This is a genomic window from Allobosea sp. Root670 (genome assembly GCF_001429415.1).
Taxonomy (GTDB): Bacteria; Pseudomonadota; Alphaproteobacteria; order Rhizobiales; family Beijerinckiaceae; genus Allobosea; species Allobosea robiniae.
The window spans coordinates 53,861-108,946 of sequence record NZ_LMJU01000004.1 but is presented as its reverse complement, the minus strand read 5'-3'; the positions used below and the strand labels follow the sequence as shown (position 1 = coordinate 108,946).

Annotated in this window: 59 protein-coding genes (2 of these 59 only partly in view); 25 read left to right on the top strand and 34 right to left on the bottom strand. The window is 63.4% G+C overall.

From position 1 onward, the window contains the following. The gene (locus ASE61_RS08125; RefSeq protein WP_156407020.1) for an IS3 family transposase occupies positions 1–256 on the top strand (it extends 892 nt beyond the left edge of the window). Within the gene, positions 1–256 belong to an annotated coding region that runs on past the window's edge; the region does not span the whole gene. Positions 257–347: 91 nt separating this feature from the next. Here the strand turns inward: ASE61_RS08125 and ASE61_RS08120 are convergent. Both ASE61_RS08120 and ASE61_RS26350 read right to left on the bottom strand, forming a co-directional pair. After that, positions 348–1,406 (bottom strand): DUF6538 domain-containing protein, encoded by a 1,059-nt coding sequence (locus ASE61_RS08120; protein WP_061966384.1) that lies wholly within the window; start codon positions 1,404–1,406, stop codon positions 348–350. A gap of 208 nt (positions 1,407–1,614) precedes the next feature. Beyond that, positions 1,615–1,806 carry a hypothetical protein gene (locus ASE61_RS26350; RefSeq protein ID WP_156407019.1) on the bottom strand — a complete coding sequence of 64 codons (192 nt, stop codon included), beginning with the start codon at positions 1,804–1,806 and terminating at the stop codon, positions 1,615–1,617. 356 nt (positions 1,807–2,162) lie between these two features. On the opposite strand from ASE61_RS26350, the gene ASE61_RS08110 reads away from it, so the two are divergent. Next, positions 2,163–3,032 (top strand): Ku protein, encoded by an 870-nt coding sequence (locus tag ASE61_RS08110; protein WP_061966382.1) that lies wholly within the window; start codon positions 2,163–2,165, stop codon positions 3,030–3,032. Here ASE61_RS08110 and ASE61_RS08105 read toward each other — a convergent pair whose 3' ends face one another. The 7 genes from ASE61_RS08105 to ASE61_RS08075 all read right to left on the bottom strand — a co-directional run bounded on the left by ASE61_RS08105 (position 3,033) and on the right by ASE61_RS08075 (position 8,687). After that, on the bottom strand, positions 3,033–3,818 hold the full coding sequence (locus ASE61_RS08105; RefSeq protein ID WP_061966381.1) for a Ku protein: 786 nt from the start codon (positions 3,816–3,818) through the stop codon (positions 3,033–3,035). A 73-nt stretch (positions 3,819–3,891) separates the two neighbouring features. Then, entirely contained in the window at positions 3,892–6,513 is a 2,622-nt protein-coding gene (gene ligD, locus ASE61_RS08100; RefSeq protein WP_061966380.1) for a DNA ligase D, read from the bottom strand. 26 nt (positions 6,514–6,539) lie between these two features. Continuing rightward, on the bottom strand, positions 6,540–7,397 hold the full coding sequence (locus ASE61_RS08095) for a glucose 1-dehydrogenase (RefSeq protein WP_061966379.1): 858 nt from the start codon (positions 7,395–7,397) through the stop codon (positions 6,540–6,542). Positions 7,398–7,445: 48 nt separating this feature from the next. Beyond that, entirely contained in the window at positions 7,446–7,634 is a 189-nt protein-coding gene (locus ASE61_RS08090) for a DUF3008 family protein (RefSeq protein ID WP_061966401.1), read from the bottom strand. An 11-nt stretch (positions 7,635–7,645) separates the two neighbouring features. Further along, entirely contained in the window at positions 7,646–8,023 is a 378-nt protein-coding gene (locus ASE61_RS08085; RefSeq protein WP_061966378.1) for a VOC family protein, read from the bottom strand. Beyond that, a complete protein-coding gene (locus ASE61_RS08080; protein WP_061966377.1) occupies positions 8,020–8,334 on the bottom strand; it encodes a GNAT family N-acetyltransferase in 315 nt (104 codons plus the stop codon). Before ASE61_RS08080 ends, ASE61_RS08085 begins: the two co-directional genes overlap by 4 nt. A gap of 164 nt (positions 8,335–8,498) precedes the next feature. Beyond that, entirely contained in the window at positions 8,499–8,687 is a 189-nt protein-coding gene (locus ASE61_RS08075) for a hypothetical protein (protein WP_061966376.1), read from the bottom strand. 249 nt (positions 8,688–8,936) lie between these two features. Here ASE61_RS08075 and ASE61_RS08070 point away from each other — a divergent pair, with 249 nt between their 5' ends. Beyond that, positions 8,937–9,806 carry a hypothetical protein gene (locus ASE61_RS08070; RefSeq protein WP_061966375.1) on the top strand — a complete coding sequence of 290 codons (870 nt, stop codon included), beginning with the start codon at positions 8,937–8,939 and terminating at the stop codon, positions 9,804–9,806. Between the two features lie 376 nt (positions 9,807–10,182). On the opposite strand, the gene ASE61_RS08065 is transcribed toward ASE61_RS08070, so the two are convergent. The 4 genes from ASE61_RS08065 to ASE61_RS08050 all read right to left on the bottom strand — a co-directional run bounded on the left by ASE61_RS08065 (position 10,183) and on the right by ASE61_RS08050 (position 12,313). Next, positions 10,183–10,413: a DUF2171 domain-containing protein gene (locus ASE61_RS08065; RefSeq protein WP_082617295.1), complete on the bottom strand. Its 231-nt coding sequence runs from the start codon at positions 10,411–10,413 to the stop codon at positions 10,183–10,185. A 101-nt stretch (positions 10,414–10,514) separates the two neighbouring features. Next, positions 10,515–11,177, bottom strand: coding sequence for a Crp/Fnr family transcriptional regulator (locus tag ASE61_RS08060; protein ID WP_082617294.1), 663 nt, complete (start codon positions 11,175–11,177; stop codon positions 10,515–10,517). Positions 11,178–11,317: 140 nt separating this feature from the next. Beyond that, positions 11,318–11,560, bottom strand: a complete 243-nt coding sequence (locus tag ASE61_RS08055) for a DUF6894 family protein (RefSeq protein WP_061966372.1) — start codon at positions 11,558–11,560, stop codon at positions 11,318–11,320. A gap of 27 nt (positions 11,561–11,587) precedes the next feature. After that, complete coding sequence (locus tag ASE61_RS08050; protein WP_082617293.1) at positions 11,588–12,313, bottom strand: Crp/Fnr family transcriptional regulator; 726 nt, start codon at positions 12,311–12,313, stop codon at positions 11,588–11,590. A gap of 203 nt (positions 12,314–12,516) precedes the next feature. On the opposite strand from ASE61_RS08050, the gene ASE61_RS08045 reads away from it, so the two are divergent. Further along, the gene (locus ASE61_RS08045) at positions 12,517–13,437 is read left to right on the top strand and encodes a DUF72 domain-containing protein (RefSeq protein ID WP_061966370.1); all 921 of its coding nucleotides are present in this window, start codon (positions 12,517–12,519) and stop codon (positions 13,435–13,437) included. A gap of 6 nt (positions 13,438–13,443) precedes the next feature. On the opposite strand, the gene ASE61_RS08040 is transcribed toward ASE61_RS08045, so the two are convergent. The 5 genes from ASE61_RS08040 to ASE61_RS08020 all read right to left on the bottom strand — a co-directional run bounded on the left by ASE61_RS08040 (position 13,444) and on the right by ASE61_RS08020 (position 15,925). Next, positions 13,444–14,007, bottom strand: coding sequence for a CinA family protein (locus tag ASE61_RS08040; protein WP_162260081.1), 564 nt, complete (start codon positions 14,005–14,007; stop codon positions 13,444–13,446). Continuing rightward, positions 13,985–14,395 (bottom strand): DUF6766 family protein, encoded by a 411-nt coding sequence (locus ASE61_RS08035; protein WP_061966368.1) that lies wholly within the window; start codon positions 14,393–14,395, stop codon positions 13,985–13,987. Before ASE61_RS08035 ends, ASE61_RS08040 begins: the two co-directional genes overlap by 23 nt. Before the next feature lie 115 nt (positions 14,396–14,510). After that, complete coding sequence (locus ASE61_RS08030) at positions 14,511–15,005, bottom strand: ferritin-like domain-containing protein (protein ID WP_061966400.1); 495 nt, start codon at positions 15,003–15,005, stop codon at positions 14,511–14,513. Between the two features lie 66 nt (positions 15,006–15,071). Then, positions 15,072–15,608: a hypothetical protein gene (locus tag ASE61_RS08025; protein WP_061966367.1), complete on the bottom strand. Its 537-nt coding sequence runs from the start codon at positions 15,606–15,608 to the stop codon at positions 15,072–15,074. 17 nt (positions 15,609–15,625) lie between these two features. Then, a complete protein-coding gene (locus ASE61_RS08020) occupies positions 15,626–15,925 on the bottom strand; it encodes a PepSY domain-containing protein (RefSeq protein WP_061966366.1) in 300 nt (99 codons plus the stop codon). 368 nt (positions 15,926–16,293) lie between these two features. Between ASE61_RS08020 and ASE61_RS08015 the strand changes: the two genes are divergently transcribed. Continuing rightward, a complete protein-coding gene (locus ASE61_RS08015) occupies positions 16,294–16,581 on the top strand; it encodes a hypothetical protein (protein ID WP_156407018.1) in 288 nt (95 codons plus the stop codon). A gap of 121 nt (positions 16,582–16,702) precedes the next feature. Next, positions 16,703–17,116 carry a DUF1236 domain-containing protein gene (locus tag ASE61_RS08010; RefSeq protein ID WP_061966364.1) on the top strand — a complete coding sequence of 138 codons (414 nt, stop codon included), beginning with the start codon at positions 16,703–16,705 and terminating at the stop codon, positions 17,114–17,116. A gap of 1,113 nt (positions 17,117–18,229) precedes the next feature. On the opposite strand, the gene ASE61_RS27550 is transcribed toward ASE61_RS08010, so the two are convergent. From ASE61_RS27550 to ASE61_RS07990, 3 genes are all read right to left on the bottom strand, one after another. Next, complete coding sequence (locus tag ASE61_RS27550) at positions 18,230–19,246, bottom strand: PAS domain-containing protein (protein WP_082617291.1); 1,017 nt, start codon at positions 19,244–19,246, stop codon at positions 18,230–18,232. 542 nt (positions 19,247–19,788) lie between these two features. Beyond that, positions 19,789–20,025, bottom strand: a complete 237-nt coding sequence (locus tag ASE61_RS07995; RefSeq protein WP_061966361.1) for a hypothetical protein — start codon at positions 20,023–20,025, stop codon at positions 19,789–19,791. Positions 20,026–20,113: 88 nt separating this feature from the next. Beyond that, the gene (locus ASE61_RS07990) at positions 20,114–20,338 is read right to left on the bottom strand and encodes a hypothetical protein (protein ID WP_061966360.1); all 225 of its coding nucleotides are present in this window, start codon (positions 20,336–20,338) and stop codon (positions 20,114–20,116) included. 152 nt (positions 20,339–20,490) lie between these two features. On the opposite strand from ASE61_RS07990, the gene ASE61_RS07985 reads away from it, so the two are divergent. The 3 genes from ASE61_RS07985 to ASE61_RS07975 all read left to right on the top strand — a co-directional run bounded on the left by ASE61_RS07985 (position 20,491) and on the right by ASE61_RS07975 (position 23,520). Next, on the top strand, positions 20,491–20,679 hold the full coding sequence (locus tag ASE61_RS07985; RefSeq protein ID WP_061966359.1) for a hypothetical protein: 189 nt from the start codon (positions 20,491–20,493) through the stop codon (positions 20,677–20,679). 392 nt (positions 20,680–21,071) lie between these two features. Next, entirely contained in the window at positions 21,072–22,865 is a 1,794-nt protein-coding gene (locus ASE61_RS07980) for a thiamine pyrophosphate-requiring protein (RefSeq protein WP_061966358.1), read from the top strand. A gap of 55 nt (positions 22,866–22,920) precedes the next feature. Then, a complete protein-coding gene (locus tag ASE61_RS07975; RefSeq protein ID WP_061966399.1) occupies positions 22,921–23,520 on the top strand; it encodes a flavodoxin family protein in 600 nt (199 codons plus the stop codon). 17 nt (positions 23,521–23,537) lie between these two features. Here ASE61_RS07975 and ASE61_RS07970 read toward each other — a convergent pair whose 3' ends face one another. Next, a complete protein-coding gene (locus ASE61_RS07970) occupies positions 23,538–24,482 on the bottom strand; it encodes a cation diffusion facilitator family transporter (RefSeq protein WP_061966357.1) in 945 nt (314 codons plus the stop codon). Between the two features lie 64 nt (positions 24,483–24,546). Further along, positions 24,547–24,969 (bottom strand): low affinity iron permease family protein, encoded by a 423-nt coding sequence (locus tag ASE61_RS07965; RefSeq protein WP_061966356.1) that lies wholly within the window; start codon positions 24,967–24,969, stop codon positions 24,547–24,549. Between the two features lie 157 nt (positions 24,970–25,126). Between ASE61_RS07965 and ASE61_RS07960 the strand changes: the two genes are divergently transcribed. Next, on the top strand, positions 25,127–26,053 hold the full coding sequence (locus tag ASE61_RS07960) for a hypothetical protein (RefSeq protein WP_200959613.1): 927 nt from the start codon (positions 25,127–25,129) through the stop codon (positions 26,051–26,053). Next, entirely contained in the window at positions 26,050–26,835 is a 786-nt protein-coding gene (xth, locus tag ASE61_RS07955) for an exodeoxyribonuclease III (RefSeq protein WP_061966355.1), read from the top strand. Before ASE61_RS07960 ends, xth begins: the two co-directional genes overlap by 4 nt. A gap of 12 nt (positions 26,836–26,847) precedes the next feature. Here xth and ASE61_RS07950 read toward each other — a convergent pair whose 3' ends face one another. Continuing rightward, a complete protein-coding gene (locus ASE61_RS07950) occupies positions 26,848–28,128 on the bottom strand; it encodes a DUF763 domain-containing protein (protein WP_061966354.1) in 1,281 nt (426 codons plus the stop codon). Between the two features lie 210 nt (positions 28,129–28,338). On the opposite strand from ASE61_RS07950, the gene ASE61_RS07945 reads away from it, so the two are divergent. The 3 genes from ASE61_RS07945 (at position 28,339) to ASE61_RS07935 (ending at position 31,637) form a co-directional block, all read left to right on the top strand. Next, positions 28,339–28,524 carry a hypothetical protein gene (locus ASE61_RS07945; protein ID WP_061966353.1) on the top strand — a complete coding sequence of 62 codons (186 nt, stop codon included), beginning with the start codon at positions 28,339–28,341 and terminating at the stop codon, positions 28,522–28,524. A gap of 134 nt (positions 28,525–28,658) precedes the next feature. After that, complete coding sequence (locus ASE61_RS26890) at positions 28,659–30,959, top strand: PAS domain S-box protein (RefSeq protein WP_200959612.1); 2,301 nt, start codon at positions 28,659–28,661, stop codon at positions 30,957–30,959. 117 nt (positions 30,960–31,076) lie between these two features. After that, positions 31,077–31,637 carry a DNA-3-methyladenine glycosylase gene (locus tag ASE61_RS07935; protein ID WP_061966352.1) on the top strand — a complete coding sequence of 187 codons (561 nt, stop codon included), beginning with the start codon at positions 31,077–31,079 and terminating at the stop codon, positions 31,635–31,637. 2 nt (positions 31,638–31,639) lie between these two features. Here ASE61_RS07935 and ASE61_RS07930 read toward each other — a convergent pair whose 3' ends face one another. The 5 genes from ASE61_RS07930 to ASE61_RS07910 all read right to left on the bottom strand — a co-directional run bounded on the left by ASE61_RS07930 (position 31,640) and on the right by ASE61_RS07910 (position 33,738). Next, positions 31,640–31,993, bottom strand: a complete 354-nt coding sequence (locus ASE61_RS07930) for a hypothetical protein (protein WP_061966351.1) — start codon at positions 31,991–31,993, stop codon at positions 31,640–31,642. Positions 31,994–32,021: 28 nt separating this feature from the next. Next, the gene (locus ASE61_RS26970) at positions 32,022–32,228 is read right to left on the bottom strand and encodes a hypothetical protein (RefSeq protein WP_082617299.1); all 207 of its coding nucleotides are present in this window, start codon (positions 32,226–32,228) and stop codon (positions 32,022–32,024) included. Between the two features lie 571 nt (positions 32,229–32,799). Beyond that, positions 32,800–33,051, bottom strand: a complete 252-nt coding sequence (locus tag ASE61_RS07920) for a hypothetical protein (RefSeq protein WP_156407016.1) — start codon at positions 33,049–33,051, stop codon at positions 32,800–32,802. Positions 33,052–33,199: 148 nt separating this feature from the next. Continuing rightward, on the bottom strand, positions 33,200–33,514 hold the full coding sequence (locus ASE61_RS07915; protein WP_061966348.1) for an acyl carrier protein: 315 nt from the start codon (positions 33,512–33,514) through the stop codon (positions 33,200–33,202). 11 nt (positions 33,515–33,525) lie between these two features. Further along, a complete protein-coding gene (locus ASE61_RS07910) occupies positions 33,526–33,738 on the bottom strand; it encodes a hypothetical protein (protein WP_061966347.1) in 213 nt (70 codons plus the stop codon). Positions 33,739–34,174: 436 nt separating this feature from the next. Here ASE61_RS07910 and ASE61_RS07905 point away from each other — a divergent pair, with 436 nt between their 5' ends. Continuing rightward, positions 34,175–36,640, top strand: coding sequence for a glycogen/starch/alpha-glucan phosphorylase (locus ASE61_RS07905; RefSeq protein ID WP_061966397.1), 2,466 nt, complete (start codon positions 34,175–34,177; stop codon positions 36,638–36,640). Between the two features lie 25 nt (positions 36,641–36,665). After that, on the top strand, positions 36,666–38,609 hold the full coding sequence (glgX, locus tag ASE61_RS07900; RefSeq protein WP_413813529.1) for a glycogen debranching protein GlgX: 1,944 nt from the start codon (positions 36,666–36,668) through the stop codon (positions 38,607–38,609). Here glgX (ASE61_RS07900) and glgX (ASE61_RS07895) read toward each other — a convergent pair whose 3' ends face one another. After that, a complete protein-coding gene (gene glgX / locus ASE61_RS07895; RefSeq protein ID WP_061966345.1) occupies positions 38,610–40,682 on the bottom strand; it encodes a glycogen debranching protein GlgX in 2,073 nt (690 codons plus the stop codon). A 220-nt stretch (positions 40,683–40,902) separates the two neighbouring features. Between glgX (ASE61_RS07895) and glgA the strand changes: the two genes are divergently transcribed. Further along, positions 40,903–42,435: a glycogen synthase GlgA gene (glgA, locus tag ASE61_RS07890; protein ID WP_082617290.1), complete on the top strand. Its 1,533-nt coding sequence runs from the start codon at positions 40,903–40,905 to the stop codon at positions 42,433–42,435. Positions 42,436–42,488: 53 nt separating this feature from the next. Here glgA and ASE61_RS07885 read toward each other — a convergent pair whose 3' ends face one another. After that, entirely contained in the window at positions 42,489–42,752 is a 264-nt protein-coding gene (locus ASE61_RS07885; RefSeq protein ID WP_162260080.1) for a DUF2934 domain-containing protein, read from the bottom strand. 187 nt (positions 42,753–42,939) lie between these two features. Here ASE61_RS07885 and glgB point away from each other — a divergent pair, with 187 nt between their 5' ends. Both glgB and malQ read left to right on the top strand, forming a co-directional pair. Then, positions 42,940–45,150, top strand: a complete 2,211-nt coding sequence (gene glgB / locus ASE61_RS07880) for a 1,4-alpha-glucan branching protein GlgB (protein WP_061966343.1) — start codon at positions 42,940–42,942, stop codon at positions 45,148–45,150. Then, positions 45,147–47,189 (top strand): 4-alpha-glucanotransferase, encoded by a 2,043-nt coding sequence (malQ, locus tag ASE61_RS07875; protein ID WP_061966342.1) that lies wholly within the window; start codon positions 45,147–45,149, stop codon positions 47,187–47,189. Before glgB ends, malQ begins: the two co-directional genes overlap by 4 nt. 4 nt (positions 47,190–47,193) lie before the next feature. Here malQ and ASE61_RS07870 read toward each other — a convergent pair whose 3' ends face one another. Next, the gene (locus ASE61_RS07870; protein WP_061966341.1) at positions 47,194–47,397 is read right to left on the bottom strand and encodes a hypothetical protein; all 204 of its coding nucleotides are present in this window, start codon (positions 47,395–47,397) and stop codon (positions 47,194–47,196) included. 178 nt (positions 47,398–47,575) lie between these two features. Between ASE61_RS07870 and treY the strand changes: the two genes are divergently transcribed. Beyond that, positions 47,576–50,140: a malto-oligosyltrehalose synthase gene (gene treY, locus ASE61_RS07865; protein WP_061966395.1), complete on the top strand. Its 2,565-nt coding sequence runs from the start codon at positions 47,576–47,578 to the stop codon at positions 50,138–50,140. Between the two features lie 13 nt (positions 50,141–50,153). Here the strand turns inward: treY and treZ are convergent, their stop codons facing one another. Then, a complete protein-coding gene (gene treZ / locus ASE61_RS07860; RefSeq protein WP_156407015.1) occupies positions 50,154–52,106 on the bottom strand; it encodes a malto-oligosyltrehalose trehalohydrolase in 1,953 nt (650 codons plus the stop codon). On the opposite strand from treZ, the gene ASE61_RS07855 reads away from it, so the two are divergent. The 3 genes from ASE61_RS07855 to ASE61_RS07845 are packed head-to-tail and all read left to right on the top strand — an operon-like array spanning position 52,091 to position 54,109. Next, on the top strand, positions 52,091–52,594 hold the full coding sequence (locus tag ASE61_RS07855; protein ID WP_061966339.1) for a ferritin-like domain-containing protein: 504 nt from the start codon (positions 52,091–52,093) through the stop codon (positions 52,592–52,594). The two genes, treZ and ASE61_RS07855, sit on opposite strands and share 16 nt — an antisense overlap. Positions 52,595–52,647: 53 nt before the next feature. After that, entirely contained in the window at positions 52,648–53,418 is a 771-nt protein-coding gene (locus ASE61_RS07850; RefSeq protein WP_061966338.1) for a Crp/Fnr family transcriptional regulator, read from the top strand. Next, positions 53,411–54,109, top strand: coding sequence for an HWE histidine kinase domain-containing protein (locus ASE61_RS07845; RefSeq protein ID WP_061966337.1), 699 nt, complete (start codon positions 53,411–53,413; stop codon positions 54,107–54,109). The genes ASE61_RS07850 and ASE61_RS07845 overlap by 8 nt, the downstream gene beginning before the upstream one ends. Before the next feature lie 60 nt (positions 54,110–54,169). On the opposite strand, the gene ASE61_RS07840 is transcribed toward ASE61_RS07845, so the two are convergent. After that, entirely contained in the window at positions 54,170–54,412 is a 243-nt protein-coding gene (locus ASE61_RS07840) for a DUF6894 family protein (protein WP_061966394.1), read from the bottom strand. A 192-nt stretch (positions 54,413–54,604) separates the two neighbouring features. On the opposite strand from ASE61_RS07840, the gene ASE61_RS07835 reads away from it, so the two are divergent. Both ASE61_RS07835 and ASE61_RS07830 read left to right on the top strand, forming a co-directional pair. Beyond that, positions 54,605–54,805: a hypothetical protein gene (locus ASE61_RS07835; protein WP_061966336.1), complete on the top strand. Its 201-nt coding sequence runs from the start codon at positions 54,605–54,607 to the stop codon at positions 54,803–54,805. A 183-nt stretch (positions 54,806–54,988) separates the two neighbouring features. Further along, positions 54,989–55,086 carry the 5' end (the start) of a hypothetical protein gene (locus ASE61_RS07830; protein ID WP_156407014.1) on the top strand. The gene runs 109 nt beyond the window's last position, so the window shows 98 of its 207 coding nt (coding positions 1–98); it begins with the start codon at positions 54,989–54,991; the stop codon falls past the right edge of the window.

The following is a 55,086-nucleotide window of genomic DNA, read 5'->3' as shown; positions in this document are numbered from 1 at the left end:
CCAGAAGCTCATGACCGACAACGGCGTCACCTGCTCGATGAGCCGCTCTGGCAATGTCTGGGACAATGCCGCGATGGAGAGCTTCTTCTCGTCGTTGAAGACCGAGCGGATCAGAGGCAGGATTTACCGGACACGCGACGATGCTCGTGCCGACGTGTTCGATTATATCGAGCGCTTCTACAATGCCGTTCGCAGGCACTCGACCATCGGCTACATCAGCCCGGTCGAGTTCGAAAAGAAGGTCGGGTTAGCTTAACTGAGCGTCCACGAAACCGGCAGCAGGCCANGTTCGCAGGCACTCGACCATCGGCTACATCAGCCCGGTCGAGTTCGAAAAGAAGGTCGGGTTAGCTTAACTGAGCGTCCACGAAACCGGCAGCAGGCCAGAGCTGAAAGGTCTTGTTGATCGTGCCCGACGCCCTTGGCCGAAACTTGCTCAAATCCTCCTGAAGCAATGCCGGCAGCGTCAGTTTTGATAGCTTTGTCGGAAGGTGGGCAGGGATAGCGGCCATAGCAGCGGCGAATTCCTGAACCCGCTTCTTGGTGATCTCGCCGACACGGATATCTCCATGCAGTTCCGTGAACCTTTGGACGAAGCTCGCTGCCTCCTTAGCTGTCCCATCGGATGGCTTGCGACTGCCCCTGACGCTGCTGCCTTCCTTCCATGCGGCCAACGCGTCCGATAGCACCGGCCCCAGCTTGTCGCTCGCTTCGCCTAGATTGAATCCGGTTGCAAAAAGTGGATCGGCTGTCGTGAATACTTTGCCATGCAATTCAGCCAAGGCGAGCCGGCTACCCTCGATACTGGCCCGACGCACAAGGTCCATAAGCGCCCCGTATTGCTCCACCGTCCGGTCAACATCGACCGTGGGGATATGCCGAGTGATGGCGCCCACCTTTGTTCGGATGCTGGGCCAACCTGCCTTGAGCAGGACGTAATCGGCGGTGTTCTGGACCCGCTCTTTGGCGTCCCGCCTATCGCACATCTGGTTGAACGTGTCGGTCCATTCCTCAACAAGCACGTCCCGATCTTCGCCGTCGATTGGCGGACTGACGGCGACGGGCTTCAACACGTCACGATAAAAGTCGACGACAAGCTTCTCCAACTCGGGGCGGCTCAGTTTGGACAGATCGCCGCGGCCAACCTTGTTGGCAAGGATATGTTCAGCGTCACCCGAGCGGCGCAACTCGTCAAACTGGGCTGAGTAGAAGCTTAGCTTCTCACCCATCTCGCGAAGCGCCCGTTTCCGGTCCTTCGTTTTGAGACTTTCCCGGATGGCCCCGGTCTTTCGCTTGAACTTGTGCTTGAAGGCTCCGACCACGTCCTCCGGCACGCGCATATCGAAATAGAACCGACCGTTGCGGACGATCAAATAGGGCGTTTTAGGCACGATCTCGCTGCTCATGTATGCCAAAATGTATGACAGCCCGAGCCGAGTAAACCGTTGATTTTTCCGAAGTTTAAGCCCTTCAAGGGCTTAGGCGGCGAATGGCGCTCCCTAGGGGATACGCACCTATAACAACAATAAGTAAACAAAATCAAATACTTACAAGTTATCTTGATTTCAATTCATACCATCATTCCTACCATAATTCATACCATAAGGTAGCTACTCATTTTTGGGGCGTTGAACGTCCTCCGATCAAAGGCCACTGCTCGTACAGCCGCAGCGAACGGGTATTGATCGAGCTTATGATCATTACCGCAGCAATAGGGTCGCGGATGCGAGCGGCGCGCTCATGGTAGAGCCCGAGGTTGCGCTGATCTTCTTGCAGGGCGTGGAAGCCCTGCTCGTATTCCAGCAAGATAGCTGGGCATGGGCCTTGATCAGCCGGATCGGACGAGGGCCGGATCCCGAGAAAAGCTTACCAATCTCGTCCGCCGCGAGATCGAGATAGCTTGCCGGATCGATGGCGAGGTCCGCCGCCACCCAGGACGTTGAAGGCCCGCTTTCGGACGGTGCGATGACATCGGCGTCCGCCGCTGAGCTTGGCCTTAACCCGACTCGGATACCGTCGCGTTCCTGGCAATCCAATTCGCAGAGGCATAACAAGCGAAGGCTTGGATGCAAATAAGCCGTTGATCGGCTCGACACGGGAACTTTCGCTTGAGACGAACGGTTTTTCATCCGCAATCCCTGCTCTGATGCGAGGCTGACGACATGGCGCCGCGCGCAATCTGGAAAGGCGTCTTCAAGGTCGCCGAAGTCACCTGCCCGGTGGCACTCTACACTGCCGCCTCAACCGGCGAGCGCATCTCCTTCCACACTCTGAATCGCAAGACCGGCAACCGAGTGCATCGCCAGTTCATCGATGAGGTCACCAGGAAGCCGGTCGAGAAGGATGATCAGGTCAAGGGCTACGATCGCGGCGATGGCGACTACATCGTGCTCGAGCCGGAGGAGATCGCCGAGGCCACGCCAGAAAGCGACAAGGTCCTCGACGTCGCGACCTTCCTGCCCTGCGACGAGATCGACGACCTGTTCTTCGACCGACCCTATTACGTGACGCCGAGCACGCCGATCGCGACCGAGGCCTTCATCCTGATCCGCGACGTCATGGCGAGCCGCAAGACAGCAGCCCTGGCGCGGACCGTGATCTTCCGGCGGATGCGCTCGATCCTGATACGGCCGCATGAAACCGGCTTGATCGCGACGACGCTCAATTTTGACTACGAGGTCCGCCCGGCGGAAAGCGCCTTCGACGACATCCCGAAGCTAAAGATCGAAGGCGAGATGTTGGAACTCGCCGAGCACATCATCCGCACCAAAGCTGGCCGCTTCGACCCCAAGGCTTTCGACGACCGCTACGAGACTGCGCTGGCAGAACTGGTCAAGGCGAAGATCGAAGGACGCAAGATCAAGCCGGTGAAGCGGCCGGAGCCGGCGAAGGTGGTCAATCTTCTCGATGCTCTCAGACAGAGCGCCAAGAGCGGTCAAGGCGATGGCAAATCGGCTGACAAACCCGCCAAGAAGCGAAAATCCGCCCGCAAGACGGCCGCGAAGACCGAACCACAGCGCAAGGCGAGCTGATCACTTCCGCGGTTCGAGGCTGCGCTTGAGCGCATCCATGATGCTGATGACATTGCCCTCGCTGGCGGCAGGCTTGGTTTTCCGGGCCGGCTTGCGGCCTTTCTGCTTGGCCTTGATGAGATCGAGCAGTTCGTCCTGGACAGGGTCCTGCGCAAGCTCCGGCGACCAGTCCTTCGTGCGCGAGGTGATCAGCTTCTCCATGAGCGCGCGCATGTTGGGCTCGCACTTCGCCTTCCTGATATCAGCGAAATAATCCTTCTCGTCGCGGACCTCGTCGCCATAGCGCAAGGTCCATAACACAATGCCCCTGTCGCGCGGCTCCAACAGGACGGCCCGCTCGCGCCGGTAAAGCACGACGCGGGAGATGCCAACCGTCTTCGTCGCCTTCATCGCCTCGCGGATGACCGAAAACGCCTCGTCGCCGATCTTGCCGTCCGGCACGAGGTAATGCGGCGTGTCGTACCAGATCCAGCCGACGGAGGAGCGCGGCGCGAACAGCTCGATATCGATCGTGCGCGTGCTCTCCAGCGCGACGGCGTCGAGCTCGTCATCCTCGAGCATGACGTAGTCGTCATCCCCCTTGGGGTAGCCCTTGACCTCGTCGGCATCGGCGACCGGCTTGCCGGTGACGGCGTCGACGAAGCGGCTCTGGATGCGGTGCCCTGTCTTGCGGTTGAGCGTGTGAAAGCGGACCTTCTCGCTTTCGGAGCGCGCTGGCGTCATCGCGACGGGGCAAGTCACGAGCGAGAGTTTGAGATAGCCTTTCCAGAATGTTCGCTGCGCCATGGAAGCCTCTCCCATCGGACGCGAAACGCATCGACGGCCGATCCGTTCCGATGCTGCGAAGCGCCAGTGCCAGTCAGGAGCGGCCGAGCTTTTTGATCGCCTCCGCCAAGGGCCGCTCGGCTTCGTCATAATCCGCCCAGGCCTTGCTTGCCGCCAGCAGCTTCGGAACGGTGCGGATGGTATAGCGGGCGGGATCTAGACCCGTTTTCACCTGCGGCCAGGTCAACGGCATCGAGGCATGCGCTCCCGGTCGGGCGCGGGGCGACAAGGGTGCGACCGCCGTCGCCATACGGTCGTTGCGGAGATAATCGAGGAAGATGCGCCCCTGGCGCAGGCGCTTGGCCATGTTGACGACATAAAGCTCGGGCTCGGCGGCAGCGATCTCCGCGCAGACGCGGCGCGCGAAATCCTTGGCTGCCGGCCAGTCCGGGCCGCCCCGGCGGGGCTTTTCCAGCGGCGTCACGACATGCACCCCCTTGCCGCCGGTGGTCTTGCAAAAACTGACGAGGTCGAGAGCATCAAGCCGCTCCTTCATCGTCTTGGCCGCCGCGATCACGGCGTCGAAAGGAACGCCCGGTCCAGGATCGAGATCGAAGACCAGCCGCCCGGGAATTTCCGGCTCCCCCGGCCGGCAGTTCCATGGATGCAGCTCGATCCCGCCGATCTGGGCGGTTGCGATCAAAGCCTCGATCCGGTCGATCTGGAGATAGGATTTCTTGTCGCCGGATATCTTCGCGAGTTCGAACAGGCTCGACGTGCCGAGGCCGGCATGGCGCTGGAAGAAGACCTCGCCCTCGATCCCGTCGGGTGCCCGCAATAGCGAACAGGGCCGGCCCTGGATATGCGGCAGCAGCCAGGGCCCGACGGCTTCGAGATAGTGTGCGAGGTCGAGCTTCGTGACGGGCTTGCCATCCTCGGCATCGGGCCAGAGCGGCTTGTCGGGCTTGGACAGGGGCACGCCCAGGATATCGATCCGTCCGCCACGTCGCGGCGCGGGCTTGGGCGGTTCTGTTTTCTCTGGTGGCGCCGGCAAATCGGTCTCGACCTCCGCCGCCGGCTTGTCCTCTCGCAAGTCTTTGAAGGCGGCCTGCCGAACCATGCCGTCCCCGGTCCAGCCGGCAAATTCGATCTCGGCGACGAGGACGGGCTCGACCCAATGCACCCCCGGAGCTCGCCGGGGCGCGCCCTTACCGGTGAAGGGGGAGGTCTTGGCCTCGCGTTCTTTCAGGTGCGGCAGCAGCTTCTCGACCGTGGCCGCGCCATAGCCCGTGCCGACCCGGCCGATATAGATGAAATGCGGACCGCGATGGACGCCGACGAGCAGCGAGCGGAATTTACCGGCCGTGGTCGCCCAGCCGCCGATGACGACCTCATGGCCCGCACGGCATTTCGCCTTGGTCCAGCTATCGCTGCGCCCGGAAACATAAGGCACGTCGCCGCGCTTCGAGACGATGCCTTCGAGCGAGAGGCGGCAGGCGGATTTCAGAACGGCGTCGCCGCCGGTTTCGAAATGCTCGACATAGCGCAAGGTGACGCCATCGGCCGCGTCGTCCAGCAGCGCCTCCAGCCTTTGCTTGCGGGCGAGAAGAGGTTGCTCGCGCCAATCCTCACCGTCGAGGAACAGCAAATCGAAGGCGAAGAAGACGAGGTTTTCGTTTTGCTCCTCGGATAGCGCCGCCTGCAAAGCGGCGAAATCCGGCGCGCCATGGTCGTCGAGCGCGACGATCTCGCCGTCGATGACGCAGTCCGGCAGGCCCTTGAACGCCTTGGCCACGGCCCCGAACCTCTTCGTCCAGTCGAGCCCCTTGCGCGTCTTCAATGTGACCTTGCCGGCAGCAACACGCGCCTGGATGCGATAGCCGTCGAATTTGATCTCATGGACCCAGCCGCTGCCCGCCGGCGGCCGCTCAACGCTCCGGCAGAGCTGAGGTGCGATGAAATCCGGCAGGTCGGCCGCTGCAGCGCGGCGCGCTTTCGGGGTTCGGCTTGCAGCACTGGCTTGTGCCGGCTTGCCGTCGCGCGCCTGCGCCGCCAGGCCCTGTTTGTTGTCCCAGACGGCATCGGCCTCGACGGCCTGCTCGCCCATCAGGAAAGGCTTGGGCGACCGGCCGCGCCCGGCCGCGATCGCCTTCATCGTCCGACCTGAGGCCACCGAGGCATCGGCTTTCAGGACCGCATCACCATCGGAATCGACCGCGTGGTCGTCGCGATGCTTGATCAGGAGCCAGTTGGTGCGCTTGCCGCCGTCGCGGTCATGCTTCATGCGCACCAGTACGAAGCTACCCTGCAGCCGCTTGCCATCTAGCGTGAACTTGAGGTCGCCCTTTTCGAGCTGACGCTGGGCGCTGAGCTTGCCCTCCGGCTTCCAGTAGCCACGATCCCAAAGCTGGACGGTGCCGCCGCCATATTGGCCCTTCGGGATCGTCCCTTCGAAATCGCCATAGGCGAGCGGGTGGTCTTCGACCTCGACGGCGAGGCGCTTGTCGCCGGGGTCAAGCGACGGCCCCCTGGTCACGGCCCAGGACTTGAAGACCCCGTCCAGCTCCAGGCGCAGGTCGTAATGCAGCCGCGTCGCATCATGCTTCTGGATGACGAAGCGCAGCCGGTTTGAAGGAGCCACCGCGATCGCGTCGCTCGGCTCCTTCGTCTTCTCGAAATCGCGCTTGGCGCGATAGGCTTGCAGCTTGCCGGCCAAGGGCCTGCCCTCGTCTTGGGGTTGGCTCAGATGATCGGCCGGCCGCCGGTGACCGCGATGGTCGCGCCCGAGACATAGCTGGAGAGCGGATCGGCCAGCATGACATAGGCCGTCGCCAGTTCGGCTGGCTGGCCGGGGCGCTGCATCGGGACCTGCTTGCCGAATTGGCTGACGCTCTCAGGCGGCAGGGTCGACGGAATCAAAGGCGTCCAGATCGGCCCCGGCGCGACCGCATTGGCGCGGATATCCTTGTCGGCGAGCAGTTGTGCGAGCCCGCCGGTGAAATTCTGGATGGCGCCCTTGGTCGCCGCATAGGCGAGCAGGCTTGGATTCGGCTTGTCCGCGTTCACCGAGGCCGTGTTGATGATGCAGGAGCCCGGCTTCATATGGGGAACGGCGGCCTTCGTCAGGTAGAACATCGCGTGGATGTTTACCGCGAAGGTAAGCTGCCATTCTTCGTCCGAAATCTCGTCGATGGTGTCGAAGCTCGCCTGATGCGCGGCGTTGTTGACGAGGATGTCGATGCAGCCGAACTCATCGAGGGCCCGCCTGACGATGGCACGGCAATGGGCGGGGTGCTGGATATCGCCGGGCATCAGCACAGCCTTCTGCCCGGCCTTCGTAATCCAGTCGGCCGTCTCGGCCGCATCCTCGTCCTCGTTGAGATAGGAGACCAGAACATCCGCCCCCTCGCGCGCGAAGGCGATGGCGACGGCCCTGCCGATGCCGCTGTCGCCGCCGGTGATGACGGCGCGCTTGCCCCTGAGCCTCCCCGAGCCGACATAGCTCGTCTCGCCATGATCGGGCCGCGGCGTCATCGCGGCGGTCTTGCCCGGCATGGGCTGTCGCTGTTCCGGGAAGGGTGGCTCGAAACGCGCGGTCATGGCGACTCTCCTGCTTGCGGAAGCCGGTCGAGCCTCCGTCCGGTGGTGTCAGTGCTTGGAGGCGTGCTCCGGTTTGCCCTCGCGCTTGGTCGAAGCCATCTTCTCCAGCTCGGTCTCGCTCATAGATTTCTCCATCGATTTCGAGGCGCCCTTGAGCTCGCTCTTCTTCATGTCGCCGCGCTTGGCCGCCAATGCGGCGCCCGCGGCCTTCTGCTGTGCGGCTGATTTTGCAGGCATGGTCTCCTCCTTCACTGGGATGAACGGGTGACGGCCTCGATCTTGTTGCCGTCTGGATCGAACACGAACGCCCCGAAATAATGGGCGTCGTATTCGGAACGCAGGCCAGGCGGCCCGGCATCATGGCCGCCATGGGCGAGTGCGGTGCGGTGGAAGGTCTCGACGAGCTCGCGCCGGCCGACCGCGAACGCGACATGCATGCCGTTGCCGCGCGTCGCCGGGCGGCCATCGAGCGGAGTCTCGATGCTGAACAGGATGCTCGCCACGCCGTAATCGGCCGAGTGCTCGTCGTTGTGCAGCAGCCGCAAGCCGATGCAGCCGAGGACATTGTCGTAGAAGGCTCGGGCACGCGCGATATCGTTGGTACCGACGGAGACGTGGTCGATCATCGCCCCGCTCCATCGCGAGCGGCCAGCACGTCATGGAACTCCGGGTGCCGATGCGCCCAGTCGGCGACGAAGCTGCAGGCGGGCACGAGGCGCTGCCCGCGCTCACGCGCCAGGCGGAAGACTCCCTCGACAAGGCGCTCACCGATGCCGCGTCCGCGAAAGGCCGCGGGCACCTCGGTATGGGAGACGACCAGGTAGTCGTCGAGCCTGCGATAAACGGCAAAGGCCTCGCCGCCCGGAAAACTCATGACGAAGCGATTTTCGGCCGGATGATCGGCGATCGCCCATTTCGGTTGGTCGAGCACCTGCATGGCCTTTCCTATCTCGATGGGGCTGATAGCGAGTCGAACACGCCGGCCGGCAGCAGGTTCCCGCTCGCCGGCTCGAACTGCGCGAGGTCGAGCAGCTCGCGCAGGCGAAGAATCTCGAAACGACGGTGGCGCACCGCCGCTGTCTGTTCCAAAAGTTTCGGCTCTCATTCGCCGACACCCGCCGCAGGCTTGTCGTCCGGCTTTACCCGCGGCTTGTCGGCGTCTCCGGTTTCCTTCTCGGGATCGGGATCAATTGAGACCTTCGTGGTGGCGTCCTTGCCCTGATCGCCTTGGATCGATTTGACGCGTTGCTGCTCTTCAGGGCTGAGCTTGTTGCCATCGCCGTCACGCATGGGTGCCTCGCATCTGGAATGCCCCCCGAGGTGAACGGGCTTCCGTCCCAGCGGTTCCGGTCTCACTCGCTGCTCGGCGCGATTTTCTCCGTTTGCTGCGGTTAGGAACCAATCCGCTCCGACGACTGTTTGCCTGTCACTTTCGCTCATCAGCAGGAGGGGCTCATGGACAGCATCATTTACCTCGTCGGTCTCGTGGTGGTCATCATGGCCATCCTGTCGTTCCTCGGTCTTCGATAGGAATTCGCCATGTCCATGTCTGGAACGGACGTCGTCGTCGCCCCCGTCACCGTCAACAAGGAGAATCGCTCCTATGTGCAATGGGGACCGATCATCGGCGGCGCGGTGATCGCGACCGCCATCTCCACCATCATGACGGTTTTCGGCTCGGCGATCGGCCTGTCGATGGTCTCCGCCGATTTCGAGAAGAGTTCGAGCGCGACCGCCCTGGCGATTGCCGGTGCCCTCTGGGCGCTCTGGGTCATGGTATCCGCGACGGTGGCGGGAGGCTATCTCGCCGGGCGCATGCGCCAGCCGAGCTTCGATGCCAATGGCGAAGAGCGAAAGGTGCGCGACGCAACGCATGGCCTGCTCGTCTGGGCGACCGGAGCGCTTCTGATCACCATCGTCGCGACATCCTCGCTCTTCAGTGCGGCAAAGACGGCGGCCAGCGGCGTGGCCAGCGCAAGCTCCGGGGTAGCCACCCTGGTTTCCCAGAACGTCGATCCAATGGCGATGGCGCTGGACAACATCATGCGCGCCAACGGCCAGCAGCCGCCGACCGCCCAGGAACGCGATGAAGCCTCCCGGATCTTCGTCAGCGCCCTCGCGAATGGCAGGATCGAACAGGGTGATCGGGACTATCTCGCCTCGCGACTGGCCGCCCGCTCCGGGATCAGCGAGCAGGATGCGCAGAAGCGGATCGACGACGCCTATGCGCGGATTTCGCAGGCCAAGGAGACCGCCAAGCAAGCGGCCGAGCGTGCCCGCAAGACCGCGGTACTGACGGCGTTCCTGACGGCCGCAGCACTGCTCGTTGGCGCCGCGGCGGCCTCGTGGGCCGCCACATTGGGCGGGGAACATCGGGACGAGAACCTCCGGGTCGAACCGACCCTCTGAACGGCTCCTCGATCAGGCAAGCCACCCTCGGCCCGCCGCGGCGGGCCGAGTCTTTTCATCTCACCCGAACGGATCGCAGCGCGTCGGCGTTTCTCCAGCATCACGATCGGAAAGGACATGCGATGAATGAGGAGCAACCCAAGAGAAAGGGCAGCACGAACGGCCCGACGGAACCCAATCAGCGGCCGCCCGAGCGACGCGAAGGCCCTGCGAAAGAGGCTGTGAAAGGACCGGCTGTGATTTCGGAGGGGAATGCCACACAGCGGGAGCGCGACGATCGCCGGAAACGAGAAAGGTAAGATCGAGGCCGGTCGGTAAGGCCGGCTTCGTAGCGGAGAGGGCCTCGACCTCCAGCGACATGATGATGGCGAGCGCGTTATTCCGCGGCTTCGGACCTGTGCTGCTTCGCTTCTGCCGCGGGAACCAGCAGCTTCGCCCGATTGCCCTCGATCGCGACGATCAGCCCGATATCGAGATAGTAGTGCGTGCCTCCGGATGACGGGTCTGACTTCTTGAGCTTGAGGAGCGTTCCGGACACCGCGTCGACCGTGCCGACATGCACGCCGTCCGAACCCACGATCTCACGACCTTCTCGAACCTGTTCGATGAATCATGGCGATCTCCTTTGCTGGAATCGCAGCCCCTCCATCGCGGCTCTCCGAGCAATGACGGTCCGCTCCCTTCGAAACCGGCCCTTTGCCGCGTAGATCAGGAGAGCTGTGGCCGTGAAAAGGCCGCGAGCCCCTTGCCGTCGATGACTTCGATCCGCGCCCGCGACGAGCGGATCAGACGCTCACCTTCGAGAACATGGAGCGCGACCGTCACGCCGGAGCGGCGCACGCCCAGCGTATGGGCGAGATCGTGATGAGTGATCGGAATGATGTCGCTCGCCAGGGTCTCGCCGCAGCGGGTGATCCAATGCGCAACGCGCCGCTCCAGCGACAGCGCCACCGTGCGAGCCGCTTCATCGAGATATCGGCCAGCAGCCCGCAGGGCATGGAACATCAGCCGCTCGCGCAATCCGCCATCCTCGCGCAGGAGACGCCGCAAGGTTTGAGGAGCGACGCAGATGAAACTGCCGGATTTCAGAACCTTCGCGGACATGTCTGCGAACTCCGGAGCGAAGAGCTTCTGGATGCCGATCGCATCGCCACGACTACCGAAGCCGATCTGGAACCTCGCCTGCCCGCGCTGGAGCACCAGGGTCGCAATACCGTCGATCGGGAAATAGATTGCGTCGGCGAGCGGAAGCTCCGCGCCGGCCTCGAAGCGGATACGCCGGGCAACCGGCCCCAGCAACTCATCCAGGCTTCGTTGCCGCGTATCGTCAATCTCGGCGTTTCGGGGGCTTTCCCGATAGCGAGCATTCATGGGCGCCTCCGTTGGGAAGCGGCAGCGTCACCTGAACCAGACCCGATGGCACTAACATGGGTTAGATGACGAGAACCGCGCGGCTGCTCATCCCGGCCGCCCTCGCGATGGCTGATCAACGCAGCGCGAAACGAATAGGTTCAGTCGTCCCGGTCGAAGCTTTCGGAAAGATCGAGACGCAACGCATAGACGGTCTTTCCGTCGCGGTTGCGGACCGAGACGCTGATCGGCCGGCTGCCGCCATCATCGGTATAGTCCCGGATCATGTCGCGGACCGCCCGCCGGGCTTCGGCACAGGCGCGGTCATAGGAGGCGAACTCAGTCCCGATGCCATCCCGGACGTCGAGCATCCCGTCAAAGGTATCGATGAAATAGCGTGTCATGGTGCAGCTCCTGCACCTGTCTGCGCCTCAGCGCGGTTCCTGGGTCAGGTTCAGATAAGTCTTGTCGAAGTCGCCCAGAGCGACCAACCGATCGAAGTCAATGATTTCGACCTGTTCGCCATTCCAGTCAACCACGCCGAGCCCGCGCAGCTCCTGGAGCGTCCGGTTCACGTGTACGGCCGACAGCCCGACGACATCCGCCAACTCGGCTTGCGTGAGGCGGAAGGGAAAGCTGTGGCCCGATACCAGGCCGACGATCTCCATCCGGGTCCAGAGCTCGCAAAAAAGATGAGCCATATGCTGCATGGCCGTGCTGCGGCCGAGACAGGCGATCCAGGCGCGCTGGATGGCGCCGTCGATTGTTGTCATCAGCCAGAACAGGCGCCCAAGATGCGGAGAGGCATCGATGATGCGCCGGATTTCGGCATGGGGCACGAAAACGGCGGTAACCTCGGTCAGGGCGACGACAGCGTGGTCCATCCGCTTGAGCACGAAGCTATGCAGATCCACGAAATCGCCGGCGACGTGCAGGGCGCTGATCTGCCGCTTGCCCTCGGCCGTGACCATCTCGCGACCGGAAATGCCCTGGACCATCAGGCAGCTTTCGCCGGGCTGCGTCTTGGCCCGCACGATCTCCTGCCCGCGCCGGAAGCCCTGGACGCGCAGTTGCGCAGATGACAGCAACGCCAGCTCGTCGGGCGACAACCGGTCGCGCCGCTCCAAGGTTCGAATAAACGGTCGCAGCCTGTTCATCGCACTTCCAATTCGGCGAAGTCCGGCGGCGTGAACGACGCTGCCGTGAATCTCCGTATGGACGCAAAAAGCCGGCTGGGGATTTACCTATGTTAGTGGATGGCGCCGTCTTCACAGGTGTCGGAAGGCGCACCGGAGCGGCTGCGAACGAAACCGGCGCGGGCGCGTTGCCGGGGAACGAGCACCTGTGGGAGCGCCGTTTCATGCGAAAGGAAGATCGGCAGGACAAGAAGGTCCGGATCGGGCTGTCCGGCTGGACCTATGCGCCCTGGCGCGGGCATTTCTACCCGAAAGGGCTGGTGCAGAAGCGCGAGCTTTCCTACGCAGCCGATCAGTTCCCGGCGCTGGAGGTCAACGGTACCTTCTATGGCCTGCAGAAGCCCGAGGTTTTCGGGCGCTGGAAAGAGGCTGTGCCCGACGACTTCGTCTTTGCGATCAAGGGCTCGCGCTACATCACCCATGTGCTGCGGCTCCGGGATGTCGAGACGCCGCTGAGCAATTTTCTGGCATCCGGCCTGCTCCGCCTCGGCTCCAAGCTCGGGCCGCTGCTCTGGCAGTTTCCGCCGAGCTTTCGTTTCGATGCCGCGCTCATGGAAAAGTTTCTGAAGCTGCTTCCCAAAGATACGCAGGAAGCCGCTACACGCGCCAAGCGGCACGACGAGCATCTTGATGGCCGGGCCTGGGTCGAAACCGATAAGAAGCGCCCGCTACGGCATGCGGTCGAGATTCGACATGACAGCTTTCGCGATCCCGCTTTCATCGATCTGCTGCGCCGCTATGGAATCGCGCTCGTCTGCGCCGACACAGCCGACTGGCCGTTGCTGATGGATCTGACCGCCGACTTTGTCTATTGCCGGCTACACGGCTCCAAGGAGCTCTATCGGTCTCGTTATGACGAAGCTGACCTGGAGCGCTGGGCTGCGCGCATTCGTGCCTGGCGTTCAGGGCAACCGATGCGGGACGGCGATTTCGCCGCAGATCAGAAGAGCGCCACCGATCAGCCACGCGACATCTACCTGTTCTTCGACAACACCGACAAGCGACATGCACCGCAGGACGCGGCTGTCTTGATGCGCATGCTCGGCATCGCCTGGCCCGAAGCGGCAAAGCCCAAGGCAGCATAACGGGTTTCAGTCGCCGGCTCCGTGCAGAAGCCGGTGCGCCGCCGGGTCACTAAGCTGCGCCAGGGCGAATGTCAGCGCGGCCTGCACGGCAAGATGCGCCAACGCCGCCGGCGCAAGTTGCCCGAATTCACAATGGAGGCTCGAAGCATTCCCGGCCGCGGCGAGGCCGACGAACACCCGCCCGATGGGATTGCCGTCCTCGTCGGGCTCGGCACCGGTAACCCCGGTGATCGCCAGCGCCAGATCGGCACCGCCGCGCTCAAGCGCGCCCCTGGCCATCGCCTCGGCGACATCGGCATGAACGGCCGTGCATGCGGCGAGCAGCTCCGGCGATACGCCGACCAACTGGGTTTTCGTAGACTTGGTGTAGGTGACGAAGCCGCCTGCCAGGACGGCGGCCGCTCCAACCGCTCGCGACAGGCGATGCGCGAGCATCCCGGCTGTGCAGGATTCGGCTGTGACCAGGCGAAGTCCACGGTTTGCCGCCAGCCCGATGAGCCGATCGGCCAGTGTTTCGATCTCCTCGAACCGAGCGGTCACTACCTGTTCAAGATTGATGCTCTCTGACATAGCGATGGTCCGTATGGCGGCCGGCATAGTCGCGGTCGATCTCGTCGATCAGCCGATCGCCGCCATCCCGGTCGACCTTGCGCAGGATCGCATCGAGCTTGGCCTCCATGCGGTCGTCGCCCTCCTTCGATTGTGGCGAGCCGACATGCAGGAGCATCGCGAGCCCGGCGACCTGCCAGATCAACTGCAGAAATTCGGACTGCCAGTTCTCCAGTGTGTCCCGCATCATCTCGATAAAATAGCCGTTGAACTCGGCGTTTTGGCCAAGAGCACCCTGTTCCTGCGCGTAGGCGAACCAGCCGAAAATCCAGTGGCCGACAAGGCTGATCAGGAAAAAGCCGCCCGTGACCCAGACAAAGCCGTAGCGCGACCAGATCGTGCGTCCCATCTCGCATTCCTTGCCTGCGGCAAACCGCCGGCCGCTTGCCGTACCCTCCCTGCCGACAACGTGCCGCATCGCCGGCAGGGTGGCACCCAGCCTTAAGGTCAGATGCCGGCAATGGTTACGCCGCCTGCTTGTTGACGGAGGTCATGCCGAGCTTCGTGAGAAGCTGATCGGTCTTCTCCTCCTCAGTGAGCGTCTGATCGAGGAGCTTGACGGCATCCTTCAGCCCAAGTTGCTGCGCCCAGGCCTTGAGCGTGCCGTAGCGTGCGATCTCGTAATGCTCGACGGCCTGGGCCGCGGCGACCAGGCCGGCATCAAGGGCCGGGCTGCCTTCGAATTCCTCGATGATGCCCTTGCCTTCCTCGATGATTCCGAGAATGGCGTCGCAAGTCTTGCCACGCGGCGCCTTGCCGATGGCCTCGAAGATTTCGGTCAGGCGCTCGACATGGCCCTCGGTCTGCTCGCGATGAGTCTCGAAGGCCTGCTTGAGCTCCGGCGCGTTCGCTGCCTTCGCCATCTTCGGCAGCGCCTTCAGGATCTGCTTTTCAGCGTAATAGATGTCCTTCAGCGTATCGAGGAAGAGATCGTCGAGGGTTTTCGGTTCGCTCGGCATGATGGTCTCCTGATCCATGAATTGCGGACGAAGCCCCGCCTTGCGGCGGGGCCCGAAGCGAGGCTGCTAGACGACCGGCGGCCGATAAGGCGCCGCGGTCTCGTCGAAGCGCGACCAGCCGCCAGCGCGGTATTCGGCGAGCCTCTCGTCGCGATTGATGGGTGTCGCGCCATCGAGAATGGCCTGGACGGCGGGGACATCTTCGTCGGCGGTCCGCACCGAGACGACCGTTCCACCACGCCGCACCGTCTCCGCATAGTAATTGGCATCTTCCTCGCTATGTCCGGCACTGGTGAAGGCACCGATCAGGCCACCGGCTGCCCCGCCGGCAACGGCGCCGGCCGCTGTCGCAGCGAGCCAGCCGGCTGCGACCACGGGGCCGATACCGGGAATGGCGATCATGCCGATGCCGGCGAGCAGGCCGGCTGCGCCGCCGAGAGCCGCACCGATGCCGGCGCCCTCCCCGGCATTGCTGTCGTCGACCGACGCATGGCGGCCGACCACGCTGATATCGGCGGAACTCACGCCTTCGGCTTCCAGCGCTTCCACGACGGAGCGGGCGGTTTCGTAGCTGTCATAGGAACGGGTGAGTGTCTGGGTCATCTCGCTCTTCCTTTCGATTACTGGCGGGTGATGTTGCCGCGATAGTCGACGCTGACATTGACCTGGGCGCCGCCATGCGTGGCCATCCCCCGCCAGACGCCGTTGTCATCCTTCTTCAGGCCGGTGACCTGCGAATAGCCGTTGGCTTCGAGGCGGCTTTTCGCCTGGCCTTCGGTGAAGCTGTTCGCGCCAGGCAGCGGTGCATTCTTGTCCGCTTCCGCACCGGGCGCCGGCTTCGGCGAGGTCGTGGAGGTCTGCGCGAACGCGCCGAACGAGGTCATCGCCGCCAGAAGCGACGTGAGCACGAGCTTTCTCATCATGATGTCCCTGACTGGAGAGCGGCTGGCGCCGCGGGATGCTCAATCGAACATCATCGCGAGCAATTCTGTTCCGGCCTGGCGCAGCAGGTCAGCATGGCCACGCTCCTAATGCATTGATTTGCAACGAGAACCCAGCGCTCATCCGAGCCGGCGCGCTAGATATGTTCACTGATGGTTTTGTACGCTCGCGTACATCATCCAAATCCCAGGAACGGGGGCGGAACACAATGGTTGTGGCCCTCGCCCTATGGAGGGCCATGGCAGGGTCGATCTCCGGCCCATCATATCCTTCGAAACCGGGGAGCGACGGGTTCTCTCCAATCACGCGCGCTAGCTGCGGCGCCACTAACATATGATAACGAAACTTGACTGGCGCGGACCTACAAAAATCCATGCCGTTCAGTTTCGCATCACCTGAGGATCTGGTTCGTCTTGAGCGCGCGCTTGAACGAGCCTGGGCGATCGTCGAGGCAAGACACGGCCACGATCCGCTGAAAGCCCCGGGCGAGAGGGAGCGGCTCGCCTACATCGTCGCAACGCTGTGGCGCCAGGGTGAGCAGGAAGATGTTCCAGCCAAGGCGGCGGAACAGTTCCAGACGACCGCTCCGCTTCTGCCGCCGCTCAGAACACCAAATGACGAGCCGTCTCCATAAGGAGGTCGCCTACGCCAATGTATTCCAATCCAATCGCATGGTGACCGCTGGCCCGCAGGGAACCGCATCATGCTGTCTTCTGTTGTGATGGGAGACTGGGGGTTAATCGGGAGATTGACCTATGAAGAAGACCGTACTTGCTGCTGCTGTCGTGCTAACCTCGACGATGGCATTCGCCCAGAATCCTGAAGGCGCACGTGGGGGCGCTGCGGCGGGCGCCGCGACTGGCGCGGTTGGCGGAGCGATTGTGGGTGGTCCGGTCGGAGCCGTAGTGGGCGGCGTTGGAGGCGCCGTCGTCGGGGGCATCGCCGGCGACGCCACACCTCGTTTCAAGACCTATGTCCAAGCCCACGAAGTGCCGTCGTACACGTATCGCGAGGACGTGCGCGTCGGTGCGGTGCTCCCTGAGAGCGGGGTGACGTATCGCGAAGTCCCGACCGAGTTCGGTTCGCACGGCTATCGCTATACCGTGGTGAACGATCGGACTGTCATCGTCGAGCCGAAGACGCGCAAGATCATTCAGGTCATCGAATAAAGACGCCGGATTCACGGCTCAAGCTCATCGTGTGAACCCCGTCGGAGATCCCGGCGGGGTTCTTCTGTGCTGGATGCGATGGAAGTCAGCGGGCAGGACGTGGAGGACGAAGCGGCGGAGGGGGCTAGTGCGCCGTCAGCGTCATGATCTTGTGCCAGATCTTTCCGGGTGAGCGAGCCTGATAATCCTTCCAGCGATCGTGATCCCCGACCGCCCATATCGACGAGGCGGCTGTTGGCGATGGCGACGCGGTGGGGATAGCGGGTGAGGGTGAGATAAACCCGAAAGGCCTCGGCGCCATCGAAAGGGGCGGTGGCGTAGAGGACCTAGTTTGCCCGCCAAGACGGCACCAGCATGGCTGGGAAGGCGTCGGCTTCGGCGAGTAGAGCGAGGTCGCTATGGGAGGCAAGCCGCTCAGACACATGCAAAGCGGCAAGACCTGTGAGGGGAAGGCTGCTTAACAGGCGCGAGAGCGCGCACGGGCAAGACGAAGCCGGGTCGGAGGAAATTCAGCGCGCGCCGTCCGGTTACAGGCCGCTACCGGCACGATCGTCTGGAGATGGTGAGTTATCGCCGATCACCGTGCGCACAATATGTCGGTGAAGCCGATGTCCTTGCCGTCGTCAGAGGACGCCAGATGCACTATTAATACGGATCGCCATATAGCATTGAACCATACGAACTCGATCCCTGTTCGACGACGGGGAAACCGTTCGTTCAACGGGTGGATAACGACCGACATAAAAACAGGCTCCAGCTCGTATTGCGCATGAAGGAACACTCTGGCCAAGAAGGACGTTACTTAGTCTAAACCGGAGGGTGCGATGCGAACTCGACTGATTATCCTGGCCACATCTATCGCCCTGATTGGCGGGGCGGCAGGTCAGTCGATCCATCCACCGACAAGAGAGGGCTTCGGCGCCAAGCCGGATTCCGCTGAATCACAACGGGAGCGCATCCCGGAGCCTCCCGGCGCAAATCGGCCTGAAGCTCAGGGCGGGGCCAATTCCCAGCAGAACCGCGAATACGGGAAAGAAACCCAGCCGCGGAAGAAGGGGCTCGAAGAAGGGCTACCTCGCGGCGCTGCTCCATAGTCCCGGCCAGGTTCCCCGGCTAGAACTGGATCTTGTTCGCGTCCATCTCGATCACGACAACCAAGCCTGGCGGTAGCCAGGCGAAATGGGTTTGCGCGCCCAGCTGAGACCTCAGTGCTCGATCGACAAGTTCGCTGCCAAAACCTCGCTTCAGCGGCTCGCCGACCACCAGCGGCCCACCAGTTTCCGCCCCGCGCAGAATGACGGTCTCGCCCGATATGCGTGCATCGATTTCGACCGACCCTGCTGGACTCGACAGGGCACCGTGCTTGACTGCATTCGTCGCCAGCTCGTGAAGAACCAGAGCGATTGCCGTTGAGGCGGAACGGCCGACCTCGATGTGATCTCCAGCGACCGTCATGCGTGGGTTTAAACCGGAGTTATATGGCGCCACCAGCCTGCCGATGAGGTCCAGCAGATTGTCCGCTGGCCTTTTGCCGCTCTGATCCAGAACGATGCCGTGGGCTCGGTTCAAGGCTCGAATTCGTCCAACGATCTCCTCCGCAAATTTTGCGGATGCGGGCTCCGCGCGCGCCGCCATCGAGATCAGGCTGCCGATCACCGCGAAAATGTTTCCGATACGGTGCTGCAATTCGCGGGCGATCAGCTCTCGCTGTTCTTCGGCAGTACGCCGTGCTGTTATGTCGATATGCGCACCGATGAGCTTGATAGGCTTGCCCAGTTCGTCGCGCTGGATTTCAGCCTTGGCAAGGATCCAACGAATTTCGCCGTCGGAAGGTCGGATGATCCGGTATTCCGCCTCGTACTCCGTGTCGGCGCCAAAGACGCTTCGATGAAACTGACTGACGACGCGATCCCGGTCTTCCGGATGGATGCGCGCAACCCAAGCCTCATGAGTTTCGTTTGCGGCTTCCGGCGGTAGCCCATGAACAGCAAGATACTCAGGCGATCGGCTGTTCCGAAATGCCCCTTCCCGCAGGTCGACTTCAAGGCCGCCGATCTGTCCAATGCGCTGGACGCGAGCGAGTTCTTCCTCGCGCGAGCGTAGCTGCTTTAGTGCCTCGTTGAGCGGCAAGTTTCGGCCCCCAGCCTGACCGCGGAACTATCAGAACAACGATACGTGCATAGGGGCATCTGGTTCCTCGCCGTCGTCATCTTTTTCACGCCCGGTGCAGCGATGTTGAGCGATCCGGCGAGAAGTGGCCATTGTCGCTCCATTGTCGGCTCCGACGATGCCGTTATCCAGATTTCACCAGCGAGCGAGAGGGCTGCCAAACGCCCTAATGCGAGCTTCAAAAAGCCCCCTTTGTGTCGATCGTGAATTGGAAAAGGGAGATGCCGGTTCAGCCGTGGCCTCTATCGCCGGGTCGTCTCCAAGGTACCCATACGTGTTCAAGGCCTCGACCGGGAGCTGCCGGTACATCCGCGGCTCGCTCTCCGGTCGAAGGCGAAAGAAGCGAGCCGGCAGGCTGGGGGAATGATGCGCCGGCTCGCTTCTGGTGGTCATCTTGGCAGAGGGTCCACCGCTATCGTCGATGGGTGCAACGACGTAGCAGCCCTTAAACAGGCTCGTGCATCTTGAGTTCCGGCAGATCAAAAATAGTTCGCCGCCGCGCGTCACCGCTGCCAGTAGCGTTCCCATACTCGCTCAGCCAACTCCTCCTCATCGTAGGAAGCATGAGCAAGCGATGCGATGATGAACACAAGGCGGGCCTGCTCGCGTTCGCGTTCCTCCTCGATGACCAGCCGCTTGATACGACTCCAGGCGATTTCGAGTGCGCCCTGAGCGCGGGCGATATCGGCGGGGTCGCTGAAGGACGAGAAAGGCATATCGAACTCGGTTAGGCACAGCATGCAACCTAGCCGAGTATCAGGGGCGCTCAATATCAAATGTTAAAGCCTGGCGTCGCGGAATTGCAGGTCGCATGGAAGTTCGAGCAGCTCACAACAGGAGCTTTGGCAAGAAGTATCCGAGGAATGCGAATGCCAAGATTGCTGCAGCCAGGATGAGAACGGCTGCAAGACGATTGAGCTTAGAGCGGGATGCATCCGCCTGCACGAGCAGTTTCAGCAACCCGCGCACGGGACCGATCCGGCGACGAGCCGAAGAGGCGCCTTCGGCGTCATCGGCGGTCGCGGTTCGCTTCATCTCGTCGACGGCAGCCATGCGGACCTCGTAGCGGTTCTCGGGCCGCCGCGGAGACCGATCCCTCCATTCAATGGAGTCGCGAACGGTTCGTAGGCGGATTCGTTCCTGCGACCGTTGTCGTCATTCATGCGATCGCCGGAACGAACCCCGGGCTGTCCGGTTCAAAAGCCATGTCCCGCCTGACAATCCGAAACGAACAGGACCTCCAAGCGGCTCTCCGGCGCGCGCAGGACCTCATCAGCTGTATGGGCAGCGACAAGGAGCACGAGCTTGCCCAGCTGGAGGAAGCTCTTGACCTCTATGCCTGCTTGCTATGGGCGCAGGCTCATATCGCAAATGACAATACGCCGCGCGATTGATGCCCGCTAAGCGACGGCTTGAATTCTGCCTATGTCTTTTCAAGAGCAGCTTCGGCGCGGGCCAGATCGATGTGGTCGATTGCAAAGGGCATGACTTCCCTCGCCGCAGCGGCGCCCTCGATCCTCAGTAGTTTATGCCGCCAGCAGGCATCGCCTTTCTGATTTCCGATCCCCCGCGATCCGGCGGTCGGCAAAAATGGCTGATGCGCAGACTTTCGGCCGATACCGACATCTCCGGTCGCTCGCCGCCGCCCGACGGAACAGACATCCAAAAGGAACTTCGGGCGACGCTACCGGTTCTGCTTGGAATCGTGCCGCTGGGGGATCCATACGGCGCTACCTCCCGACGAGATCGATGTCTCGCGTGCGCTGTCCAATACTCTGGAGCGCCGATGTCTGACACCGTCTCCGATTTCGTTTGGACCCGTCTCCACCAATGGGGTGTCAGGCGCGTCTACGGTTATCCCGGCGATGGCATCGGTGGATTGATCGCCGCCCTGCAGAGGCGCGAAAAGGATATCGAGTTCATCCAGGCTCGGCATGAGGAAATGGCGAGCCTGATGGCGTCGGGCGAGACGCGCTTCACGGGAAAGGTCGCGGTCTGCATCGCGACCTCGGGCCCCGGCGCGGTACACCTTCTCAACGGTCTTTATGATGCGCGGCTCGATCACCGGCCGGTTGTCGCCCTGGTCGGACAACAGGCTCGCTCGGCGATCGGCTCGCATTATCAGCAGGACCTCGATTTGCAATCGCTCTTCAAGGATGTTGCTGGCGCCTATGTCGAGACGGCATCCGTGCCGGCGCAGATACCGCATCTGATCGATCGCGCGTTCCGGATCGCGCAGGCAGAGCGGCGCGTAACCTGCGTCATTCTGCCAAACGACCTGCAGCTCGAAACCATGGAAGAGCCGGCTCGGGAGCACGGCATGACGCATTCAGGTGTCGGCATCGACATCTCGCCGGTGGTTCCTGCCGAGCCGGCGCTGCAGCGTGCGGCCGATGTGCTCAATGCAGGCGAAAAGGTCGCAATCCTGGTCGGTGCTGGGGCACTGGGCGCGACCGATGCCGTGATCGCCACTGCCGAGAAGCTGAAAGCGGGAGTTGCTAAGGCGCTGCTGGGGAAAGCTGCAGTGCCGGACGATGTCTCGTTCTGCACGGGGTCGATCGGGCTGCTCGGCACAAAGGCCAGTTGGGACTTGATGCAGGACTGCGACACGCTGCTGATGGTCGGTTCGGGCTTTCCATACACCGAGTTCCTGCCGAAGCCGGGACAAGCCCGCGGTGTCCAGATCGACATCGACGCAGGCATGCTGGGCCTCCGGTATCCGATGGAGGTCAATCTCATCGGCGACGCGGCGGCAACGCTGGAGACTCTCCTCCCTCTGCTGAAGCCCAAGGCGGACGGCGAATGGCGAACGACGATCGAGGCGAATGTCAGCGAAGCCTGGCAGGAAGCCAGGGACAGCGCGCTCGTCGAAGCCTCGCCGATCAATCCGCAGCGTGTTGCATCGGAATTATCGGATCGCCTGCCGGACCACTGCATCGTCACCGCCGACAGTGGGACGACGACCGTCTGGTATGCTCGGCATCTCAGTTTCCGGCGCGGGATGATGGGGTCGGTTTCCGGCACTCTCGCCACGATGGGCTGCGCCGTTCCCTATGCCATCGCCGCGAAGTTCGCGCACCCTGACCGGCCTGCCATCGCGCTGGCGGGCGATGGCGCCATGCAGATGAACGGCATGTCCGAGCTGGTGACCATCGCCAAATATTGGAAGCGGTGGTCCGATCCGCGATTGATTGTCATGGTGCTGAACAACCGCGAATTGGCCTATGTGACCTGGGAAGAGCGCATTCAGGCCGGCGATCCGAAATGGCCGACAAGCCAGGATCTCCCGGACATCCCCTACGCCGATATCGCGAAGCTCATGGGACTGGGCGGTCGCCGCGTTGACGATCCCGAGCAGGTCGGTCCGGCCTGGGACGAGGCGCTCTCGGCCGATCGACCCTTCGTTCTGGACATCGTGACCGACCCGAACGTCCCGCCGCTGCCGCCCCATATCACCTTCGCTCAGGCACGAGGCTTCGCCGGCGCACTGGCTAGCGGGGACCCCGAGGCCGGCAATGTGGTGACGAGCACCGCTCGCTCCCTCCTTGCAACGCTCCTGCCATCACGGAAAGGCCGCTGAAACATGGCTGCGAGCCGTTGTAATCACCAGCCTCAAACAAAGATTGGATCTGCAGATGTCGCTCACGGTCCTGGCTCTCAATTGCACCCTGAAGCCCGATGGCGCGTCCTCGACCCATCGCATCCTGGAACTGGCTTTGGGGGAGTTTTCGGACGACTGCGAGCGCGAGATCGTTCGTGTCGCTGCACTCGACATCAAGCCAGGCGTCTCTTCGGATGAAGGCGATGGCGACGACTGGCCCGCGCTCAGACGCAAGATCGACGCTTGCGACATCCTGCTGATCGGCACCCCTATCTGGCTGGGGCAGCCGTCGAGCGTGGCCAAACGCGTACTGGAACGCATGGATGCCTTTCTCGACGAGGCGGATGATCAGAACCGAACGCCTGCCTATGGCAAGGTCGCAGCCATCGCCGTCGTCGGTAACGAGGACGGAGCCCATCACGTCTCCGCCGAAATCGGCCAGGCATTGTTCGATGTCGGGTTCACGATCGCCGCGGGAGGCCCGACCTACTGGGTCGGCGAAGCGATGGGCAGCGTGAATTTCATCGACCTCGATCAGGTTCCCGAAACGACAGCGAAGACCAACCGCATGCTCGCCCGCAATGCGGCCCATCTTGCCGGGTTGCTCAAGCGGCATGCCTATCCCGGCTATTGAGCGCGACCTCGCGACCTTCACTCCACGAGCCGGGCTCGCCGCTCGCGCCATGTCGCGGAGGTCTGCGGCTTCACGAAGACCGAGACGATGTCCGAGCGGCGTTTTCGGAGCTTTGTTTCGATGCGCTCGACGCAATCCTCGATATCGGCGGTGGAGCGATCGTCCTTGAATTCAAGGCTCAGCGCCACGACGATCTGGTCCGGGCCGAGATGAACCGTGATCATGCCGTTGACCCGCTCGACATCGGGATCACCATCGACCGCCGCTCTGATCTCCTCCTGCACCTGCGGCAGCGCAGCTTCTCCGATGAGCAGGGCCTTGCTCTCCCGCGCGAGGAGTATCGCCGTGGCGGCGAGGATGATGCCGATCAGGATCGAGGCGACGCCGTCGAGCTCAGGGCGCTCGAAATAGGCTGCTGCGGTGATGCCGATGAAGGCGATGAGCAGGCCCAATAGAGCTGCCGTATCCTCGAACAGCACCGTGAAGACGCTGGGATCCTTGCTTTGCCGCACGGCCGCGAAATAGCTCAGGGTACCCTTGGCGGCCTTGAACTCTTTCAACGCGACCCGCCAGGAATAGCCCTCGAACAGAGCCGAGAGGCCGAGCACCACATAGTTCGCGGTTAGGCTCGTCGCAGGATGTGGCGAGATGACATGGGCGATGCCTTCATAGAGCGAGACGCCTGCGCCGACAGCGAATACCAGCAGCGCAACGATGAAGCTCCAGAAATAGAGTTCGCGGCCGTGCCCGAACGGATGCGTGAGATCGGGCGGTCGGGCCGCCCGGTGCAGCCCGTAAAGCAGAAGTGCGCCATTGCCGGTGTCGACGAGGGAATGGATTCCTTCCGACAGCATGGCCGAGCTACCCGTCCAGGCTGCAGCGATGAACTTCGTCGCTGCGATCAGGAGATTTCCAACCAGCGCCGCATAGATGACCGTTCGTGATCCCGCATGCGCCGCCATTGGTTCTCTCCGCCTGGGCGCAACGAGCAATGCCCACGCGAGTTCCGGTACGGCTATGGCGTGCTTAGTCGGTGGACTTTCCGTTGGTGCTGTCGCGAGCGGATGAGGCCCTCTTACAGAAATCCTCGCGGATGAGGGCGAGGTCCTTCTCGTCGAGCTCCTCGAGGTCGAGCAATTCTTCGCGGGCACCTTCCAATCGCAGAATAAGCTCGTCGAGCTTGATCTGCATCGCAGCCGTGTCGCGGTTCTGGCTGTTCTGGATGATGAAGACCATCAGGAAGGTGATGATCGTCGTGGAGGTGTTGATGACGAGCTGCCAGGTGTCGTTGAAGCCGAAGATCGGTCCTGATGCAGCCCAGACCACGATCAGAGTCACGGCACCGAAGAAGGTGATCGGCTTGCCGGTCCAGGATGCGACCGACTGGGCCATGCGCGTGAACAAGGAAGCCTTGTTGCCCTTGTGAATGATATGATCGTAGCTCGACATGACGCACCTCGGTCCCGCATTGCCTTCGCCCCGGCAAAGCCCTGAACCTCCCGGCCATTCGCGAGTTCCACGAGAGATAAGATCGAGGAGCCTTGCAGCGATCGAACTGGTTCGGCGCGCTGGCTGCTGGCAGCGATCTCATGATCTGGATTAACGGATGGGCGGCGAACTCAGTGACGTTCGGATCATGGAGGGGGACGATGGTCGGGGTGCAATCGTATCGTTTCCCTTTGATGCCGCATTCGTCGAGCGCTTCCGCATGGCATTTCCGCGCGCTCGCTGGAGCGACCGGCATCAGGCCTGGCGACTGCCGGGCACGACGGCCGCTCGACGCGTCACGCGTTGGCTTGACCGTGAACTCCCGGCAACGTTCACCAATGCCGATGAGCGCGGGCGGGATTCCTTCTCTTTCGAGCCCATCGTCAGCCCCTATCTCAGTACCGATAGCGAAATCATCGTTAGGACGCCCTATTCGCGCACCGTGGTCGCGGGATTGCGGGCCGTGCCCTGGGCTTGGTGGCATGGTGAGGACAAGGCCTGGCACATCCCCTTCCGATCCGTCGACGCGCTGCGTGAGCGATGGGCTGTTATCGAAGCGGCAGCTCAGCGCAACGAGCCAGAGGCGCGGAAGATGCGAAGCGCCGCTGCGAAATCCGCTCCCGAATATGAAGGCGCCAAAGCCAGGACGAACGAGCGGCGGCGGCAGCGTTATCCCGTTCCCGCAACCGCTTTGCCTCCGTTGGACAGGGTCCTGATGTCCCATGAGGGACCGCTCGTGGTTATGGACGTCACCGGTGAGATCGTGCCAGCCGAGATCGCCCGACAGCACTATCCTTGGAGCGAGCTCCGGCGCGACGACCTGATCTGGGCACTATGGCGCCGCCCCACGCATGATGAGCTGATCAAGGCTTGGCCAGCTCGTCACCAGCCCGCCGCCGATGATTTCGCACAAGGTTGGTGGCAGCCGACTCTTTCCGAACTGCGCGATGCCAGAAGGGCCGCCCGCTCTCTCGAACGCGCTCTGGAGACGCGCAAGCAAGGGCGTTCTACCCCGGGCAAGGGAGCTAGAGATCGGAGCCCATGAGAATAGCGACCTTCAACATCAATGGCATCAATGGTCGCCTTCCCGTCCTCCTCCGGTGGTTGAGCGAGACCCAGCCGGACATCGTCTGCCTGCAGGAGCTGAAGGCTACGCAGGACAGGTTTCCGGAATCAGCGATCCGAGACGCCGGCTACGGCTGCATCTGGGCGGGCCAGAAGAGTTGGAACGGCGTCGCCATCCTGGCACGCGGCAGCGATCCCATCGAGACCCGCCGCAGCCTGCCCGGCCATGCGGGCGACCAACAGAGCCGTTATATCGAAGCCGCCGTGCAAGGCGTGCTGATCGGTTGTCTCTACCTTCCGAACGGAAATCCGGCGCCAGGCCCGAAACTCGCGTACAAGCTGGACTGGCTCGCACGCCTCGCAGACCACGCCGCAGAGCTACTGGCGCATCGCGTTCCGGTCGCGCTCATTGGTGACTTCAATGTCATTCCGACCGAGCGAGACGTCTACAAGCCCGAGCGCTGGCTGGGCGATGCTCTATTTCGTCCCGAGGTCCGGCGCGCCTTCGAGGCGCTTCTCGCGCAAGGCTGGACGGACGCGTTGCGCAAGCTTCACCCCGAAGACCGCATCTACACATTCTGGGATTATTTCAGAAACGCATGGGGACGCGATGCCGGCCTGCGCCTCGACCATCTGCTTCTGAGCCCGGATCTGGCCGCGCGTCTGGAAGCGGCGGGTGTCGATCGCCACGTGCGTGGCTGGGACAAGGCCAGCGACCATGCCCCCGCCTGGATTCGACTCGCGGCCATAGCGCTGCAGTAGACGAGGGGTATCCTACCGACGTCGGAATTTCGCCTCGTTGTCTTTTTCGCAGCCTCCATCCGGCCTCTCCCATCCGAAGACGCTTCGGCCGCCGTACTCCGGCGAGCGTCGGCGCTCCTCGGCGACATACTCGACGAGCGTCGGACCTGTCGCACTCTGTTCCAGCCGGCGACTCTCGCCGTCCAGCCGCGCGATCGCGGCAAGGCGATCCTCCTGACCGAGCTTCGCCCGGTCGACGGCCGAACGAAGGACACCGATCGTCTGATCATAGACCTTGGTCGGTACGGCGAAGGGCTGGCGATCCTTGCCGCCATGCGCGAGCGAAAAGCGCGCGGGATCACTGAAACGGCATGGCGCACCATGCAGCACTTCCGCGACCATCGCGAGAGAGCGTACGGTACGAGCACCAATGCCGGGCACGAGCAGAAGCTCGGAAAAATCGCTCGGGCCCCGGTCGGCCGCGGCGGCGAGCGCACCATGAAGGCGGCGCGCCATGACGTCTTTGGGCCTCACATCATGATGCGAAGGCATCACGAGATGCGGCAGGGTTAGTTGCGGAGCCACTTGATCGGCGCAAGCGCGCTTCGGTTGGAGCGCAGCTAGCTCTCTGACGATCGCATCAGGCCCTTCGTCGCGAAGCATCGCGACCTGCGCCATACGGGCACGGTCCGCGCGTGCATCCGTCAGGTTGACGATATTACCGGTGCTACGGCCCTCGATCGCCGCATGAGGCGCCTCGACGAAGCTGCCGAGCCCTTCGGAATGCCAGTGATAGCGCCGCGCCATCCCGCCATCGCCATTCATGCCCTGCTGCACGACCGTCCAGTGCCCGTCATCCGTCACGAAGAAGCCGTGCAGGTAGAGGTCGAAGTCGTCCTGCACCGCGGCGCTGTCGACCTTCGCAACGAGCCGGCTCGCCTGAGCCAGCGCCGCTCCGTCGAACCCGACCTTCCCACCGATCTGCTCCAGCTCCGCCGGGGTGCGGCGGGACTGGTTGCCGCGTCCGCCGCAGACATGAAGCCCGAGCTCGCCGGCGAGCGGCGTCAGGCCGCGCTTCAAAGCCCCGATCACGCTGGTCGTGATGCCCGAGGAGTGCCAGTCCATTCCCATGATCGCGCCGAAGGACTGGAACCAGAAGGGATGCGCGAGCCGCCGGAGTAACTCGTCGCGACCGTAGTGCTGGATGATCGCCTCGCAGATCACGCTGCCCAGCCTGGCCATGCGCTCGCCCAGCCAGGGCGGAACGCGGCCGTAATGCAGGGGAAGATCAGCGCTGCCTGATCGGCGTGTCATGAAGTTCCGGAACAAATAAAGAACGATCAGTCGGTATAGGCTCTCGCAGGCTCTCGCGCCAGCCTGAATTCAGCCCGACGGCTTCGATGGGGCAAGCAACCGGTGCCCTTGAACAATCTGCAGGTGGTGGAACAGCGAGGCCGCTCGGGCGTCCTGTCTCTGGAGCGCTGAGGGGGGCGATGACGATTCATTTGAGTGGAGACCACCAGCATGGCCAATGGCAATAGCGAGGCACTCAACGACCAGATCGCTCTCCTGCGCCGGCAGGTTTCGGATTTGACCCAACTCGCGGCGGCCGCCTCCGGAGCGGCGCAGGAAGAAAACCTGCAGGAGCAGATCAACGCCAAGCAGGATCATCTCAACGAGCTCCTGAAGCTGCGTGGCGATGCGGGCTAGCGATACGATCGCGATCGACGACGGTTCCACTCCCTGCTGGCCATGCTGGCGTGCAGGGACCGATGAGCGACTGCTGATGCGAAACCCGCCGGGTTCAGGTAGGATGGCTCATCCGCAGCGGAGACATCGTCCGCATGGATAAGCCGATCGCACATCGCCAAGGTTTCCCCGACAGCTTCACGGCAAGCTTGGTCGCGCTCATGCCTGCGGCGGTCTATATTTGCGATGCTGCCGGCCGCCTCACCTTTTTCAACCGGAAAGCCGTCGAGATCTGGGGACGCGAGCCGCCGCTTGGGGACGATCAGGAACGATATTGCGGTTCGTTTCGCATGTGGACGCCGGACGGCCACCTGCTGAGGCATGAGGACTGCCCCATGGCGGATGCGCTGCGGGATGGCCTAGCGGGGCGCGATCTGGAGGTGGTGATCGAGCAGCCGGACGGCACGCGCCTGATCGCCAACGTGAATATTGACCCGATCTTTGACGATGCCGGCAACATAACGGGCGCAATCAACGTCTTCGTGGACGTTACGGATCGCAAGCGCAACGAGGCGCTGCTGGCGAGCCAGCGAGAGGCTCTCGAATGCGCCTTGAACGGAGAGCCTCTCACGGCATCATTAGGCATTTTGGGAGGTGCGGTAACAGCTCAGTACGGTTGCGGCACCCGCTTCGCGATTTATCTCGCTAATGACGAGAGAACGTCGCTCCGGCACGTCGTCGGCATGTCGGAGGACTATGCCGCGGCCGTGGATGGCTTCCTGATCGGGCAGGATTCGCTCGCCTGCGGCCTTGCAACCGCCACAGGCGAAGCGGTTCTGACGTCCGATGTCGAGGAGGAAATGCGCTGGAAGCCATGGCGCGAGATGGCCCGTCGCTTCCAGTATCGCGGCTGCTGGAGCTTTCCGATCCATTCCCGCAAAGGGGAATTTGTCGGCACGTTCGCTCTTTACTGGCCGCAGCCGGCAAAAGCGGGCTCCTCGGATATCGAGGTTGCAAACCTCGTCACCAACACGGCCGGCATCATCATCGGCCGCGACCTCGAAGCGAGGCATCGCAGGGCTGCCGAAGCGTCGCTTCGCGAAAGCGAGGAGCGCTTCCAGCAGCTAGGCGCCTCCTCTTCGGATGCCATCTGGGTCAGAAATGCCCATAGCTGGGACTTTGAATATGTCAGCCCGGCAGTGCAGACGATCTATGGCGTCACCCCGCAGGCTGTGCTCGCCGACGCCAGGCTGCTCAACGCCCTGATTATCCCTGAAGAACGTGATGAAGCTTCGAGGAATGTCGAGCGCGTCAGCGCTGGCGAGGTCGTCGTCCAGGAATACCGTATTCAGCGGGCGGGCGACCTCGCGTTTCGCTGGATCCGAAGCACCGGATTTCCGCTTTACGGTGGCGACGGTGACATCCAGCGCATCGGCTCGATTGCGCAGGACATTACCGAAGCGAAACTTGCGGCCGGACACCAGGCCACTCTGCTCCCCGAGCTCCAGCACCGCGTGCGCAATGTCCTGGCCATCGTGCGTTCGGTCACTGTGCGAACCGGCGAACGAGCCTCAAGCGTGCAGGATTACACCGACATCCTCTCTGGCCGGCTCCTGGCCCTGGCGCGGGTCCAGGCCCTCCTCACACGCGGCGCCAATCTCAGCGTGAATATCAGAGATGTCGTTCATGACGAGGTCAGCGTGCAGGCACAGCACGAGGGGCAGTATCGGATCGAAGGGCCGGACATTTCCCTCTCTCCCAAAGCGGCGGAGATCCTGACGCTGGCGGTTCATGAGCTGGGCACCAACGCCATGAAGTACGGCGCCCTGTCCGTAGCCGACGGGAGGGTCAAGGTGGAATGGGCCACCTTCGTCAAACGCGGCATCCCCTGGCTCCGCTTCGTATGGACGGAAAGCGGATCAACCGCAGCGCCAGTCGCCGCGGCAACAGTGCCGCGACGACGAGGATTTGGCCGCGAGCTGATCGAAGCTCGCGTACCCTACGAACTAGGCGGGCAGGGGAGCGTTGTCATCGAAGTAGGCAAAGTGCAGTGCCATCTGGAGTTTCCGCTGGCTGACGGCGCGAGCGTCTTCGAGACGGGAGCGCCGCAGAGATTGACCGTATTTGGAGGAGCACTCGACATGACGGGGGCACCAGATCTCCACGGTTACCGTATTCTGATCGTGGAGGACGAGTACTACATCGCCACCGATACTGCGCGCGCACTTCAGGGGGCCGGCGCGACGGTTATCGGTCCTTGCGGAAACGAAATGGCGGCTCAGGCGGAATTGGCCATGCAAACGCCGGATGCCGTGGTCCTTGATATCAATCTCGGTCATGGTGCGTCGTTCAAGCTCGCCGAGCATCTGCAGGAAAACGGCATTCCTTCGTTTTTGTCACCGGCTACGACGCCGATATCATTCCTCCCGACTTCGCAGGCGTCGAGAGGCTGGTGAAACCGCTGCAACTTCGGCAAGTCGTGGGAGCGATTTCGCGCTTGCTGCAGGCAACAGTCTGACGCACCAAAACGACGATCGCCGTTGCAGGCTTCGCCCTCGGCGCAGAGAGACAGGATGCTTGGAATTTCCACGGGGCTGTCGACGCTGAATGCGCTCGAACTCGCCCCTCGCCTCATCGGTATGGAGCTTCTCGTCGAAGGCGTGGGTGGGACGATCGTCGAAACCGAGGCCTATCTCGCCGACGACCCCGCCTCGCATAGCTTCCGCGGGCCGACGAGGACCAACGCGGCAATGTTTGGCCCTGCCTGGCATGCTTACGTCTACCGGTCCTATGGCCTTCACTGGTGCTTCAACATCGTGGCGACCGGGAATGGCGCAGTGCTGATCCGGTCGCTGGAGCCGCGACACGGCATCGAGATCATGCGGACCCGCCGCGGCGCGATGATCCAGCTTTGCAACGGCCCGGGCCGGCTGACGCAGGCGCTCGGCTTGTCCGGCATTCATGACGGGAAGAGCCTCGACCTGCCTCCGTTCGCCCTCATCGAGCGTCCTTGCGAGCCCGGCATCATCTGTGGTCCGCGGATCGGGATCTCGAAGGCGGCCGATTATCCCTGGCGCTTCGGGCTTGCCGGCTCACGCTTCCTGAGCCGACCCTTCGCTCCCATGAGCGGATAATTCTATCGCTTCGGCCTGACCAGGCGTTTCAGCCGCGCGATGTTCACCTTAACCCACTCTCTCCGTGGCGCCTTGAGACGCCCGGCGGGGATTCGCTCGACGATATAGCGCCGTTCGATACTGATCTTTGCCGGCGCGATCATCCGGGACGCGTCGTCTATCGCCGCATCGAAAGCGCGGTGAGCATCTTCCAGATCGCGGAAATCGCCGATCAAGGTCGAAGCAGGGAGCTGCGCCGGTTGACCGGCGATCAGGAGCATATTCGACCAGCCGCGCGCAAAGGCAGCTTCAACGAAGCGCGCGCGAGGCTCCCCGGGCGTCGTCTCGATGTCGAAGGTCGCAATAAAATGCTTCATATCGCAGGTTTGCCTGACCGGGATACGTCTAGCGCTTTTCGCAATGTTCAAGCGTCAAGGCATTCCGCGCGGCTCTCGCAGCTTTGCTCATCTCCCGCAATTGCTGCATCAGAACGGGACCTTCGATCTGGCTAGAGTTGTATCCCTCTTCCTGAAGTCTTCGCCGAAGTTCCCGGATTTTCTGGAAGCCACCTGTTCTCGCCAGCTCGAAAGCACGCTCGAGTACCGTTTTCATCATCATTCCTGCGCCTTGATACGCAAGCTAGGCTATGCTCCAGCTCCTCCAACGCATTAACGTATGTTACCGGCTTCGGAGCCGCTCGCTTGAGGTCATATGTTCCGCGACTGGAACCGATCTCATCGATGGAACGTTGAGCAGGCGGAATTCACGGTAGCGCTCGTCGCATCGGCGAGCAAAGGGCTGGAAGCCCACAAAACCCCGCCGGCAACCCGGCGGGGTTTTGTATGTGGCGCGTGTCCCTTGCCTAATCCCCGCACCGCGACAGTATCCTCCCGTCTGGCAAGGCGAAACGGCACTGATCTTCATAGTGAACCGGAGTTCCGTCCTCGAGGGTATATGAAGTCAATGGGGAGCCCGGCCAATCGCGCCAGACGACGACATGGTACAGCATGCCGTCTTCGTCCCGGCACCGCTCGGTGTAGAGCACGCGCTTGACGGGACTCGGACGTCGCGTCGGACCAGGCTCCCTCCAGATTGCGACCATGGCGGCACCTCACGCAACGCATCGATTACGCCGTCAACCCGCCGCGACGAAGCCGAGTTCCACTTCGTTCGAGTACTCTCCTCACGCAGCGGTCGGCAAAACGCGTCCGGTCACAGCCAGATATCGGTCGCTGGAATGCATGACCGCAACCACGAGGTCGCTACCGTCCTCGCATTCGAGATTCAGCAAACCAAGCAAGGCTGCCGGGTCGAGGTCGCCGGTGTTGCAGAGCAAATAGCCCCCACGTGTGTCGCCGAAATCGTTGCTGAACTGAAAACTGATGGGAAGCCTGCGACCATCGCGCAGGATCAAAGAGCCTTTTCCGCTATGCATGACAGGTCTCCGACTGGGCAGCGTCAATGCGCACCGCCAGCGGTCATTTCCAAGGATCGGCATGGAGACAACTGCCTGACCATTGACGCGCATTCTCAGGCGGAGCGCACTAACATACGCTAGCCGCGCCAACACTCCGGCCACAGCGCTACGCCGGAGGTTTTCCGAGGCCGCTTTCCTGCGGCAATTCCGATGCCGACTTAGCCGCGATGCGCCCCACGATCAGATCGACGAGTTGCCGGACGCTGCGGCAGGCTTTCATCTCGTCATCCGGAACCATGTCGCAATCGAACTCCCGTTCGACCGCATTCCCGATCAAGGTGAGGTCGTCCAGCGACAGCCCGAGATCGGCTTCCAGCGATGCGCCAGGATCGAGCCGCTCGGGATGAACGAGACCTTCGGTCGCAATGATCTCGACGAGGCGTTTGACGAGAGCCGCTTCGTCCGCGCTGAGATCGCCCATCTCAGCCTCGGCTAGTGCAACGCGTCGGCATTGGATCGCTCCCACGACAGGATGGCTTTGACCAAAGCGGCAAGCTCCATGGCTTCGGCGGTCCCTTCCGGGTAATCGGACAACTGGCGCGCCCGCGCCGCCGCCGCCGCGTATTGCTCACGATCTTCGATTGCGACCGGGCGCCCGCGCCGGGCGCTCCGCTTGCCCCCTGCGATAATCGGCTCGATCGTCATGACGGGACCTCCTCTGTGCACCCCGGCGCAACCGGCTTCGAGGCGGCATGGTTCCGTCATCCTCGCGGCAAGCGTCGACTTCGCAATATTCAGCCCGCTGGCGGCTTCCCGCCATTCCAGGCCGCGCGCTCGGCCTCAGGCGTGAGTTGAACTCCGGTGCCCTCGCGCCGGGCGAACCGCTGGGCCGCCTCCATCGTCTCTCCGATGTCACTCATGGGTCGCACCGGTCACGTCCGGAACGGCCCAATTCGTTCCCATCCGAAGACGGGCAGCGTTTGAGCAATTTCAGAGGTTTCCGGATCCCGACAGGTGGGAACGCCGGACTATTCCGCTTGTTCCTTGGTCCCCGTGCATCCCGGGCGTGTCAGGCCAAGCCTTGATGTGGCCACCGCATTACGAGATCGTGCCCATGCGGATTCCAGCCTGGGACTTTCCTTTGTCAGCTCTTTCTCGCGAGACCTCTGTTCATTACGAGCCCGACGAGCAGGTCGAGCGCATCAAGGCGGAGGTGGTGCGCAAGCTCACCTACTCGCTCGGTAAAAGCCCAGCGGTCGCGCAGCCCCATGACTGGCTGACAGCAGCGATCCTCGCGGCTCGCGATCACGTCATCGACGTCTGGCAGAAATCGACCAGGGAAAGCTACACCACTGGCAGGAAGCGCGTCTATTACCTCTCCCTGGAGTTTTTGATCGGGCGCTCACTCGCCGACGCGCTGAACAATCTCGGCCTGACCGTTTCCATGGCGCAGGCACTGCGCGAACTCGGTGTCGACCTGGCCGGGATCGAGAATCTCGAACCTGACGCCGCCCTCGGCAATGGCGGCCTGGGCCGCCTCGCCGCCTGCTACATGGAAGCCATGGCCTCGACCGGCGTGCCGGCGCTCGGCTACGGCATCCGCTACGATCACGGTCTGTTCAAGCAGCGCATCGATGGCGGACGGCAGATCGAGGTTCCCGAGGACTGGCTGTCCTTCCGCAATCCATGGGAGTTCGAACGACGCGAGAGCGCCTACAAGATCGGCTTTGGCGGTACCGTGGCTGCGGGCGGGAAGCCCGGGCAGGTGTTCTGGGCGCCGGAGGAGACCATCTTCGCCGTCGCCTATGATACGCCTGTCGTCGGCTGGCAGGGGCGCGACGCCAACACCTTGCGGCTTTGGCGCGCAAGGGCGATGCATCCCCTGTCGCTGGATGCCTTCAATCAAGGCGATCTGGTCGGGGCTGTCGCCGAGCGCAACCGCGCCGAAGCGATCTCGAAGGTGCTCTATCCCAACGACTCGACCCCGGTCGGGCAGGAATTGCGCCTGCGACAGGAGTTCTTCTTCACCTCCGCCTCGCTTCAGGATCTGGTCCGACGCCACCATCGTCAGTTCGGAACGCTAAACAACCTCGCAGAAAAGGCCGCAATCCAACTCAACGACACCCATCCCTCGCTTGCGGTCGCAGAGCTCATGCGGTTGCTGATCGATGAGCATGAGGTCGAATGGGAGCGAGCCTGGGAGATCACGACGGCGACGATCTCCTACACCAACCACACGCTGCTGCCGGAAGCGCTGGAGACCTGGCCGGTCGCCCTGATGGAGCGGCTCCTGCCGCGCCATATGCAGATCATCTTCGGCATCAATGCCCGCTTCCTTGACGGCGTCCGCCGCGACGCGCCCGATGCCGACCTCTCCGCGCTTTCACTGATCGACGAATATCACGGGCGACGGGTCCGGATGGCGCATCTCGCCTTTGTCGGCTCGCACAAGGTCAATGGCGTCTCCGCGCTACATTCCAACCTGATGAAGGAAACGGTGTTCGCACCACTGCATCATGTCTTCCCGGACCGGATCACGAATGTCACCAACGGCATCACGCCGCGCCGCTGGCTTCTCAACGCGAATCCGGGTCTGACGAACCTCCTCAAGGAAACTTGCGGGGAGAGGGTCACGGATGATGTCGGGTTGATCCGCCAGTTCGGCACACACGCCGACGACACGATAGTCCACGACCGGCTGGCAGCAATCCGGCGCGAGAACAAGCTCAGGCTCGCGACAATCATCCGTCAGGACTGCGGCGTCATCGTTGATCCAGCCGCTCTCTTCGACGTGCAGATCAAGCGCATCCACGAATACAAGCGCCAATTGCTCAACATCCTCGAGACGATCGCGCTCTACGACGCCATTCGATCCGAGCCCTATCGCGACTGGGCTCCGCGCGTGAAGATATTCGCCGGTAAGGCCGCGTCGAACTACGTGACCGCAAAATCGATCATCAACCTCATCAATGATGTCGCCGCCGTGGTGAACAACGACATCACGACGCGAGACCGGCTCAAAGTGGTGTTCCTGCCGAACTATAATGTCAGCCTCGCCGAGACGATCATCCCGTCCGCCGATCTGTCCGAACAGATATCGACGGCCGGCATGGAGGCGTCCGGCACCGGCAATATGAAATTCGCGCTGAACGGAGCCATCACCATCGGCACGCTCGACGGCGCCAACATCGAGATCGGCGAGCGTGTCGGGGCCGACAATATCGCAATCTTCGGCATGACGGCGGAAGAGGTCGAGGCGGCGCGACGCGATCCCCGCCCGAGCGCCGACATCATCCATGCCTCGGCTCATCTCGAAGGCGTGCTCGATGCGGTCGCCGGCGGCGCCTACTCCCCCCGCGATCGCGACCGCTATGCCGGGCTCGTGGAAGGCCTCCTCGCCAACGACTGGTTCATGGTGCTCAACGATTTCGAGAGCTACCGCCTCACCCAGCGGCGAATCGACAGCCTGTGGGCGGATCAGGCGCGGTGGTGGCACATGTCCGTGAACAATACGGCCCATTGCGCCTGGTTCAGCGCCGACCGCGCCATCCGCGAATATGCGCAGCGTATCTGGAATCTGCCCGCCGCGGCACCGGGAGAAGGCTGAGGCGTTGGCTCCGATGCAGCGGATCATTCCCTGCGCGCGCCCGCTAAGCATCGGTGCGTCCCTTGTGGACGACGGAGTCTGCTTCGCAGTCTTCTCGCGCCACGGCACCCGCGTCTTCGTCTGCCTTTTCGACGAGGCCGGCGAGACGGAACTGGCATCGCTGCCGCTGCCTTGCCGTGATGGCGACATCCATTATGGCTTGCTGGAGGGTGCCGGCGCGGGGATGCGCTACGGCCTGCGCGTCGAGGGGCCATGGCAGCCCGAGCGGGGCCATCGGTTCGACCCGACGAAGCTGCTCGTCGACCCCTATGCGACGCTGATCGATCGCCCCTTCCGCTGGGATCCGGCGCTCGCCCGCCATGGCGCGGAAACAGCGGCGCTCGTGCCGCGCTGCATCGTGCAGCCCCTCCCCGTCCCCGGCGAGGTCCGGGCTTCCGAAGCGACGCCGCCGACCTTCCTCTACGAGCTCGGCGTCCGATCCTTCAGCATGCGCCACCCGGCCGTCCCGCCGCCCTTGCGGGGAACACTTGTCGCCCTGCGTGAACCATCCGTCATCGCGCATCTGCAGAGGCTCGGCGTCAGCCATGTCGAGCTGATGCCGGTCGCAGCCTGGATGGACGAGCGCCACTTGCCGCCGCTCGGGCTCGCCAATGCTTGGGGCTACAATCCCGTTAACTTCTTCGCGCTCGACCCGCGGCTCGCGCCTGGCGGGCCGGTCGATCTTGCAGCACTCTGCGCCGCCTATGCCGAGGCAGGCATCGGCGTGATCCTCGACATCGTGCTGAACCACACAGCCGAAAGCGATGAATTCGGCGGCACGGTCAGCCTGCGCGGCCTCGACAATGCCGTCTATTACCGCCATGCCGCCGACGATCCCGCCCGCCTCGTCAACGATACCGGCTGCGGCCATACGCTGGCGCTCAATCGCGCTCCGGTGCTGCGTCTGGCGATGGACGCAATGCGGCACTGGCTGCGCCTCGGCATCGCCGGCTTCCGCTTCGATCTCGGCACGGTGATGGGACGCACAGAGACCGGATTTACGCCCGATGCACCGCTTTTCGGCGCCATCCTGCAGGATCCGGAACTCGCGCACGCCATCCTGATCGCCGAGCCCTGGGATATCGGCCCTGGCGGCTATCGCCTCGGCGATTTCCCCGCTCCTTTCGCCGAATGGAACGGGCGCTATCGCGACGACATTCGCCGTTACTGGCGCGGCGATGCCGGGATGGCCGGCGCGCTGGCGACGCGGTTGGCCGGCTCGTCGGACCTCTTCGCCAACAAACATCGCGGCCCGCAAGCCAGCATCAATTTCATCGCCGCCCATGACGGCTTCACGCTGCGCGACCTCGTCTCTTACGAGCGCAAGCACAACGAGGCCAATGGCGAGGAGAACCGCGATGGCGACAATGACAGCCATAGCTGGAACGGCGGCATCGAAGGCCCAACGCGCGACGCATCGATCGAAGCCGCGCGCGGTCGCGACGTCCGCGCGCTGCTCGCGACACTCTTCCTGTCGCGCGGTATTCCGATGTTGACGGCGGGCGACGAGTTCGGGCGGACCCAGCACGGCAACAACAATGCCTACGCACAGGACAATCCGACCTCCTGGCTGGACTGGGAGCGGGCCGACGATGAACTGACCGCCCTGGTCGCGGCGCTCGCCGCACTGCGTCGTCGGCACCCGCTTCTAGCCGCCGATACCTTTCTGACCGGCACGGGAGAGCCGCCGGATGCGCGCTGGCTGAAAGCCGACGCGACAGCGATCGCCGATCAGGACTGGGCCGGTCTCGATGCCTTCTGCTTGCTGCTGCACGGCGCCACAGAGAGCCTGCTGATCGCGCTCAACCGTAGTATGCATGCGGCCGCGATGACGCTTCCCGCCGGCCGATGGGAGCAGATATTCACCTCCGACGGCCGAATGGAGGGCATGCTGCCCGCCCGCAGCGTCACACTGTGGCGGAAAGTCTGATCACATCAGCATGATCAAGGACCGCGGCGAAAGTGAGATTTCCTGGTCCGCCTTCAGTCCCTTGCGGCCCTCGTCCGAATTCGGGCCGGTCTCCGTATCCAGCACGACCGACCACGAACCGGACTTCACCCGCGGCGGTATCTTGAACACGACCTCGCCGTCAAAGGCGTTGAACAGGATCAGGGCCTCGTCGCCGCCGGCCTCGACATCCGGCATATGCATCAGCAGGCCAATCGCGAGCACGCCGGGATCGTCCCAGTGCTCTTCCTGTTGATCGCCTCCAGCCGGGTTGACCCAGCGCAGCAGGCAGCCGTCGCGGAAGGACGCCCGCCTAAAGATCGGGTGCTCGTTGCGCAAGGCGATGACGCGCTGGACGAAGCCGGCGAGCGCCTCGTCGCGCCGCGTGATCTCGTCCCAGCGCATCCAGGCAGTCTCGTTGTCCTGGGCGTAGACATTGTTGTTGCCGCGGTTGGAATGACCGTGCTCGTCGCCGGCAAGCAGCATCGGCGTGCCATGGGACAAGAGCAGCGTCGCCAGCAGATTGCGCTTCTGCCGCTGACGCACCGCAAGGATGCCTTCGTCCTCAGTCGATCCCTCGGCGCCGTGGTTGAAGGACAGGTTATGGCCGTGGCCGTCCTTGTTATCCTCGCCGTTCGCCTCGTTGTGCTTGTCGTTGTAGGAGACGAGGTCCGCCAGGGTGAAGCCGTCATGAGCGGTGATGAAGTTCACGCTGGCCCAGGGCCGGCGGCCGCGCTGGTCATAGACATCGCCCGATCCGGTGATGCGGGCAGCGAGGTCGCGGATGATGCCCACTTCGCCCTTCCAATAGGCACGGATCGTGTCGCGGTACTTGTCGTTCCACTCAGCCCAGCCTGGCGGGAAGCCGCCGACCTGATAGCCGCCTGGCCCGATATCCCAGGGCTCGCCAACAAGCTTGACCTTGCGCAGGACGGGGTCTTGCCCAATCGCGTCGAAGAAGCCGCCGCGTGGATCGAAGCCGTGCGGCTCACGGCCAAGAATGGTGCCGAGGTCAAAGCGGAAGCCATCGACCTCCATCACCTCGACCCAGTAGCGCAGCGAGTCCATCACCATCTGGAGCACGCGCGGATGGGACGTGTTGACCGTATTCCCGGTACCGGTGTCGTTGACATAGTAGCGCGGCTCGCCCGGCATCGTCCGGTAATAGGAGAAGTTGTCGATCCCCTTGAACGACAGCGTCGGGCCGAGCTCGTTCCCCTCGGCCGTGTGGTTGTAGACGACGTCCAGGACGACCTCGAGCCCCGCATCGTGGAAGCGGCGGACCATGTCGCGGAACGAGGAAAGGCCGGCCCGCCCGAGATAGCGCTGCATCGGCGCGAAAAAGCCGATCGTGTTGTAGCCCCAGTAGTTGGACAGGCCCTTGGCGACGAGGTGATGGTCGTCGAGATAGGCATGCACGGGCAGGAGCTCGACGGTGCTGACTCCAAGGCTCTTGATGTAGTCGATCACGGCCGGCTCGGCGAGGCCGTCGAAGGTGCCGCGGCGGGCTTCGGGCACAGCTGGGTGCAGTTGCGTGAAGCCGCGCACATGCGTCTCGTAGAAGATGGTCCGGTCCCAGCCGAGACCGGGCGCGCCGGGACGCTGCGGATCGGCTTGCCAGTCCACAACAACGCATTTCGGCATGTAGGACGCGCTGTCGAGTTCGCTGAAGCTGAGATCGCGGTCTTCCCCGGCACCAATCTCGTAGCCGTAATGCGCATCGTTCCAGTCGACCGCTCCTGAAAACTCCCGCGCATACGGATCCAGCAGAAGCTTGTTCGGGTTGAAGCGATGCCCCTCCTCCGGGGCGAACCGGCCATGGACGCGATAGCCGTAGCGCTGCCCTGGCCCCACGCCCGGCAGGTAGCCGTGGAAGATCTCGTCCGTGTATTCCGGCAAAGTGATGCGCGCAGTCTCGTTCTCTCCACTCTCGTCGAACAGGCACAACTCGACGCGCTCGGCATGAGCCGAGAACAGGGCGAAGTTGGTTCCCTCGCCATCGAACACAGCGCCGAGTTCGGAAGCCCGGCCGGCCTTGATCTCAAAACCCGCCATGTCTTGCTCCCGCCATGTCACAGCACCTTCGTGTCCAGCGTGCAGAAAGGACTATCGTCGCTGCGAGGCTGCCTCGCTTCCGTCGCGATGGCAGCAACGTGCTGCAGCAACAGCAGTTCCGGACCGCTGGCCCCGATCTTGCCTGAAATATTTCGCTGCGAGGCAGGAACTCGGGGATCGGCGGACCTGTTGTGCTTCGCGGGATGCCAAGGGCGTGACGATGACAAATGTTTTGAAGCTGGCTGAAATCGCAGGCGCCCCCGCTACGTCAGGCCACGCTTTGCATTATGCCCCCGCCGTCAAGGACGACATCGCCGACCAGCCATCACCGATCGCCGCGACCACAAAACTGCTGTTCGTGACGTCCGAGATGGGCGACTTCATCAAGGCCGGCGGCCTTGGCGAGGTCTCGACGGCGCTGCCCCGCCAACTTCGCAAGTTCTGCGAGGTGCGCGTCCTGCTGCCCGGCTTTCGCCAGGTCCGCAAGGCCAAACCCGCCATGGACGTCGTCCGGCAGATGCCACGCGTCGCCGGCCTGCCGCCATGGTCGCTCGGCCGTTTCACCACGAGCGACGGCCTGATCGTCTACACCGTGCTTTGCGACGAGCTCTATGATCGCGACGGCTCGCCCTATGGGCCCTTCGGTGGAGGCGATTTCGGTGACAACGATGTCCGCTTCGGGCGGCTCTCGCTCGCCGCCGCAGAGATCGCCGCCGGCGAGGCCGACCCGAACTGGAAGCCGGACGTCGTCCATGTCAACGACTGGCCGTCTGCTCTCGCGCCCGGCTACATGCGCTGGAAGGGGCTGGAGACGCCCTCGATCCTGACGATCCACAATCTCGCTTATCAGGGCCTGTATCATCCGCAGCGCATGCGGCTACTGGGCATTCCCGATCAAGCTTTCGACATCAACGGCTCAGAATTTCACGGCAAAATCTCGTTCCTGAAGAGCGGCATCTTCTATGGCTCGCATGTCACCACCGTTAGCGAGACCTATGCCAACGAGATCACCACGGCCGAGCACGGCTGCGGCCTCGATGGTCTCCTCAAGACGCGAATGGGGGAAGGCAGGTTGACCGGCATCGTCAACGGCATCGACGACAGCTGGAATGCGCTGATCGAAGGCGGCCGCTCCGGAGACCAGATCATCCGGCAGTGGAAGCGGCGGAACGCCGCAGACATTCGCCGGACATTCGACCTGCCGGAGTCGCGGGGCCCGCTCTTCTCGATCGTCTCCCGTCTGGTCCATCAGAAGGGCATAGATCTATCGTTGGAGGCTGCCGAGACGATCGTGGCGCAGGGCGGCCAGCTCGTTGTGACGGGACGCGGCGAGCCGCGCATCGAGGAAGCCGTCGAGAAGCTGGCGCGCCGATATCCCCGCGCCGTCGCTGCGCGGATCGGCTTCGACGACGGCGAAGCCCGCCGTCTGTTCGCCGCCAGCGATTTCCTGCTGATGCCCTCGCGCTTCGAGCCATGCGGTCTCAGTCAGATGTATGCGCAGCGCTCCGGCGCGCTGCCGATCGCCTATCGGACGGGCGGCCTGGTCGATACGATCGAAGACGGATTGTCGGGCTTCCTGTTCTCCAATCTGACGGGCGCCGGCTTGACTGGGGCCGTCGCCCGCGCGCTCGAAGCCTTCCGCTCCAAGCGCGCGTTCCGGCAGATGCGGGACCATGCCATGGCGAAGCGCTTCGACTGGCGCCGGCCCAGCTTCCGCTATGCAGATGTCTATGCCCGCGCGCTCGCCGCCTGATCATGGTGATCAGGCCGAACACGACGCACGCAGCATCTTCGGCAGGACAGCACTCAGCCCTTGGCCTTCGGGGCGGATTTCCGCGCGCCCGCATTCCCGGTCGCCGCCTTCTTGACCGGAACCGTCGCCTTCGGCTTGTCGTCCACGGTCGCCGAAACCCTGCCCTTGGCAGGCTTCCCTGCCTTGCCGGTTTTACCGGTGCTGGCCGTGACCCGCTCCTCGGCGAGGCGCCAGTGCTCGGCATCGCGGCCCTCGGGCTTACCTTCGGCTTCCCAGATCGCGTAGGCGGCATCGCGGACGATCTGTTCCCGGCTCATCATCTATCTCCTCGAAAGGCGGCTGAAGCACGCTGGATGAACTGCATGCCGTATAGTTGGTTCCGACAGATGATCTCGCATGTTCGCGATGGCGGCGAAGCGGAACGCGGAGCCCTTCTGTTGCGTTGCATCATGGCCGATTCCGCAGCCCGGGCGAAACGCCTCTCGTTCTCGGAATAGCCCGCTTATGCGCCAGTCTGCATCTTCTCTGCCCGCCTTGGCCCAGCATGATCTGGTGTTGCTGGAGGAAGGGCGCCATCCCGACCCCTTCGCCGTTCTCGGCCGACATGGCTTCGCCGGCGGCAGCTTCGTGCGCGCCTTCCTGCCCGGCTGCAACTATGCCGAACTCGTCACCGGAGAGGGTGAGGAGCGCAACGCGGTGCCGATGGTCACGAACGGTGACGGCGTCTTCCAGGCGCCTGCGCCGGCCGATATCCCCTACCGCCTCCGCATCTCCTGGCCGGATGGCATCGTCGAGGCGGCTGACCCCTATGCCTTCGGTCTGTCGCTGTCCGAGGACGATATCTATCTCTTCGCCGAGGGGCGGCATTTCGACCTCGCGACACGGCTCGGCGCGAATCCGCGCAGCTTCGACGGCATCGACGGCGTGCTTTTCGCCGTCTGGGCGCCCAATGCCTCCCAGGTGGCCGTTGTCGGCAATTTCAACGGCTGGGACGTCCGCCGCCACCCTATGCGCCGCCGGCTCGGACCGGGTATCTGGGAGCTGTTCATTCCCGGCATCGGCCCGGGCGCCGTTTACAAATACGCGATCACCGGGTCGAACGGCGAAAAGCTCCCCTGGAAGGCCGACCCGCTTGGCCGCCGGCACGAGGAACCGCCGCGCACCGGCTCGATCGTCTCCGCCGCCCCCGATTTCGAATGGGACGACGCCGGATGGCTGAAGAGACGCGAGCGGGCCAATCCGATGGCGGAGCCGCTCGCCATCTACGAGGTTCATGTCGGCTCATGGCTCAGGACGGAATGGGGCAGGATGGGCAGTTGGGAAGAGGCCTGCGACAGGCTGATCCCCTATCTCGAATACATGGGCTTCAGCCATGTCGAGCTCCTGCCGATCACCGAGCATCCCTTCGGCGGCTCATGGGGCTATCAGCCGCTCGGCCTCTTCGCTCCGACCGCGAGGCTCGGACCGCCCGAATCCTTCGCCCGCTTCGTCGACCGCTGCCATGCCGCCGGCATCGGCGTGATCCTGGACTGGGTGCCGGCCCATTTCCCCTCGGACGAGCATGGCCTCGCCCGCTTCGACGGCACGGCTCTCTACGAGCATGAGGACCCTCGCCAGGGCTTCCATCGCGACTGGAACACGCTGATCTACAATGTCGGCCGGCGCGAGGTCCGCGGCTTCCTGATCGCATCGGCGCTATGGTGGTTGGAGACTTTCCATCTCGATGGCCTGCGCGTCGATGCGGTCGCTTCCATGCTTTATCGAGACTACAGCCGCGAGCCTGGAGAATGGGTGCCGAACCATCTCGGCGGTCGCGAGAACCTAGAGGCGATCTCCTTCTTCCAGGAACTCAACACCCTGGTCGGCGCACGCGGGCGCGGCGCCATCACGATCGCAGAGGAATCGACGGCCTGGCCTGGCGTCACCGCGCCGGTCCATCACGGCGGACTCGGCTTCCATTTCAAATGGAACATGGGCTGGATGCACGACACCCTGCGCTATTTCGTGCGGGACCCGATCCATCGCGGCTATCACGGCGACGACGTCACCTTCGGATTGATCTACGCCTTCTCCGAGAACTTCGTCCTGCCGATCTCGCATGATGAAGTGGTCCACGGCAAAGGCTCGCTCATCTCCCGGATGCCCGGCGACGACTGGCAGCGTTTCGCCAATCTGCGGCTGTGCCTCTCCTTGATGTGGACCCATCCGGGCAAGAAGCTGCTCTTCATGGGCTGCGAGTTCGGCCAGGAGGAAGAATGGAATGTCGATGCGCCCTTCCCCTGGCCTGCCGACGACGACGTTCGCCGACGCGGCACAATGCAGCTCGTGCGCGATCTCAATGCCGTCTATCGCGGACACCCCGCGCTTCACCGCCTCGACCATCAGGCGGAAGGTTTCGGCTGGGTGATCGCGGACGATCAGGCCAACGCCGTCTTCGCCTTCACGCGCTCGGCCGGCGACGGCAGGCCCCCGCTGCTGGTGATCGCAAACATGACGCCGGTGCCGCGCCACGACTATCGCGTCGGCGTCGCAGCCGCGGGGCTTTGGGCAGAGCGGCTCAATAGCGATGCCGAAATCTACGGAGGTTCCGGGCTCGGCAATGGCGGTCAGGCTGCGACGACGCCCCTCGCTTCCCACGGGCAAGCACAATCGCTTTCGCTGACCCTTCCGCCGCTCGCGCTTCTGGTGCTGGAGCATGCCGGAGCGGGCGAATGACCGACGACATCTTGCGCCAGCTCGCTGCCCGCGCCGGCATCGCGCCCGAATGGACCGACCAGACCGGCGCCTTGCGACAAGTCTCGCCGGACAGTCTGCGCGCGATCCTGCTCGCGCTCGGCCTGCCCAGCGACACCACCGGAGCTCTGCGCAATTCGCTCGCCGCCGTCGAGGCGCTTCCGCTATCGGGCTCCGCGCGTTTCCTGACCGCCCGCGTGGGGCAGCCGATTGACCTGCCCGCGACCGGCAATGACGCCGGCGAATTCGAAGCCGAACTGGAGAACGGCACTCGCCGCATTCTCAAGGCAGAACGAGCGAGCGATCGCCTCGTTCTGCCGGCCTTCGACGCGCCCGGCTATCACACCCTCCATGTTGGCGAAGAGGCTATCACGCTCGCCGTCGCCCCGGCGCGCTGCGTCACCTTTGCCGATCTGTCGGGAGGCCGGACGGGCTGGGGTCTGGCCGCGCAGATCTATTCCCTGCGCAGCGACGGCGACGGCGGGATCGGCAATTTCGCCGGCGTGGCCGCGCTCGGCCGGGCGACGGCCCGTCTCGGCGCCGATACCCTGGCGATCAGTCCGGTCCATGCCCTCTATGGCACCCTGCCCGGTCAGTTCAGCCCCTACTCGCCCTCGACCCGGCTCTTCTACAACCCGCTCCATGCCGATCCCGCCGCGGCTCTGCCCGACGCCCTGATCCGCGACGTCATCTCGCGCGAGGGATTGGCGGCAGAGATGGAGCGGCTCTCCGGCCTCGACCGGATCGACTGGCTCGCCGCGACGCCGCTCCGGCACCGCTTCCTGCGTGCGCTCTTCGATCGGCTGGACCAAGCCGGAGAAAGCCGGGCCGCCTTCGAACGCCATGCCGCGGAAGCCTCGCCGCTGCTGCGCTCCCACGCGATCTTCGAAGTCCTGCACGCGGCCGAGCTCGCGCGCGATCCCACGTTGCGCTCCTGGCGGAACTGGCAGCCCAGCTATCGCGATCCGGACAGTCCACAGGTGGCGGCTTTCGCAGAAGCCCATGCCGACGACGTCCGCTACCAGCTCTTCCTGCAATGGCTGACGAGTCTGTCCTATGGCGACGCCCAGCGCGCCTGCCGGGAGTCCGGCATGACCGTCGGGCTCATCGCCGATCTCGCCATCGGCATGGACGGCGCCGGCAGCCACGCCTGGAGCCGTCAGGACGAGATCCTGCACGGGCTGAGCATCGGAGCGCCGCCGGACTATTACGCGGCCGATGGCCAGAACTGGGCGCTGACCACCTTCTCGCCGCGCGGTCTCGCGGCCAGCGGCTATGCGCCCTTCATCGAGACCTTGCGGGCTAGCCTGCGTCATGTCGGCGGGATCCGGATCGACCACGTCATGGGGATGAGCCGGCTCTGGCTGGTCCCGGAAGGCGCTGGTGCGCTCGACGGCGCCTATGTCAGCTTTCCCTCCGAGACGCTGTTCCGCCTGATCGCGCTCGAATCGTGGCGCCATCGCGCCATCGTCATCGGCGAAGATCTCGGAACCCTGCCCTATGGCTTCCGCGACTACCTGCGCGAGCAGGGCGTGGCGGGGCTGCGCGTCCTGCGCTTCGAACGTTCCCAGTATGGCTATATCGGGCCATCGGATTGGGATCGCGATGCGGTGGCTCTGACCAGCACCCATGACCTCGTGCCGACTGCCGGCTGGTGGGCGGGTTCCGATCTCGACGCGCCGGGTGAGACAGTCGAAGCCGAGAATGTCAGGGCCTGGGATCGCGGCGTGCTCTGGGGCGCATTCAGGGATGCCGGGCTGGCGGAAGGCGAGCGGCCGCCGCCGGAGGAAACCGCCCCTGTCGTCGATGCAGCGATCCGCTATGTCGCGGCGTCGCCCTGCACCCTGAAGATCGTGCCGATCGAGGATGCCCTCGGCCTGCGCGTACAGCCCAATGTCCCCGGCACGACTGTCGAGAAGCCGAACTGGCGCCACCGTCTGGAAGGCAACGCCGCCTGGGTGCTCGATGGCGAGGGTCTCCGCGACCGATTGGCGCCGCTGGGAGACAACCGCTCAAATTGATCATTCAGGCGTGAGACGGCCTGGCGACACCTGGCGGCCGCCGATACAGATCCAGCGTTTCCGTAACGCAGCGGTAATGCTCGATAGCATCGCGCAAGGCAGCGCTCTCGATCTCGTCTGAGGAGCCGGGCGTGCATGCGCCCAGCATCTTCAGGCGGGATTGCGCGCGCAGCATGTCGATCGGGGAACGGATCGGAGCAACTTGCATGGTTCACCTCCGGCGGCTGAACGCGCCTCGATATGCCGGGTTCCGCAGACGAGCTGCGATGTTCCGACGCATCCTTTTCTGAGCCTGGGCGTGATCGCCAGGCTGCGAAACCCAAAGCCTCGAAAGCGCGTTGGATTGGCGGCGGCTGCTCGGATCGGCCGGCGGAAACGGGGGTATCGTGACGCAGGCCTATTCGGTGCTGGCGACCTATCGGCTGCAGTTCCACAAAGACTTTCCCTTCGCGCGCGGCGCGGCGCTGGCCGGATACCTGCGCAGGCTTGGGATCAGCCATGCCTATGCTTCGCCGATCCTGGCCGCCCGCGCCGGCTCGCTGCATGGCTACGACGTCATCAGCTATGACGAGGTCAACCCGGAGCTCGGTGGGATGGACGGGTTCCTGTCTATGGCCGAGGCGCTTCGCGCCGAAGGGATCGGCATCGTCCTCGACATCGTGCCGAACCATGTCGCCGTCGGCGGCGACGACAATGCGATGTGGCTCGACCTGCTCAAGAACGGGCGCGGCAGTCGCTATGCAGACTGGTTCGACATCGACTTCGACGATGCCGATCCGCTACTCGAAGGACGGATCCACGCGCCTTTCCTCGGGGAACCCTTCGAGGAGGCACTTGCCGCTGGGAAGATCATGCTGGAGGAGGATCCCCAGCGGAGTGGTTTCGCCCTGCGCTATGGCGAGCATCTCTTTCCGATCCGGCCGGAGGATGACGCCGAGCTGCGCGGTTACTTCCCAGAGGCCCGGCGCGATCCTGACGCCCTGCGTGCTCTGATCGAACGACAGCATTTTCATCTGGACTACTGGCGCAATGCCGGCGACCGGCTCAACTGGCGTCGCTTCTTCGATATCACCCAGCTTGCCGGCATGCGGATGGAGCGACGGGACGCGTTCGAGGCGGCCCATCGCCTTGCCTTCTCGCTTTACGAAGGGGGCTGGATCGACGGCCTGCGTATCGATCATGTCGACGGCTTGGCCGATCCTGCCGGCTATTGCAGGGCTCTGCGAGCCCGTCTCTCGGCGCTGGCACCGCGACGCCCGGACTGGGCTGCACCCGGTCCAGCCTGGATCGTGGTCGAGAAAATCCTGGCATCCGGCGAGGCACTTCCCTCGGACTGGCAAACCGATGGAACGACGGGCTACGACTTCATGGATCAGGCCAGCGCGGTTCTGCATGCAGCAGATGAAGAGAACAGGCTCGGCCTGTTCTGGTCAGAGCTCAGCGGCCGGCCCGCTAACTTCGACGACGAGGAAATCGCGGCACGCCGCGAGATGCTGGACCATGCTTTCGACGGGCAGCTTGAAGCGATTACGGGCCGCCTGATGATGCTTTCCCAGGCTGCAGGCCGCGAGGCCGACATCCCTCGCGGCGCGATGAAGCGGGCCCTCGCAGCTATCACCTGCCACATGCGTTGCTATCGCACCTATCTGACCGGCGGCTGCGCCCCGGAAGATCCCGGTTCCGGCTTCAACGAGGCTGTGGCCGCCGCACGCGCGCAACCGCAGGCCGAGTTGCTCGCGATCGACTTCATCGAGGCCGTTTTGACCGGAATGGAGATGACTTTAGAACCGCGTGCCAGGCGCGCGGTGATCCGGCGCTTCAACCAGCTGACCTCGCCGCTCGCCGCCCGCAGCGTCGAGGATACGGCCTTCTATCGTTATGGACGGCTGCTCTCTCGCAACGATGTCGGCTTCGATGCTGCGCGGTTGACACTGCCCGTCGAAGAATTCCATCGGGCGATGGCCGAGCGGGCTCATCTCCAGCCTGCCGCCATGCTCGCCTTGTCGACGCACGATCACAAGCGCGGCGCCGACGTCCGCGCCCGCCTCGCGACGGTCAGCCGGGACCCGCAGTCCTGGATGGACGAGGTGCAAGGCTGGTTTGCAATCAACGCGACGATCCGGCCGGACGGCTTGGACCGGGGCGACGAATACATGCTCTACCAGATGCTCATCGGCACATGGCCGGCTAATGGGATCGCCGGTGACTACGCCGACCGCATCGGTGGGTGGTGGCGCAAGGCCTTGCGCGAGGCAAAGCTGCGCACCGGCTGGGCCGCGCCCAATCAGGCCTATGAACAGCTCGCCGAGGATTTCCTGCATGCCCTCCTCGACCCGCGCGGCAACCGGGGCTTCCACGATACGCTCAAGCGCTATCTCGCGCAGATCGGCCCGGCCGGCGCTCTCAATGGTCTCGCGCAGACCGTGCTCCAGTGCACCGCTCCAGGCGTCCCGGATATCTACCAGGGCAGCGAGTTCTGGGACCTGAGCATGGTCGACCCGGACAACCGGCGCCCCGTGGACTTCGCGGTGCGTGAGTCGGCGCTATTGCAGGGCATCGATGAAGATCGCCTCCGCGCCGCCTGGAAAGACGGCTGGATCAAGCAATATCTTCTGCACCGGCTCCTGACTGCGTGGCGGCGCCATCCCGCATTGTTCAAGCGCGGCAGCTATCACCCTCTTTCCGTGAGAGGGCCAAGGGCCGGCGACGCGATCGCATTCTGCCGCGAAACAGAGGAAGCGGTGCTCGCGGTCGTCTTGCCGATCGGCTGTGCAGCGGCGGATGTCGATGAAGCGCTTTCTCTGTGCGGGGAACGGTGGGGCGATACCGGCGTCACATTGCCGGCTTCGGCCTCGCACTGGGAGCCGCTCCTCGGGCCACCGGCTTCGGAGAGACAGGTAAAGCTCGCGGATCGGGGGCTCGGCTGCCGCGTGCTGCTGGGCCATCGCTGAGCAGGTAACCGCCCTACGACAGGAAGGCGCGGAACGACCTGGGCCCGAGGCGCAGGCCGTCCGCTCCATTTTCCACCTCGCCCAGAGCGAAGATCGCCGCGCCGTCCGCCAGGCCACCGGCCACAGCATCGTCGCCGAAATTCGCCATGAGCGTCAAAATCCCTCCACCAAGGGCCCAGGATGCGCGAACCGCGGATGGGCCGAGTGCTGCCGCGCCCGTGCTGCGACAGCCGTCGAGATGAGGGGCGACCCGGTCGCGCCTGAGCATGATGAGCTGCCGGTAGAAAGCCCTCCATCCCGCGCCATCGTCGGCGGCGACAGGCTTGCTGGCAGCGAAGGTTGCCGCGGCATTGGGATCGAAAAGCGGTCGCTCCCCTTCGGGATCGACATGGGCGAATTCGTGCCTGCGACCTTCCCTGACAGCTTGGGCGAGCTCCTCGTGATGATCGGTGAAATACAGGAAGGGAGCGCGGCTGCCCGCCTCCTCGCCCATGAAGATCAGGGGGATTTGTGGGGTCAGCAGCAGCAGCGCGACGGCGACCCTGACCGCGGCCGGATCGGCCAAAGCCAGCAAGCGTTCGCCGAACAGGCGGTTGCCGATCTGGTCATGGTTCTGCAGGCAGTTGACGAAGCGAGTGGGCGTCAAATGTGCGCTCGGCCGCCCGCGTGGCTCGCCGCTGAAGGAAGCGGTCTCGCCCTGGAACGCGAAGCCTTCCGCCAGCACACGCGCAAGATGGCGGGCCGGTTCGGTGGCGAAGCTGCCGTAATAGGTGGTGGCCTCGCCCGTCAGCAGGACATGGACGGCGTGATGGAAATCGTCGTTCCACTGCGCGTCGAAATGCGAGAGCAACCGGGAGTCGTTGGCATCGTTCTCAACAACGAGCTGGATATCGCGCTCCGCCGGGATGGCATTGCGGACCTCCCGCTCGAACTCCATGAGGAAATCGAGCGAGGGAATGGCATGGACGGCGTCTAGCCGCAGCCCATCGAACCGGTATTCGTCAAGCCATTGGATCGCGCAGGCGATAAAATAAGCGCGGACCTCCGGGCGATCGAAGTCGATCGCCGCACCCCAAGGCGTATGGCTGCCGCGGCGGAAGAATTGCGGCGCATAAGCGTGCAGATAGCAGCCATCCGGGCCGAAATGATTGAAAACGACGTCGAGATGGACAGCGAGTCCGAGTTCATGCGCCTGATCGACCAGTCGCTTCAATTCGCTGGGAGATCCGTAGGCGGCGGCCGGCGCGAAAGGTAGAACGCCGTCATAACCCCATGACCGCTCGCCCGGGAAATCGGCGATGGGCATCAGCTCGACGGCCGTGACGCCCAATTCGGCGAGACGCGGCAATTCCGCGGCTATCCCTGCGAAGCCGCCGGCAAGGCCGGGATGAATTTCGTATAGTACAGTCTCACGCCAAGGCCTGCCGCACCAGCCGCCGCAGCGCCAGGAATAAGCCGAGTCAGTAAGGACGCTCCAGCCATGAACCCCGCCCTTCTGCTGGCGCGAGGCGGGGTCCGGGAAGGTCAGCCCGTCCGGAGAGCGATAGCGGTAACGGGTTCCGAACGGCAGATCGGCGCGGTGCTCGAACCAGCCGCCGCCGGTCGCGGCCATCGGAAGGCTAACCGGTTCTCCGTCGATGTCGATCGAAACCGTCGCGAGCGCGGGCGCCCATAACCTGAACGTCGCAGCCGAGCCAGTCCTCCAGGCGCCGAAGCGAAAGATCCCCGTCATCGACAAGTATCGCGTCGGGGACGCCGGTATCTGCACGCCATGCCTATTCCCTGCCGTCGCCATCTGTTGTGCCGGGTCGCAAACCGGCAACGCACCTCCGAAGTTCCGGCTTTTTCTCGTAATTTGTACGCATTGGAACAATCGGCGCGGGACAAAGGGAACGCCTGCGGCGCCGTCCCGTTTTGTGGGAATACGCAACCCCAAAACGGGAGATGACGATGGGTTGGTTTTCAAAGGACATCGCAACGATGGACGACCTCTTCGTCCACACGCTTCAGGACATCTATTATGCGGAGAACCAGATCAGGAAGTCGCTTCCCGACATGATCGCGAAGGCGACGAACTCCGAGCTGAAAAGCGGGTTCGAAACGCACCTTCGTCAGACCGACGGGCATATCGACCGGCTCAAACAGGTCTTTCGCCTGCACGGCGCGGAGGAAAAGGGGGTCACCTGTCCCGCGATCGACGGCATTCTCGAAGAAGCCAGCGATATTGCCGGAGACGTGGCCGACAAGCAGGTGCTGGATGCCGCATTGATCGCCGCCGCACAGGCCGTCGAGCATTACGAGATCACGCGCTACGGCACCCTGGTTGCCTGGGCCAAGCAACTCGGCCGCGAGGATTGCGCCTCCCTCCTCCAGCAGACGCTCGATGAGGAGGACGCCACCGACAAGAAGCTGTCGAAGCTCGCCCTAAGCGGCGTCAATCGAAAAGCGGCCTGAGCGAGCCGACAACGACCCGCCACTGTACGGCTCCGTACAGTGGCGGAACGCTCATGCCATTCGATCGTTTTGCGCTGATGGCGGAGCATCATGACTTTTTTCTAAGAAAGCTCAGTCTCGGCACCGAGCTGTCGCCGGAAGACCGTTCCGCGCTGGTCGGGCTTTGCACGCCCGCTCGGCGGGTCGAGCCGCGGACTGATCTCGCAGACGAGGGCAGCCCACGCGGCGGCCTCATCCTGGTTCTGAGCGGCTGGGCCTGCCGCTATCGCGTTCTGGCAAATGGCAATCGCCAAATCACGGGCCTCCTGCTTCCGGGCGATTTTTCTCAGCCTTTCGGCATCACGCCGCAGAGATGGTCCTGCTCGCTGATGGCTCTGACGCCAGCCACGGTCTGCGAGCTTTCGCCGCGAGCGCTACGCTCTCTTGCCCTGGCTCACCCAACCATCGAGGATGCCCTTTGGCTTGACCTTTATCTTGAGCGTGACTTCGCCAGCGAACTTATCGTCAGTCTCGGCCGGCGTAGTGCGAGCCAACGCCTCGCCTGCATGCTGTGCGAGATTTACTCCAGATTGAAAGCCGTCGGGTTGGTCGATGAACGGAGTTTCGACCTGCCGGTCACACAAGCCGATCTGGCGGACCTGCTGGGATTATCGGCCGTCCACATCAATAGATCGCTCATGGATCTGCGTCGGCGCCGGCTCATCACCTGGCATGGCCGTCGCTTCGAAATCCTACGCCTGCACGAACTGCTCGATCTTGCCCAGGTCGAACCGGTTTATTCTGCTTCCTTGTTGTCCGGGACCCCGGAGGTAGCTCATGGATGAACGGGTCCTACAGGAAGAAATTCAGCGGTTGCGCGTCGACAACAGACGCCTCCGCCGCCTGCTGGAAGCTGCCAACGCGCCGGCCGAGCTACGCCACCGTATGCGCTCGACCATCGCACTGTTGCTGCAGGTCATAAGGCAGTCGGCCCATCGCGCAACGAGCATCGACAGCTATGTTGCGCATCTCGCCGAGCGCGTCGAAGCCATCTCCCGAGCTCAGGCTGCTGCCGACGATCAGGGCTCGATCGACCTGCATTCGCTCCTGTCGGAGGAGCTGACCCGGTTTCGTGTGCTGGAAGGCGAGCGACTGGAGCTCTCAGGGCCCGCCGTGCGCTTCAATGCCAGGCCAGGACAGAGCATCGCTCTTGCGTTTCATGAACTCGCGCTCAATGCCATCGAACACGGCCCCCTGGGCTTGGATGACGGAAGACTCCGTATCCGATGGCATTTTGAAGACAAATCGCAGCACCATGTGCTTGTGCTGGAATGGCAGGAAAGCGGCGCTGAATCATGCCCATCGTCGGAAGCAGGTTTCGGAACACAGACTTTGACAGCAATGCTGTTTCACGAACTCGGGGCGCAGACCTCGCTATTCCATCATGAGCGCGGCACATCCTGCACGATCCGAATTCCATGGAACGAGGGACTGGGCTCGGTTCTCGACGAACAGCTCGTGCCGTTGTTCCGTTGATCGCCGCGACCGGCGATCCGGCGCATCACGCGCCGCTCACGCAAAGCGTATTTCGGCCGCTTAACGGCAATTGTGCCAATGGCCTTCAAGCATCAGCTTGGCGCTGTAGATAGCCTTGCCGCTGGTGTCGCGCACGGAAACCGCGAAAGTCCTGTGATCTCCATTCGGCAGCTCGTCCCTCGCCATGTCGGGCAGGGCGTCGAGCGCGGCCCTCCGTGCTGCCTCCGCGTCGGGGAACTCCTGCCCAACGTTGTCGATGAGCGGTCGCTGCCCGTCGGATGTGTCGATGAAGTAGCGTGGCATGGTGCGGGTCCTGATCGGGCAAGCCCCCTCGAAACGGCCCCGCTTGCCAGCCGGTTCCATCACACCGCCACAGCCTGAGCAACATGGCCTTTCGCATCACAGGTTAATGATATCGCCGAAATCCCGCGAAAACTAACCTGGGTAAAGGCGGATGGCGCCCGACAAGGACAGGCTCAAGCAGGAGGTCATGCCATGCAGAGCCCGACCGATCGCCTCGACCGAACGTTTTCCCTGGATGTCATCGTCACGCCGGAGCAGTTTCGCGACGCGCTGTCACGCCTCAGGGGACTGGAAATCGAAGGAGAGGATTCTCCGCGAAGCCGCGAGCGGGCCGCGCTTGAGATCGGCATATGCCGCTATCTCGCCAATTGCGAGCGACGCGTCAGAAACTGACGACTCCTTGGTGCGCTCGCAGACAGATCGCCCACCAGCCGAACTTTCTGCTGCGATGCCTGTTTCCCGATCGCGGCGCGCATCGCTTCGCGCCCTCCGCTGCAAGCGTTTGAAAAGGGAACGATCATGAAGGGACGAGCTCTCGCAGTCGAACTCGGCAGCCGCTATCCCGGTCAGGATTGGATGGCGCAGCTCTGCCAACGTTCGAACGAGCCCCGCGACAAGGTGGAGTGGCATCTTCAGGAGGATATGGACTTGCCGGAGCAGATCGCCGAGGCAGG

What these genes read in the sequence shown, in the direction of transcription:
- ASE61_RS08120 (WP_061966384.1), bottom strand. Translation starts at nt 1,406, where the DNA reads ATGAGCAGCGAGATCGTGCCTAAAACGCCCTATTTGATCGTCCGCAAC.
- ASE61_RS08110 (WP_061966382.1), top strand. Translation starts at nt 2,163, where the DNA reads ATGGCGCCGCGCGCAATCTGGAAAGGCGTCTTCAAGGTCGCCGAAGTC.
- ASE61_RS08105 (WP_061966381.1), bottom strand. Translation starts at nt 3,818, where the DNA reads ATGGCGCAGCGAACATTCTGGAAAGGCTATCTCAAACTCTCGCTCGTG.
- ASE61_RS08095 (WP_061966379.1), bottom strand. Translation starts at nt 7,397, where the DNA reads ATGACCGCGCGTTTCGAGCCACCCTTCCCGGAACAGCGACAGCCCATG.
- ASE61_RS08090 (WP_061966401.1), bottom strand. Translation starts at nt 7,634, where the DNA reads ATGCCTGCAAAATCAGCCGCACAGCAGAAGGCCGCGGGCGCCGCATTG.
- ASE61_RS08085 (WP_061966378.1), bottom strand. Translation starts at nt 8,023, where the DNA reads ATGATCGACCACGTCTCCGTCGGTACCAACGATATCGCGCGTGCCCGA.
- ASE61_RS08080 (WP_061966377.1), bottom strand. Translation starts at nt 8,334, where the DNA reads ATGCAGGTGCTCGACCAACCGAAATGGGCGATCGCCGATCATCCGGCC.
- ASE61_RS08075 (WP_061966376.1), bottom strand. Translation starts at nt 8,687, where the DNA reads ATGCGTGACGGCGATGGCAACAAGCTCAGCCCTGAAGAGCAGCAACGC.
- ASE61_RS08070 (WP_061966375.1), top strand. Translation starts at nt 8,937, where the DNA reads ATGTCCATGTCTGGAACGGACGTCGTCGTCGCCCCCGTCACCGTCAAC.
- ASE61_RS08060 (WP_082617294.1), bottom strand. Translation starts at nt 11,177, where the DNA reads ATGAATGCTCGCTATCGGGAAAGCCCCCGAAACGCCGAGATTGACGAT.
- ASE61_RS08055 (WP_061966372.1), bottom strand. Translation starts at nt 11,560, where the DNA reads ATGACACGCTATTTCATCGATACCTTTGACGGGATGCTCGACGTCCGG.
- ASE61_RS08050 (WP_082617293.1), bottom strand. Translation starts at nt 12,313, where the DNA reads ATGAACAGGCTGCGACCGTTTATTCGAACCTTGGAGCGGCGCGACCGG.
- ASE61_RS08045 (WP_061966370.1), top strand. Translation starts at nt 12,517, where the DNA reads ATGCGAAAGGAAGATCGGCAGGACAAGAAGGTCCGGATCGGGCTGTCC.
- ASE61_RS08040 (WP_162260081.1), bottom strand. Translation starts at nt 14,007, where the DNA reads ATGTCAGAGAGCATCAATCTTGAACAGGTAGTGACCGCTCGGTTCGAG.
- ASE61_RS08035 (WP_061966368.1), bottom strand. Translation starts at nt 14,395, where the DNA reads ATGGGACGCACGATCTGGTCGCGCTACGGCTTTGTCTGGGTCACGGGC.
- ASE61_RS08030 (WP_061966400.1), bottom strand. Translation starts at nt 15,005, where the DNA reads ATGCCGAGCGAACCGAAAACCCTCGACGATCTCTTCCTCGATACGCTG.
- ASE61_RS08025 (WP_061966367.1), bottom strand. Translation starts at nt 15,608, where the DNA reads ATGACCCAGACACTCACCCGTTCCTATGACAGCTACGAAACCGCCCGC.
- ASE61_RS08020 (WP_061966366.1), bottom strand. Translation starts at nt 15,925, where the DNA reads ATGAGAAAGCTCGTGCTCACGTCGCTTCTGGCGGCGATGACCTCGTTC.
- ASE61_RS08010 (WP_061966364.1), top strand. Translation starts at nt 16,703, where the DNA reads ATGAAGAAGACCGTACTTGCTGCTGCTGTCGTGCTAACCTCGACGATG.
- ASE61_RS07995 (WP_061966361.1), bottom strand. Translation starts at nt 20,025, where the DNA reads ATGCTGTGCCTAACCGAGTTCGATATGCCTTTCTCGTCCTTCAGCGAC.
- ASE61_RS07990 (WP_061966360.1), bottom strand. Translation starts at nt 20,338, where the DNA reads ATGGCTGCCGTCGACGAGATGAAGCGAACCGCGACCGCCGATGACGCC.
- ASE61_RS07985 (WP_061966359.1), top strand. Translation starts at nt 20,491, where the DNA reads ATGTCCCGCCTGACAATCCGAAACGAACAGGACCTCCAAGCGGCTCTC.
- ASE61_RS07980 (WP_061966358.1), top strand. Translation starts at nt 21,072, where the DNA reads ATGTCTGACACCGTCTCCGATTTCGTTTGGACCCGTCTCCACCAATGG.
- ASE61_RS07975 (WP_061966399.1), top strand. Translation starts at nt 22,921, where the DNA reads ATGTCGCTCACGGTCCTGGCTCTCAATTGCACCCTGAAGCCCGATGGC.
- ASE61_RS07970 (WP_061966357.1), bottom strand. Translation starts at nt 24,482, where the DNA reads ATGGCGGCGCATGCGGGATCACGAACGGTCATCTATGCGGCGCTGGTT.
- ASE61_RS07965 (WP_061966356.1), bottom strand. Translation starts at nt 24,969, where the DNA reads ATGTCGAGCTACGATCATATCATTCACAAGGGCAACAAGGCTTCCTTG.
- ASE61_RS07960 (WP_200959613.1), top strand. Translation starts at nt 25,127, where the DNA reads ATGGGCGGCGAACTCAGTGACGTTCGGATCATGGAGGGGGACGATGGT.
- xth (WP_061966355.1), top strand. Translation starts at nt 26,050, where the DNA reads ATGAGAATAGCGACCTTCAACATCAATGGCATCAATGGTCGCCTTCCC.
- ASE61_RS07950 (WP_061966354.1), bottom strand. Translation starts at nt 28,128, where the DNA reads ATGACACGCCGATCAGGCAGCGCTGATCTTCCCCTGCATTACGGCCGC.
- ASE61_RS07945 (WP_061966353.1), top strand. Translation starts at nt 28,339, where the DNA reads ATGGCCAATGGCAATAGCGAGGCACTCAACGACCAGATCGCTCTCCTG.
- ASE61_RS26890 (WP_200959612.1), top strand. Translation starts at nt 28,659, where the DNA reads ATGGATAAGCCGATCGCACATCGCCAAGGTTTCCCCGACAGCTTCACG.
- ASE61_RS07935 (WP_061966352.1), top strand. Translation starts at nt 31,077, where the DNA reads ATGCTTGGAATTTCCACGGGGCTGTCGACGCTGAATGCGCTCGAACTC.
- ASE61_RS07930 (WP_061966351.1), bottom strand. Translation starts at nt 31,993, where the DNA reads ATGAAGCATTTTATTGCGACCTTCGACATCGAGACGACGCCCGGGGAG.
- ASE61_RS26970 (WP_082617299.1), bottom strand. Translation starts at nt 32,228, where the DNA reads ATGAAAACGGTACTCGAGCGTGCTTTCGAGCTGGCGAGAACAGGTGGC.
- ASE61_RS07920 (WP_156407016.1), bottom strand. Translation starts at nt 33,051, where the DNA reads ATGCATAGCGGAAAAGGCTCTTTGATCCTGCGCGATGGTCGCAGGCTT.
- ASE61_RS07915 (WP_061966348.1), bottom strand. Translation starts at nt 33,514, where the DNA reads ATGGGCGATCTCAGCGCGGACGAAGCGGCTCTCGTCAAACGCCTCGTC.
- ASE61_RS07910 (WP_061966347.1), bottom strand. Translation starts at nt 33,738, where the DNA reads ATGACGATCGAGCCGATTATCGCAGGGGGCAAGCGGAGCGCCCGGCGC.
- glgX (WP_061966345.1), bottom strand. Translation starts at nt 40,682, where the DNA reads ATGGCGGGTTTTGAGATCAAGGCCGGCCGGGCTTCCGAACTCGGCGCT.
- glgA (WP_082617290.1), top strand. Translation starts at nt 40,903, where the DNA reads ATGACAAATGTTTTGAAGCTGGCTGAAATCGCAGGCGCCCCCGCTACG.
- ASE61_RS07885 (WP_162260080.1), bottom strand. Translation starts at nt 42,752, where the DNA reads ATGAGCCGGGAACAGATCGTCCGCGATGCCGCCTACGCGATCTGGGAA.
- glgB (WP_061966343.1), top strand. Translation starts at nt 42,940, where the DNA reads ATGCGCCAGTCTGCATCTTCTCTGCCCGCCTTGGCCCAGCATGATCTG.
- malQ (WP_061966342.1), top strand. Translation starts at nt 45,147, where the DNA reads ATGACCGACGACATCTTGCGCCAGCTCGCTGCCCGCGCCGGCATCGCG.
- ASE61_RS07870 (WP_061966341.1), bottom strand. Translation starts at nt 47,397, where the DNA reads ATGCAAGTTGCTCCGATCCGTTCCCCGATCGACATGCTGCGCGCGCAA.
- ASE61_RS07855 (WP_061966339.1), top strand. Translation starts at nt 52,091, where the DNA reads ATGGGTTGGTTTTCAAAGGACATCGCAACGATGGACGACCTCTTCGTC.
- ASE61_RS07850 (WP_061966338.1), top strand. Translation starts at nt 52,648, where the DNA reads ATGCCATTCGATCGTTTTGCGCTGATGGCGGAGCATCATGACTTTTTT.
- ASE61_RS07845 (WP_061966337.1), top strand. Translation starts at nt 53,411, where the DNA reads ATGGATGAACGGGTCCTACAGGAAGAAATTCAGCGGTTGCGCGTCGAC.
- ASE61_RS07840 (WP_061966394.1), bottom strand. Translation starts at nt 54,412, where the DNA reads ATGCCACGCTACTTCATCGACACATCCGACGGGCAGCGACCGCTCATC.
- ASE61_RS07835 (WP_061966336.1), top strand. Translation starts at nt 54,605, where the DNA reads ATGCAGAGCCCGACCGATCGCCTCGACCGAACGTTTTCCCTGGATGTC.